52 protein-coding genes (1 of these 52 only partly in view) are annotated in these 55,596 nt (G+C 70.7%); 24 read left to right on the top strand and 28 right to left on the bottom strand.

The annotated features are described in order from the left end of the window. Both ACZ4TR_RS20425 and ACZ4TR_RS20420 read right to left on the bottom strand, forming a co-directional pair. A protein-coding gene (locus ACZ4TR_RS20425; RefSeq protein ID WP_465288506.1) for an ABC transporter ATP-binding protein crosses the window boundary here: on the bottom strand, positions 1 to 733 show its 5' portion. It extends 173 nt beyond the left edge of the window; only the first 733 of its 906 coding nucleotides appear in the window; its start codon is at positions 731 to 733; its stop codon lies off the left edge, out of view. Next, entirely contained in the window at positions 630 to 1,184 is a 555-nt protein-coding gene (locus ACZ4TR_RS20420; RefSeq protein WP_465288505.1) for a hypothetical protein, read from the bottom strand. Before ACZ4TR_RS20420 ends, ACZ4TR_RS20425 begins: the two co-directional genes overlap by 104 nt. A gap of 152 nt (positions 1,185 to 1,336) precedes the next feature. Here ACZ4TR_RS20420 and sigJ point away from each other — a divergent pair, with 152 nt between their 5' ends. Then, positions 1,337 to 2,179, top strand: coding sequence for an RNA polymerase sigma factor SigJ (sigJ, locus tag ACZ4TR_RS20415; protein WP_465288958.1), 843 nt, complete (start codon positions 1,337 to 1,339; stop codon positions 2,177 to 2,179). A 3-nt stretch (positions 2,180 to 2,182) separates the two neighbouring features. On the opposite strand, the gene ACZ4TR_RS20410 is transcribed toward sigJ, so the two are convergent. Then, entirely contained in the window at positions 2,183 to 2,959 is a 777-nt protein-coding gene (locus ACZ4TR_RS20410; RefSeq protein ID WP_465288504.1) for an SDR family NAD(P)-dependent oxidoreductase, read from the bottom strand. 85 nt (positions 2,960 to 3,044) lie between these two features. Here ACZ4TR_RS20410 and ACZ4TR_RS20405 point away from each other — a divergent pair, with 85 nt between their 5' ends. Next, a complete protein-coding gene (locus ACZ4TR_RS20405) occupies positions 3,045 to 3,677 on the top strand; it encodes a TetR/AcrR family transcriptional regulator (RefSeq protein ID WP_465288503.1) in 633 nt (210 codons plus the stop codon). On the opposite strand, the gene ACZ4TR_RS20400 is transcribed toward ACZ4TR_RS20405, so the two are convergent. Further along, positions 3,674 to 3,841 (bottom strand): hypothetical protein, encoded by a 168-nt coding sequence (locus ACZ4TR_RS20400; protein ID WP_360681870.1) that lies wholly within the window; start codon positions 3,839 to 3,841, stop codon positions 3,674 to 3,676. The two genes, ACZ4TR_RS20405 and ACZ4TR_RS20400, sit on opposite strands and share 4 nt — an antisense overlap. A gap of 304 nt (positions 3,842 to 4,145) precedes the next feature. Here ACZ4TR_RS20400 and ACZ4TR_RS20395 point away from each other — a divergent pair, with 304 nt between their 5' ends. Beyond that, entirely contained in the window at positions 4,146 to 5,105 is a 960-nt protein-coding gene (locus ACZ4TR_RS20395; RefSeq protein WP_465288502.1) for a hypothetical protein, read from the top strand. A 3-nt stretch (positions 5,106 to 5,108) separates the two neighbouring features. Here the strand turns inward: ACZ4TR_RS20395 and ACZ4TR_RS20390 are convergent, their stop codons facing one another. Continuing rightward, positions 5,109 to 7,433, bottom strand: coding sequence for a hypothetical protein (locus tag ACZ4TR_RS20390; protein ID WP_465288501.1), 2,325 nt, complete (start codon positions 7,431 to 7,433; stop codon positions 5,109 to 5,111). A 361-nt stretch (positions 7,434 to 7,794) separates the two neighbouring features. Here ACZ4TR_RS20390 and shbA point away from each other — a divergent pair, with 361 nt between their 5' ends. Further along, positions 7,795 to 8,424, top strand: a complete 630-nt coding sequence (shbA, locus tag ACZ4TR_RS20385) for an RNA polymerase sigma factor ShbA (RefSeq protein ID WP_364526514.1) — start codon at positions 7,795 to 7,797, stop codon at positions 8,422 to 8,424. 3 nt (positions 8,425 to 8,427) lie between these two features. Here shbA and ACZ4TR_RS20380 read toward each other — a convergent pair whose 3' ends face one another. From ACZ4TR_RS20380 to ACZ4TR_RS20370, 3 genes are all read right to left on the bottom strand, one after another. Then, positions 8,428 to 8,730: a cupin domain-containing protein gene (locus ACZ4TR_RS20380; protein WP_364526494.1), complete on the bottom strand. Its 303-nt coding sequence runs from the start codon at positions 8,728 to 8,730 to the stop codon at positions 8,428 to 8,430. 20 nt (positions 8,731 to 8,750) lie between these two features. Next, complete coding sequence (locus ACZ4TR_RS20375; protein WP_465288500.1) at positions 8,751 to 9,248, bottom strand: sigma-70 family RNA polymerase sigma factor; 498 nt, start codon at positions 9,246 to 9,248, stop codon at positions 8,751 to 8,753. 374 nt (positions 9,249 to 9,622) lie between these two features. After that, complete coding sequence (locus ACZ4TR_RS20370; RefSeq protein WP_465288499.1) at positions 9,623 to 10,339, bottom strand: SDR family oxidoreductase; 717 nt, start codon at positions 10,337 to 10,339, stop codon at positions 9,623 to 9,625. 93 nt (positions 10,340 to 10,432) lie between these two features. Here ACZ4TR_RS20370 and ACZ4TR_RS20365 point away from each other — a divergent pair, with 93 nt between their 5' ends. Then, positions 10,433 to 10,969, top strand: coding sequence for a TetR/AcrR family transcriptional regulator (locus ACZ4TR_RS20365; RefSeq protein ID WP_465288957.1), 537 nt, complete (start codon positions 10,433 to 10,435; stop codon positions 10,967 to 10,969). Positions 10,970 to 11,003: 34 nt separating this feature from the next. Here the strand turns inward: ACZ4TR_RS20365 and ACZ4TR_RS20360 are convergent, their stop codons facing one another. After that, a complete protein-coding gene (locus tag ACZ4TR_RS20360) occupies positions 11,004 to 11,369 on the bottom strand; it encodes an RNA-binding S4 domain-containing protein (protein ID WP_465288498.1) in 366 nt (121 codons plus the stop codon). Between the two features lie 224 nt (positions 11,370 to 11,593). Here ACZ4TR_RS20360 and ACZ4TR_RS20355 point away from each other — a divergent pair, with 224 nt between their 5' ends. Next, on the top strand, positions 11,594 to 13,129 hold the full coding sequence (locus ACZ4TR_RS20355; protein ID WP_465288497.1) for a GMC oxidoreductase: 1,536 nt from the start codon (positions 11,594 to 11,596) through the stop codon (positions 13,127 to 13,129). 52 nt (positions 13,130 to 13,181) lie between these two features. Here the strand turns inward: ACZ4TR_RS20355 and ACZ4TR_RS20350 are convergent, their stop codons facing one another. After that, complete coding sequence (locus ACZ4TR_RS20350) at positions 13,182 to 13,667, bottom strand: carboxymuconolactone decarboxylase family protein (protein WP_465288496.1); 486 nt, start codon at positions 13,665 to 13,667, stop codon at positions 13,182 to 13,184. Further along, positions 13,664 to 14,740, bottom strand: coding sequence for an NAD(P)H-dependent amine dehydrogenase family protein (locus tag ACZ4TR_RS20345; protein WP_465288495.1), 1,077 nt, complete (start codon positions 14,738 to 14,740; stop codon positions 13,664 to 13,666). Before ACZ4TR_RS20345 ends, ACZ4TR_RS20350 begins: the two co-directional genes overlap by 4 nt. A gap of 116 nt (positions 14,741 to 14,856) precedes the next feature. Between ACZ4TR_RS20345 and ilvD the strand changes: the two genes are divergently transcribed. Then, positions 14,857 to 16,548, top strand: a complete 1,692-nt coding sequence (ilvD, locus tag ACZ4TR_RS20340; RefSeq protein WP_364526478.1) for a dihydroxy-acid dehydratase — start codon at positions 14,857 to 14,859, stop codon at positions 16,546 to 16,548. On the opposite strand, the gene ACZ4TR_RS20335 is transcribed toward ilvD, so the two are convergent. Next, a complete protein-coding gene (locus ACZ4TR_RS20335; protein ID WP_465288494.1) occupies positions 16,527 to 17,903 on the bottom strand; it encodes a class I adenylate-forming enzyme family protein in 1,377 nt (458 codons plus the stop codon). The two genes, ilvD and ACZ4TR_RS20335, sit on opposite strands and share 22 nt — an antisense overlap. Positions 17,904 to 18,015: 112 nt before the next feature. Next, positions 18,016 to 18,429, bottom strand: a complete 414-nt coding sequence (locus ACZ4TR_RS20330; protein ID WP_465288493.1) for an SsgA family sporulation/cell division regulator — start codon at positions 18,427 to 18,429, stop codon at positions 18,016 to 18,018. Between the two features lie 718 nt (positions 18,430 to 19,147). Between ACZ4TR_RS20330 and sigK the strand changes: the two genes are divergently transcribed. From sigK to ACZ4TR_RS20310, 4 genes are all read left to right on the top strand, one after another. Further along, positions 19,148 to 19,744, top strand: a complete 597-nt coding sequence (sigK, locus tag ACZ4TR_RS20325) for an ECF RNA polymerase sigma factor SigK (RefSeq protein WP_465288492.1) — start codon at positions 19,148 to 19,150, stop codon at positions 19,742 to 19,744. Beyond that, a complete protein-coding gene (locus ACZ4TR_RS20320; RefSeq protein ID WP_465288491.1) occupies positions 19,741 to 20,418 on the top strand; it encodes an anti-sigma factor in 678 nt (225 codons plus the stop codon). Before sigK ends, ACZ4TR_RS20320 begins: the two co-directional genes overlap by 4 nt. Positions 20,419 to 20,436: 18 nt before the next feature. Continuing rightward, on the top strand, positions 20,437 to 22,014 hold the full coding sequence (locus ACZ4TR_RS20315) for a molybdopterin-dependent oxidoreductase (protein WP_465288490.1): 1,578 nt from the start codon (positions 20,437 to 20,439) through the stop codon (positions 22,012 to 22,014). A gap of 95 nt (positions 22,015 to 22,109) precedes the next feature. Beyond that, a complete protein-coding gene (locus ACZ4TR_RS20310; RefSeq protein ID WP_465288489.1) occupies positions 22,110 to 22,784 on the top strand; it encodes a fasciclin domain-containing protein in 675 nt (224 codons plus the stop codon). 8 nt (positions 22,785 to 22,792) lie between these two features. Here ACZ4TR_RS20310 and ACZ4TR_RS20305 read toward each other — a convergent pair whose 3' ends face one another. Both ACZ4TR_RS20305 and ACZ4TR_RS20300 read right to left on the bottom strand, forming a co-directional pair. After that, positions 22,793 to 23,800, bottom strand: coding sequence for an LLM class flavin-dependent oxidoreductase (locus ACZ4TR_RS20305; RefSeq protein WP_465288488.1), 1,008 nt, complete (start codon positions 23,798 to 23,800; stop codon positions 22,793 to 22,795). Between the two features lie 45 nt (positions 23,801 to 23,845). Then, positions 23,846 to 24,505, bottom strand: a complete 660-nt coding sequence (locus tag ACZ4TR_RS20300) for a TetR/AcrR family transcriptional regulator C-terminal domain-containing protein (protein ID WP_465288487.1) — start codon at positions 24,503 to 24,505, stop codon at positions 23,846 to 23,848. A 90-nt stretch (positions 24,506 to 24,595) separates the two neighbouring features. On the opposite strand from ACZ4TR_RS20300, the gene ACZ4TR_RS20295 reads away from it, so the two are divergent. Next, the gene (locus ACZ4TR_RS20295) at positions 24,596 to 25,576 is read left to right on the top strand and encodes an NAD(P)-dependent alcohol dehydrogenase (protein ID WP_465288486.1); all 981 of its coding nucleotides are present in this window, start codon (positions 24,596 to 24,598) and stop codon (positions 25,574 to 25,576) included. A 4-nt stretch (positions 25,577 to 25,580) separates the two neighbouring features. Here the strand turns inward: ACZ4TR_RS20295 and bdeA are convergent, their stop codons facing one another. After that, positions 25,581 to 26,510, bottom strand: a complete 930-nt coding sequence (bdeA, locus tag ACZ4TR_RS20290; RefSeq protein ID WP_364526460.1) for a bis(hydroxyethyl) terephthalate hydrolase — start codon at positions 26,508 to 26,510, stop codon at positions 25,581 to 25,583. 309 nt (positions 26,511 to 26,819) lie between these two features. Then, positions 26,820 to 27,419, bottom strand: a complete 600-nt coding sequence (locus ACZ4TR_RS20285) for a QsdR family transcriptional regulator (RefSeq protein ID WP_465288485.1) — start codon at positions 27,417 to 27,419, stop codon at positions 26,820 to 26,822. A gap of 83 nt (positions 27,420 to 27,502) precedes the next feature. Between ACZ4TR_RS20285 and ACZ4TR_RS20280 the strand changes: the two genes are divergently transcribed. After that, the gene (locus ACZ4TR_RS20280; protein WP_364528903.1) at positions 27,503 to 28,135 is read left to right on the top strand and encodes a DsbA family oxidoreductase; all 633 of its coding nucleotides are present in this window, start codon (positions 27,503 to 27,505) and stop codon (positions 28,133 to 28,135) included. On the opposite strand, the gene ACZ4TR_RS20275 is transcribed toward ACZ4TR_RS20280, so the two are convergent. Together ACZ4TR_RS20275 and ACZ4TR_RS20270 are read right to left on the bottom strand one after the other, a co-directional pair. After that, the gene (locus ACZ4TR_RS20275; protein WP_465288484.1) at positions 28,113 to 28,295 is read right to left on the bottom strand and encodes a hypothetical protein; all 183 of its coding nucleotides are present in this window, start codon (positions 28,293 to 28,295) and stop codon (positions 28,113 to 28,115) included. The genes ACZ4TR_RS20280 and ACZ4TR_RS20275 overlap by 23 nt on opposite strands. A gap of 388 nt (positions 28,296 to 28,683) precedes the next feature. Next, on the bottom strand, positions 28,684 to 29,670 hold the full coding sequence (locus tag ACZ4TR_RS20270) for a LacI family DNA-binding transcriptional regulator (protein ID WP_465288956.1): 987 nt from the start codon (positions 29,668 to 29,670) through the stop codon (positions 28,684 to 28,686). 127 nt (positions 29,671 to 29,797) lie between these two features. On the opposite strand from ACZ4TR_RS20270, the gene ACZ4TR_RS20265 reads away from it, so the two are divergent. Genes ACZ4TR_RS20265 through ACZ4TR_RS20240 form a run of 6 tightly spaced genes read left to right on the top strand, consistent with a single transcriptional unit; the run spans position 29,798 to position 38,240 of the window. Continuing rightward, positions 29,798 to 30,727: a carbohydrate ABC transporter permease gene (locus ACZ4TR_RS20265; RefSeq protein ID WP_465288483.1), complete on the top strand. Its 930-nt coding sequence runs from the start codon at positions 29,798 to 29,800 to the stop codon at positions 30,725 to 30,727. Between the two features lie 16 nt (positions 30,728 to 30,743). After that, positions 30,744 to 31,607, top strand: coding sequence for a carbohydrate ABC transporter permease (locus tag ACZ4TR_RS20260; RefSeq protein ID WP_465288955.1), 864 nt, complete (start codon positions 30,744 to 30,746; stop codon positions 31,605 to 31,607). Positions 31,608 to 31,636: 29 nt separating this feature from the next. Continuing rightward, a complete protein-coding gene (locus tag ACZ4TR_RS20255; RefSeq protein WP_465288482.1) occupies positions 31,637 to 32,980 on the top strand; it encodes an ABC transporter substrate-binding protein in 1,344 nt (447 codons plus the stop codon). Then, the gene (gene arfA, locus ACZ4TR_RS20250) at positions 32,977 to 34,515 is read left to right on the top strand and encodes an arabinosylfuranosidase ArfA (RefSeq protein ID WP_465288481.1); all 1,539 of its coding nucleotides are present in this window, start codon (positions 32,977 to 32,979) and stop codon (positions 34,513 to 34,515) included. Before ACZ4TR_RS20255 ends, arfA begins: the two co-directional genes overlap by 4 nt. Continuing rightward, the gene (locus tag ACZ4TR_RS20245) at positions 34,508 to 36,250 is read left to right on the top strand and encodes a beta-galactosidase (RefSeq protein ID WP_465288480.1); all 1,743 of its coding nucleotides are present in this window, start codon (positions 34,508 to 34,510) and stop codon (positions 36,248 to 36,250) included. The genes arfA and ACZ4TR_RS20245 overlap by 8 nt, the downstream gene beginning before the upstream one ends. 34 nt (positions 36,251 to 36,284) lie before the next feature. Next, positions 36,285 to 38,240 carry an RICIN domain-containing protein gene (locus ACZ4TR_RS20240; protein ID WP_465288479.1) on the top strand — a complete coding sequence of 652 codons (1,956 nt, stop codon included), beginning with the start codon at positions 36,285 to 36,287 and terminating at the stop codon, positions 38,238 to 38,240. Between the two features lie 217 nt (positions 38,241 to 38,457). On the opposite strand, the gene ACZ4TR_RS20235 is transcribed toward ACZ4TR_RS20240, so the two are convergent. After that, positions 38,458 to 38,724 carry a hypothetical protein gene (locus ACZ4TR_RS20235; protein ID WP_465288478.1) on the bottom strand — a complete coding sequence of 89 codons (267 nt, stop codon included), beginning with the start codon at positions 38,722 to 38,724 and terminating at the stop codon, positions 38,458 to 38,460. Between the two features lie 251 nt (positions 38,725 to 38,975). Between ACZ4TR_RS20235 and ACZ4TR_RS20230 the strand changes: the two genes are divergently transcribed. Beyond that, positions 38,976 to 39,695, top strand: a complete 720-nt coding sequence (locus ACZ4TR_RS20230) for an ANTAR domain-containing response regulator (protein WP_465288954.1) — start codon at positions 38,976 to 38,978, stop codon at positions 39,693 to 39,695. Here ACZ4TR_RS20230 and ACZ4TR_RS20225 read toward each other — a convergent pair. The 6 genes from ACZ4TR_RS20225 to ACZ4TR_RS20200 all read right to left on the bottom strand — a co-directional run bounded on the left by ACZ4TR_RS20225 (position 39,655) and on the right by ACZ4TR_RS20200 (position 45,321). Further along, on the bottom strand, positions 39,655 to 40,422 hold the full coding sequence (locus ACZ4TR_RS20225; RefSeq protein WP_465288477.1) for a maleate cis-trans isomerase family protein: 768 nt from the start codon (positions 40,420 to 40,422) through the stop codon (positions 39,655 to 39,657). The genes ACZ4TR_RS20230 and ACZ4TR_RS20225 overlap by 41 nt on opposite strands. Next, the gene (locus ACZ4TR_RS20220; protein ID WP_465288476.1) at positions 40,419 to 41,357 is read right to left on the bottom strand and encodes an RNA polymerase subunit sigma-70; all 939 of its coding nucleotides are present in this window, start codon (positions 41,355 to 41,357) and stop codon (positions 40,419 to 40,421) included. The genes ACZ4TR_RS20225 and ACZ4TR_RS20220 overlap by 4 nt, the downstream gene beginning before the upstream one ends. A gap of 5 nt (positions 41,358 to 41,362) precedes the next feature. Continuing rightward, positions 41,363 to 42,100, bottom strand: coding sequence for an SDR family oxidoreductase (locus tag ACZ4TR_RS20215; protein WP_465288475.1), 738 nt, complete (start codon positions 42,098 to 42,100; stop codon positions 41,363 to 41,365). Positions 42,101 to 42,196: 96 nt separating this feature from the next. Continuing rightward, positions 42,197 to 43,057, bottom strand: a complete 861-nt coding sequence (locus ACZ4TR_RS20210) for a helix-turn-helix domain-containing protein (protein ID WP_465288474.1) — start codon at positions 43,055 to 43,057, stop codon at positions 42,197 to 42,199. A gap of 96 nt (positions 43,058 to 43,153) precedes the next feature. Next, positions 43,154 to 43,444 carry a DUF397 domain-containing protein gene (locus ACZ4TR_RS20205; protein ID WP_465288473.1) on the bottom strand — a complete coding sequence of 97 codons (291 nt, stop codon included), beginning with the start codon at positions 43,442 to 43,444 and terminating at the stop codon, positions 43,154 to 43,156. Between the two features lie 1,001 nt (positions 43,445 to 44,445). Next, a complete protein-coding gene (locus ACZ4TR_RS20200; RefSeq protein ID WP_465288472.1) occupies positions 44,446 to 45,321 on the bottom strand; it encodes a MurR/RpiR family transcriptional regulator in 876 nt (291 codons plus the stop codon). 130 nt (positions 45,322 to 45,451) lie between these two features. Here ACZ4TR_RS20200 and ACZ4TR_RS20195 point away from each other — a divergent pair, with 130 nt between their 5' ends. Genes ACZ4TR_RS20195 through ACZ4TR_RS20185 form a run of 3 tightly spaced genes read left to right on the top strand, consistent with a single transcriptional unit; the run spans position 45,452 to position 48,482 of the window. After that, positions 45,452 to 46,843, top strand: a complete 1,392-nt coding sequence (locus ACZ4TR_RS20195; protein ID WP_465288471.1) for an MFS transporter — start codon at positions 45,452 to 45,454, stop codon at positions 46,841 to 46,843. Beyond that, on the top strand, positions 46,840 to 47,262 hold the full coding sequence (locus tag ACZ4TR_RS20190) for a GAF domain-containing protein (RefSeq protein ID WP_465288470.1): 423 nt from the start codon (positions 46,840 to 46,842) through the stop codon (positions 47,260 to 47,262). The genes ACZ4TR_RS20195 and ACZ4TR_RS20190 overlap by 4 nt, the downstream gene beginning before the upstream one ends. Further along, the gene (locus tag ACZ4TR_RS20185; protein WP_465288469.1) at positions 47,259 to 48,482 is read left to right on the top strand and encodes a metal-dependent hydrolase family protein; all 1,224 of its coding nucleotides are present in this window, start codon (positions 47,259 to 47,261) and stop codon (positions 48,480 to 48,482) included. Before ACZ4TR_RS20190 ends, ACZ4TR_RS20185 begins: the two co-directional genes overlap by 4 nt. 364 nt (positions 48,483 to 48,846) lie before the next feature. On the opposite strand, the gene ACZ4TR_RS20180 is transcribed toward ACZ4TR_RS20185, so the two are convergent. Continuing rightward, positions 48,847 to 51,861 carry an AfsR/SARP family transcriptional regulator gene (locus ACZ4TR_RS20180; RefSeq protein WP_465288468.1) on the bottom strand — a complete coding sequence of 1,005 codons (3,015 nt, stop codon included), beginning with the start codon at positions 51,859 to 51,861 and terminating at the stop codon, positions 48,847 to 48,849. A 200-nt stretch (positions 51,862 to 52,061) separates the two neighbouring features. Here ACZ4TR_RS20180 and ACZ4TR_RS20175 point away from each other — a divergent pair, with 200 nt between their 5' ends. Further along, complete coding sequence (locus tag ACZ4TR_RS20175; RefSeq protein WP_465288467.1) at positions 52,062 to 53,282, top strand: hypothetical protein; 1,221 nt, start codon at positions 52,062 to 52,064, stop codon at positions 53,280 to 53,282. 296 nt (positions 53,283 to 53,578) lie between these two features. On the opposite strand, the gene ACZ4TR_RS20170 is transcribed toward ACZ4TR_RS20175, so the two are convergent. Further along, positions 53,579 to 55,561 (bottom strand): tetratricopeptide repeat protein, encoded by a 1,983-nt coding sequence (locus ACZ4TR_RS20170; RefSeq protein WP_465288466.1) that lies wholly within the window; start codon positions 55,559 to 55,561, stop codon positions 53,579 to 53,581. Between the last annotated feature and the right edge of the window lie 35 nt (positions 55,562 to 55,596).

Below are 55,596 nucleotides of genomic sequence, written 5' to 3'. Positions count from 1 at the left end.
CGCCGTACAACCGGCGCAAGTGGTCGCGGGCCCGCTCGAGCGGCTCCGCGACGACGCGCAGCGCCCCGCCCGCCCGCAGGTCCTCGACGGTGGTTTCGCTGACGAGCCGGCCGTGGTCGAGGACGCCGACGCGGTCGCAGATCTGCTCGACCTCGGCCAGCAGGTGACTGGACAGCAGCACGGTGCAGCCGTCGGCGGCGAGCTTGCGGAGGGTGACCCGCATGTCGGCCATTCCGGCCGGGTCGAGGCCGTTGGTCGGCTCGTCGAGCACGACCAGCTCGGGGTCCTTCAGCAGCGCGGCGGCCAGGCCGAGCCGCTGCTTCATGCCGAGCGAGTACGTCGAATACCGGTCCTTCGCGCGGTCTGCGAGGCTGACGATGTCGAGCACGGCGTCGACGCGGGTGCGCCGCACGCCGGCGTGGTCGGCGAAGACCCGCAGGTTGGCCCGGCCGGACAGGTACGGGTAGAAGGCCGGGCCTTCGATCAGCGCGCCGACGCGGGCGAGGCTGCCGGGCCCGGGTTCGGCGCCGAGCACCCGGACGCGGCCGGCGGTCGGCCGGATCAGGCCGAGCAGCATCCGCAGCGTGGTCGTCTTGCCGGCGCCGTTCGGGCCGAGGAAGCCGTAGACCTCACCGGCGTGCACCGACAGGTTCAGGTCCTCGACCGCGGCGGCCGGTCCGTAGCGTTTGGTCAGGGCGGTTGTTCGAACGGGCAGAGCGACGGGCAGGGGCATGGGATTCCTTCCGGACGCGGCCCCACGGCTTGAAGACCGAGAGGACGCTGGCGAACAGCAAGAGCGCGGGCGCGACGACGACGGGGTAGAGCAGGCCTTCGGGGTGCTCCACGGCCTCGTCGATCCCGGGCCGCAGCGCGAAGAGGATCAGCAGCGCCATCAGGACGTTGACGGCCAGCTTCACGGCAACCCACCAGTACCGGACGAGGCCGTACTTGCTCCCTAGCCCGAGCACGACACCGCTGGCGAGCGTGAGCAGCGCGGCGACCAGCATCGGCCAGACGGCGAAGAGGCCGAGCGCCCGCAGGCTGGTCGCGACGACGGCGGCGTCGTCCGAGATCAGCGCGGTGCAGACCAGGATGCCGAGCACGGCGTCCATCCCGATCCACAGGCCCGCCGAGAAGATGTGCGCCACCAGGTACCACTTCCGGGCCCGGGGCTTGAGCGTCATGGTGCCTCCTTTCGGGATGGCTCAATGGTGGTGATCCGGCGGGCCCCGGTCGTCCGCCGACGTACGGCACTTGCGCCTACGCCGGATCGCGTACGCCGGTGTCACAGATGCGCGCCGGGACTCGTCAGGGGCGTGTGAGCGAGAACGACGTGATGATCGAGCGGCCGCGGCTGATCGCGATCGCCTACCGGCTGCTGGGTTCCCTGAGCGACGCCGAGGACGTCGTCCAGGAGGCGTACGGCCGGTGGTACGCCCTGTCCGCGCGGCAGCGGGACGCGGTCGACCGGCCCGGCGCGTGGCTGACGACCGTCGCGAGCCGGATCTGCCTGGACCTGCTGGGCTCGGCGCGGGTCCGCCGGGAGCGGTACGCCGGCGAGTGGATCCCGGAGCCGGTGCCGTCGGACAGCCTCGCGGACCCGGCGGAGCTGCTGCTGCTCGAGGAGTCGATCACGATGGCGTTCCTCGTCGTGTGCGAGGCGATGACGCCGGCGGAGCGGGTGGCGTTCGTCCTGCACGACGTGTTCGGCTACCCGTTCTCCGACGTGGCTTCGGTGCTGGGACGCACTTCGGCGGCGTGCCGTCAGCTCGCGACGTCGGCCCGGCGCCGCCTCCGTCCCGCTCCGTCGCCTTCCCCGGCGCGGAGCACCGAGGTCGTCCGGGCGTTCAAGAAGGCCTGGGAAGCCAAGGACATCGCGGGCCTGGTCGGGCTCCTGGACCCGTCGGTCGTCGCGGTCGCCGACGGTGGCGGCCTCGCCAGTACGGTGGCGCACCCGGTCGAGGGCGGGGAGCAGGTGGCGCGCTACACCGTGCGGATCACCGAGCGGGTCCCCGCCATGAAACTGCGGGAGCGGGTGGTGAACGGCCGGCCCGGGCTGGTGGCCGAGCGCGACGGCGTGGTTGAGACGGTGCTGGCGTTCGACGTGGCGGACGGGGTGATCAGGCGGATCTGGGCGGTGCGGAACCCGGAGAAGCTCCGGCCGTGGCAGGCGGCGTAGCGCTCACGGGCCGCCGTCGACCGGCAGGCCGGCGCCGGTGACGAAGCGGGCGGCGTCGGAGGCCAGGAACACGACGGCGCCGGCCAGGTCGGTGACCTCGCCGGACGCGGGCCGGGTGCCCGGCTCCGGCGAGCCCAGCCCGGGGTAGACGCAGTTGACGCGCACGTCGTAGCCGAGCTTCCCGGCCTCCGCCGCGGCCACCCGGGTCAGCCGGTCGACCGCGGACTTCGTCGCCGAGTAGCCGGCGATGCCGGGAAAGGCGACGGTCGCGGCGACCGACGCGAGGTTGACGACCGCGCCGCCGTGGCCGGCCGCGCCGCCCGGGCGCATCGCGCGGAAGGCGTGCTTGATGCCGAGCGCGGTACCGAGGACGTTGACGTCGAGCATCCGCCGCAAGCCCGCCGGGTCCAGGTCGGCGAGCGGGCCCGCGATTTCGACGTCGGCGTTGTTGACCACGATGTCCAGGCCGCCGAGCTCGGCGATGGTCTCGCCCACGGCCTGCGCCCAGCTCGCGTCGTCGGTGACGTCGAGCCGGACGAACGCGGCGGCGGCGCCGGTCTGCTTGAGCGCGTCCGCGGTCGCGCGGCCCAGGTCCTCCCGGACGTCGGCGATCACCACCGCGGCGCCGGCCTCGGCCAGCGCTCCGGCCAGGCCGGCCCCCAAGCCGCCCGCGCCGCCGGTGACCAGCGCCGCGCGCCCGGACAGGTCGTGCCGCCCCATGGACACCTCCTCCTCGAGCCGGTCGGCGCTCAGCATCTCCGGGGCCTGGACGGTCGTCAAGGGTCTCTTGGACGCTTGTCAAGGAAAAGCTGGTCAAGTGCTCGATAGACTGGATCCGGCAACGACTACGTGACGGACGGTGCAGGTGACAGAGGCGAAGGAGCGGACCCGGGACCGGATCTCGCGCCGCCAGGTGGACAAGTTCGCCGACCGGCGCGCCCAGCTCGCGGCGTCTGCGCTGCAGACGCTGGCCGAGCTCGGCTACGCGCGCACCAGCCTGCGGGAGATCGCGCAGAACTCGGAGTTCTCGCACGGCGTGCTGCACTACTACTTCACCGACAAGGTCGACCTGCTGACCCACTGCGTGCGGCAGTTCGAGGAAGTGTGCGTCACCCGGTACGACGAAATCGTCGCCGGCGCGCGGACGGCGGCCGACCTGGAACGCGACTTCGCGGCGGCGATGGCCGCGACGCTGCGCGCGGACGCCAAGATGCACCGCCTCTGGTACGACCTGCGCAACCAGAGCCTGTTCGAGGAGTCCTTCCGCGCCGACGTGCTGGAGATCGACCAGCGCCGCGAGGAGATGATCCACCACGTCGTCGCGCGCTACGCCGAGTTGGCCCCGGCTTCGGCCGCCGTGCCGCAGGCCGTCGCCTACGCGCTGCTCGACGGCCTGTTCCAGCAGGCCCTGCTCCGGCACCTGGCCGGTGAGGAGGAAGCCGCGGCCGGGCTCGAACGGGCGGTCCCGTCCGTGCTCGCGCGCATCGTTTCCGGCTAGGGGCCCAGGCGCTGGTGCAGGGTCTGCGGCGCCGGCACGACGAAGACGATCGCCGTCGCGACCACCCCGACGAACAGCGACAGGTGCGCCGCGGCCGGCACGGCGCTGACCAGGAACAGCCGCAGCGACCCCGAGACCAGCAGGCGCCACATCTTCGGGTTCATGATCAACAAGTACCCCGGTCCGCTCCCGGCCACGCCACGATCACCCGCAGGAGTGGCTCGGCGGTGGCCGGGTATTCGACGCTTTCGACACGGCCGGGCGAGGGCGTCCCGGGCCGGTCGTTTTCCGATGCGAAATCGGTGCGGCCCCCAAGAATGCGGCGGCCGGGAAGGGTTTCCCGTTTCACGTGGCGGCGGGTCCGGAAACCGCGGGATAACGATCCGTTTGCCGCCCCATGATCGACTGGACATCCGCGTCGGGGCTGACGACTATTGATCCCCGTGCGGGAACGGCGAGGGAGGAACGGTGGACCTCAGTGCGGCGGATGTGGTCGGCGAGCTGAAGGTCCTGCGCAAAGGGAGGGGAATTTTCACCACACCGCTCGCGGATCGCGTCGGACCCGCTTTGCGCGCCACGTGTGGCATTTTGGAAGATGACGACTCGGTGGCCATGAGGCGTAAACTCACGGACCGATTGCGGCCACTGGTCGAGTCGTTGCCGGACGATCTGAAGATCGCGTTGCGGGCGGCGTTCGCACTCGACGAGCGGGCGCGGAAGCCGTTTTACCAGGAACGGGTGCACTGGGCGGCGATCACGCTCGACCGCGACGACCGGACGGTCCGGCGGCGGATCGACGAAGGAATCGAGCAGGTCGCGGCAATGGCCGTGGCGGCCGGTGCCCCGGATGCGCGGCCGCGCTATCCGAGCCGGAGTTGGCACACCGAAGAACTGCGCGTCACCCTCGCACTCGACCAGCCGGTGGCCGAGGCGTTCGAATTCCGCCGGGTGGTCGCCGACGCGGACGAAATCGCCGAGCTGGACCTGGCACTGACGCTCACCGCGGCCGCGGAATCGGGCGTTTCGGTACGCGAGTCGGATCTGGCGGTCGATGTGTTCCACGGCGGTGTGCTCGCCGGCCGGGAGATGGAGTCGAGTGACCGGTTCGGGCTGGCGTTGCGGTTGCCGGAGCCGCTGCGACGCGGTGAGCGCCACGACATCGGACTGCGATTCCGGGCGAACATGCGGGAACCGCATTACATCTGCGTGCCGCGGCACCCGTGCGATCTGTTCGACCTGCACGTCCGGTTCGGCGATCGGGTGCCGGGCCGGATCGTGCTGCTGGAAAAGGCGTTCCAGAACGACACGCGCTCCCCGCGCGGCGCGGTGCTGGAGACCGACGACGCGGGTGAGGTGCACGTCCGGTTCCGGCACCTCGCGCCGGGCTTCGCCTACGGGATCAGCTGGCAGCCGGCCGGCGCCGGGTGAACGTCAGGGCCAGACCGGCCGTTCGAGTGCGTGGAGCGCGGACACGAACGGCTCGGGCAGCCGGACGACCTGCTTGGCGGCCCGGGCCTTGGCGGCCAGCGCGGGGCTGACGCCGGGCGCGGATTCGGCGTCGCGGGCGGCGTCGTCGACGAGTGCCGTCGCGCGCTCGAGCGGGCCGCGGCCGCCGAGGGCGAGCGCGAGGCCGAGGTCGAGGCGGGTCTCGAGGGTTTCCGGGTGGGCCCGGCCCAGCAGCCGGATCTGCGGTTCGCGGATGCCTTCGAGCAGGTCGGCCTGGCGATCGAACGCGCGCAGCCGGGCGTGCGCGAGACCCATGGCGTGGCGGATCCGGAGGTGCAGCAGGTGGTCGTCGCCCAGGGCGCGGCGGACGATCCGCTCGATCCCGGCCAGCTTCTCCAGCGCCTGCCGCGGTTGGCCTCCGGCCAGCAAGGCGCGTCCGGCGTGGACCGACGCGGTCAGCGTCAGGGGGCTTTCGCTGCCGTATCGGTGGGCGTAGGTCTTCTCGAGTTCGGCCGGTTCTTCGCCGGCCATAGCTGCTTCGGCTTGGATCACCTGCGCGTCGGGACAGTCTTCGATGCCCGCGGCGACGTCTCCTGCTCGCTTCGGCTGCCCGGCCTGGAAGAGGTTCCGGGCGTACTCGAGGGTCAGGTCGTCGCGGAGCGGGCCGGGGCCGGCGAGCGCGGGTTCGAGGAGGGCGACGGCCTCGCGGGGGTGGCCGCGCAGCCGGCGGGCTTTCGCCGCGTGGCGGCGTTCTTCGCCGGTGGCCGGGAGGTGGGTGTGCCAGAACGTCCGGTCGGCTTCGGCGTAGTCGCCCCGGCTGTCGAGGGCTTGGGCCGCGACCAGGGCGGCTTCGTGGTCGCCGGGGGTCAGGACGAGGGCCTGCCGCGCGTGCCCGAGGGCTTCGGCGTCGAGCCCGCAGGCGAGTTCGACCCGGGCCGCGGCGGTGAAGTCCGCGCAGGCCGCCTCGCCGGTCGAGAGGACGACGGCGTGGATTTCCCCGGCGGCGGCGGGATCCCCGTGCGCTTCGTGCGCGGCGGCGAGGGGACGCAGGAGCGCGACCCGGTGAGTGGCGCTGTGGTCGGCTAGTACGCGGGCGTGCTGGAGCAGGAGATGCCGCCGGACGGCGGTGGTCTGGTCCTCGGCCGAAGCGCCGCTGTCGGTCAGTGCGGCGAGGACCGCTTCCGCCGCCCGGTCCGCGCCCGGCTTCCCGAACGCGCCGCACGCGACCTCCATCGCGAGCGCCTGCAGCCGCACGTTCCCGTCCACCCACGTCGCGAACCCCTGCGCGGCCAGTTCCGCCACCGCCGCCTCGAACTCGGCGGGGTCCGCCGCACCCCGAGCCACCTCCGGCGGGATCGGGGCCGGGGCCAGGACCCCGCCCAGCCGCACCACCTCGCGAGCCGGCCGGCCGAGCCGGACGAGCACCTCCCGGATGGCGTGGGGCGCCGTGTCCGGCAGGGTGTCCGGCGACGTCCCGGGCCGCTCCCGCAAGGTGAACGCGGTGGCCCGCAACGTCATCGGATGGCCGTCGCAGCGGGCGACGAAACCCCGGTCCGGCGCGCCCAGTACCCGCAAACCCTCCTCGAGCGGCAGGCCCGGCACCTCCACCGTCGCCCCCGGCCCGCGGGCGCGCCGGCTCGTGAGCAGCGTGCGGACCCGGCGCGCCGGCAGCACGACCCGGTCGAGGACACCCGGTGGCAGCCCGGCCGGGACGTCGTCGACCAGCACCAGCACCCGCTCGCCCGCCGTCTCGATCGTGCGGGCCAGCCGGGTGCGCACCCGGTCGAACCCGAGTCCGGACGTGCCCGCCGCCGTCGCGAGGGCCAGGTGGAACTGCGGGAGGAAGTCGTCCGGGTCGAGGTGGCCGAACGGGCCCGTCCGCAGCACCCGGCCCCCGGACCGGCCGAAGAGACCCGCGTACTGCTCGGCCAGGGTCGTCTTGCCGACGCCCGCCGGCCCGGTGAGCGAAACCGTCCGGCGCGCGACGAGTTCCCGGTGGATCGCCGCCAACGAGGAAAGCCCGGGACCCACGGAAACGGCGGAACGAACCCGCCGGACGAGGTCCGCCAGCGATTCTCCTGGAACGAGCGTCAGCACGCGGTCCGTGCGCAGACGGGACGGAAGATCGGCGAGCAGAACGCGACACGCCGCCAGTTCCCGGGCGCAGAGATCGAAATCATCGAACGGATCAGCGCGGAAAACGCGCAGCCCGTCGGCGCGCAACGCCTTCTCCGCTGGGTCGGCCGCCGCGGAACACAAGAACACGTCGAACCGGGCGGCGGCCGTCGCGGGGGTCCCGGTGGCGTTCAATGGGTGATCATGGCTTCGGTTCCTGACGGTCGGGTCGAGTCACGCGGCAAGGATCGGAACGCGGCCCGGATTCGCTACCGGACACCCCGCGACGGCAGGATCTGTCCACTAATTGACCCGAGCGCGGGGGAGGACCGCCGGGTAACACGGGTGGCCCGTTAGTGGTTAACGGACAATATCTGGACAAGAACCACACCACTGCAACGTTGCTGGTCAGCGGCTCGATTACTCCGGTTGTCGGACCGAAAATCGTGGGAAGCGGATTGAAGAATCGTCCCCGGACCATTGTGGGCTCTGGTGGGCGACGGGTTACCCGAGAGCGGTCCGGTGGACGATGCGAGGAGGGAAACCCGTGGACACCATGACGGCGGAGACGGCGGTCGAAGGCTACGTCGTGCTCGACGAGCTGCCGCGTCCGGACGGCAAGCTGACGAAGGAGCAGCTCGACCCTTTCGTGGCGGCGGCGCGTGCCGGCGACCCGGACGCGGTCCAGGCGCTGCTGCGGCTGATCAAGCCGACGGTCGTGCGCTACTGCCGCGCCCGGATCGGCGGGCGCGACCTGTCGTACCTGTCGGCCGACGACGTCGCGCAGGAGGTCTGCCTGGCCGTGCTGAAGGTGCTGCCCGGCTACCAGGACCGCGGTGGTTCGTTCCTGTACCTGGTGCGGGCGATCGCGGCGAACAAGGTCGCCGACGCGTTCCGCTCGGTGGCGCGCGACCGGTCGAAGCCCGTGTCGGAGCTGCCGGACCGGCCGCTGGGCGGCAACGAGCCGGAAAGCCACGTGCTGGAGCTGGACCTCGGCGCGCGGCTGGGGCGGCTGATGGCGTCGCTGCCGCCGCTGCACCAGGAGATCCTGTCGCTGCGGATCGTCGTCGGCCTGTCGGCGAACGAGACGGCGGAGGCGCTGGGCATCTCGGCGGGCAACGTCCGCATCACCCAGTACCGCGCCCTGACGAAGCTGCGCGCGATGATCCCCGAGGGCGGGCTCTGAGGGTCACTCCAGCCATTCGGTGATGAAGTGGTCGCTCTCGTGGATGTGCACGGCCTCGTAGACACCGGGGCCGAGCACCGCGAACTTGTGCGGGGTGCCGGCCGGGACGACCAGCACGTCCCCGGCGCCGCCGTCGCGCTGCTCGTCGCCGACGGTGAACCGGGCCCGCCCCCGGATGATGACGAACGTTTCGGTGTAGGGGTGCCGGTGCAGGCGCGGCCCGGAACCGACGACGTCGCTGCTTTCGCGGATGACGGAGATCCCGGACCCGACATCGCGTCCTTCGAAGTTCTCGCTGTCGCTCACCTGGCCAGCGTAGCGCCGGCTCAGCCCCCGACGACCTTCCTCAGCTGGCTGAGCGCCCGGTGCTGGGCGACCCGCACCGCACCCGGCGTCGAGCCGACCAGCTCCGCCGTCTCCTCCGCCGACAGGCCGACCGCCACGCGCAGGACCACGATCTCCCGCTGCTTCTCCGGCAGGACTTGAAGCAGCTTCGCCATGCGCTCGCCCAGTTCGCGACGCAGCGCGTGGTACTCCGGGTCGAGGGTGGCGTCGCTCTCCTCGGGCAGCTCGGCCACCGGCTCGTCCCACTGGCGCGCCGCGGCCTTGCGGGCGGCCTCGACCTTGTGCCGGGCGATGCCGCAGACGAAGTTCGGGAACGGCCGCTCCGGCGGCCGCCGCGGCATCGCCTTGAACAGTGCGACGCAGACGTCCTGCGCGACATCGTCGGCGGATCCCGCATCGAGGCGGGCGCGGCAGTAGCGCACGACGAGCGGCCGCGCGGCGGCCAGCAAGCGATCCGGGGCTTCGTTCACCGTGGTCATGACTTCCCTCCGTCAGGCCAGGAGGACTACCCGTTTTCCGCCGGGAACCGACCCGGCCCGGCGAATTCCCCGGTGTGTCCGGAAAATCCGCACGGATGACATCGATCCTGGCGTCCGACCGCGAGATGACCATCACTGCCTGGGCAACCGGCTCGGGTTCCTCAGTCCGGAGTGATCGTGCGGTGGTGGCCGAACACCCGGCGCTCCCGCCGCGTCACCTTCGCCATCACGGCGGAGCGCGCCGGGGTGCTGGCCGTCGGGTGTGCCGCCTCCCGCGAACGCCGTGAATGAGTCATTCATGACCGTGGATGAGGTGAATGAGTCATTCACGGCATCACCGGCAAGGCCGCTGACGCGCGCCGGCTCCCGCCGCGTCAGGCCTGGGCGGTCGGCCGCACGACGATCTCGTTCACGTCGACGTCCGCGGGCTGGTCGATGGCGAACGCGATGGCCCGCGCGATCGCGTCCGGCGAGATCGCCACCTCGTCCCGAACGCTGGTCAGCTGCGCCCTCTCGGCCGGGTCCGTGATGCCGTCGACGAAGTCCGTCGCGATGATGCCGGGGGAGACGAGCGAGACACGCAGGTCCGGCCCCGCCTCCTGGCGCAGGCCTTCGGAAATCGTGCGGACGGCCGTCTTGGTCGCCGCGTACACCGCCATCGCCGGCACAGTCCGGTACGCCGCCGTCGACGCCGTGTGCACGAACTGGCCGGCTCCCTGCTCGCGGAACACCGGCAGGGCGGCCGCGATCCCGTTGAGCACGCCCTTCACGTTCACGTCGAACATCGCGTGCCAGTCGTCGGTGTGCAGGTCGTCGAACCGCGAGAGCGGCGCGATGCCGGCGTTGCCGACCAGGACGTCCAGCCGGCCGTGCCGATCGAGAGCCAGCCGGACCAGCGCGGTGACGTCCGAGGGGTTCCGGACGTCGGTGGGGAGCGCGACCGCGCCGAGCTTCGCGGCCAGTTCGTCCAGGCGATCCTTGCGTCGCGCGCCCAGCACGACCTTCGCGCCGCGCTCGGCCAGCAGGGTCGCGGTGGCCGCGCCGATCCCGCTGCTGGCGCCGGTGATCACGACGACCTTGTTCTCGATCATGACAGCTCCTCGATTAAGCGGACATGTGTCCGGTTACCTCTCCGACGGTAGCGGACAGCTGTCCGCTTGGCTAGGGTGAGGGGTGTGACACCGATGCGGGCCGACGCCGAACAGAACCGTGAGCGGATCCTCGAGGTCGCGCGCACTGCGCTCAAGGCGTCGAGCGCCGCCTCGCTGCAGTCGATCGCGAAGGCGGCCGGCGTCGGCCAGGGCACGCTCTACCGCCACTTCCCCAGCCGGGAAGCGCTCCTGCTGGCCGTCTACCGGCACGACGTCCAGGAACTGATCGACGCGGCGCCGGCGTTGCTGGCCGAGCACCCGCCGGCCGAGGCGCTGCGGCGGTGGTTCGGGCGGCTGGCGGCGTACGGCCGGATCAAGCACGGGGTCGGCGAGGCCGTCGAAGCCGCTACGCGCGCCGATCTCTCAGGGGAGTACTACGAGCCGACGTGCGCGGCGATCACCCTGCTGCTGGACGCGGGGAAGCGTGCGGGAACGCTCCGGCCGGACGTCGACGCCGAAGAAATCCTGCAGCTCGTCGGGTTCTTGTGGCGTTCCGATTTCGGGAAGGACCGGGAAGCGCGCACCGCGCATTTGCTGACGCTCGTGATGGACGGGCTGAAACCGCGGTAGTGGCGCGATCGACCCCATTCGATCGCGCACCGGGTCAAAGCTCCTGCTGCCGGAACGCGTCCAGCACGCGACGCTCCCTTTTGGTCGGCCGGCCCGCGCCGCGGTCGCGCCGGGCGACCGGGATCGCGGTCTCCGGGGGCGGCTTCGGCGTCCGGTCCACGTAGCACGTCACCGCGTCCGGCGCGCCCACGCGTTTCTGGATCACCCGTACCACGTCGAGGATCCTGGTCGTCCCGGCGATGCGCAGGCGCACTTCGTCGCCCGGCACCACGGTCGTCGCGGGCTTCGCCGGTTTGTCGTTGACACGCACGTGACCGCCCCGGCACGCCGCTGCCGCGTCCGGGCGGGTCTTGGTCAGCCGGACCGCCCAAAGCCAGCGGTCCACTCGGGTCGACTCCACAGTCGTCCATCATGGCCCATTCAGCGGAATCCTCGCGCAACCCGGGGAGGTTACTCACGGGTATATGTCGACTTGTCTGCACCACTGAGTTATAACCTGTTCTAATATACCTCAACGGTGAGGACTATCACATGCGTGACGAACCCGTGTGGAGAACAGCTTCTGGCGCAGTTTCCCGCCGTCTTTTCATCGCTGGAACTGGTTCTATCTTGGCGGCCGCGGCAGTGGGCAGCCGAGCGGCCGCGGCGACCTCTTCCACCACCATCGCCGACGCGGCCCGCGTGCCCGCCCTCGTGATCGGCTCGGGCTACGGCGGCCAGGTCACCGCGCTGCGGCTCGCCCAGGCCGGCATCGACGTCCAGCTGATCGAACTGGGCATGGCCTGGGACACGCCCGGCTCGGACGGCAAGATCTTCGCCAACACGACCACGCCCGACCAGCGCTCGTTCTGGTTGCGCACCAGGACGAAGCAGCCGCTGTCCAACTTCCTCGGGTTCCCCATCGACAAGGACATCCCGAAGTACACCGGCATCCTCGACGCCGAGGAGTTCAGCGGGATCACCGTGTACCAGGGCCGCGGCGTCGGCGGCGGCTCGCTCGTCAACGGCGGCATGGCCGTCACGCCGAAGCGGGAGAACTTCGGCGCGATCCTCCCGACCGTCAACGCCGACGAGATGTACGGCACCTATTACCCGCGCGCCAACTCCGGGCTCGGCGTCGGGCTCGTCCGCTCCGACTGGTTCGAGACCGCCGAGTGCTACCAGTACGCGCGCGTCGGGCGGAAACAAGCACAGCGGTCCGGGTTCCCGTTCGTCTTCGTGCCGGACGTCTACGACTGGAACTACATGGAGCAGGAGCAAGCCAACACCGTGCCGCGCTCGGCGCTGGCCGGGGAAATCCTGTACGGCAACAACTACGGCAAGAAGTCCCTGCAGAAGACCTACCTGCCGCTGATCAAGGCGACCGGCCGCGTCACCATCTCCCCGCTGCACCGGGTGACGTCGGTGACGCCGGCGTCCGGCGGCGGCTACACGGTCGTCATGGACCAGCTGACCACCACGGGCGCGGTGACGGCGACGAAGTCCGTGACGGCGGACAAGGTGTTCTTCGCCGCGGGCAGCGTCGGCACGAGCAAGCTGCTGGTGAAGCTGAAGGCCACCGGTGCGCTGCCCAACCTCAACGGCGAGGTCGGCAAGGGCTGGGGCGACAACGGGAACGTGATGTGCGGGCGCGCCAACCACATCTGGGACCCGACCGGCAGCCTCCAGTCGTCCATCCCCTGTGGTGGCATCGACAACTGGAACGCGGGCGGCGCGTTCGCCGAAGTCGCGCCACTGCCGACCGGGATCGAGACGTGGGCGTCGTTCTACCTGTCGATCACGAAGAATCCCAACCGAGCGCAGTTCACCTACAACCCCTCGACGCAGAACGTGGACCTCAACTGGCAGACGGCGTGGAAGCAGCCGTCGATCGACATGGCGAAGTCCATCTTCGACAAGATCAACTCCAAGGAGGGGACGATCTACCGCACCGACCTCTTCGGCGTGTACAAGATCTGGGGCGACCACCTGACCTACCACCCGCTCGGCGGCGCGGTGCTCGGCAAGGCCACCGACAACTACGGCCGGCTGGCCGGGTACCAGGGCCTGTACGCGATCGACGGCTCCCTGATCCCGGGCAACACGAGCGTGAACCCGTTCGTCACCATCACCGCGCTGGCGGAACGGAACATCGAAAAGATCATCGCCACGGACTTCTAGCCCGGCGCAAGTCGTCGTGAGTGTTTGGTCGGGTTGGAACCCGACCGAACACTCACGACTGGTGGGACGGGAGGACGCAGACGGTGTCGAGACCCAGGACGTGGTTGAGCCGGCCGAACGCCAGCCACGCGCCGAGGCTCATGCTCAGCTCGACGATCTGCTGCTGCGAGTAGTGCTCGCCCATCCGCTTCCAGAACTCGTCGTCCAGGTTGTGGTGGTCCAGCGTGTACCGCTCGGCGTACTCGGCCGCCAGGCGCGTCCGCTCGTCGAAGCGGTCCGTCGTGCGCCAGTCGAGGACCGCGTCCGCGAACTCCGGCTCGACCTTGACGCCGTCGCGCTCGGTGCGCCAGTCCAGGCAGAAGACGCACCCGTTGAGCTGCGCGATCCGCAGCCGCGCGGCCTCGAACTCCCGCAGCCCGAGCGTCGTGTGCGCGTAGACCGCGAGCGAAAACTGCGACGCGGCGATCCCGATGCCGGGCACCATTTCGCCCCACACGTACCCGATCGGGTCCTTGCCCTCGGGGATGTCGATGTTCACGGACGCCTCCTTCCGAGCTTGCCGGCTGCCGGGCGCAGCGGGACGTCGAGTGCGTCGTAGAGGCCGGGTTCCGCCTCGGCCAGCCAGTCGATCGCGCCGACGAGCCGGCCGACGGCGGTCGCGTTGCCGCCCGCCGACCGGTTTTCGCCCTCGTCGCTCGCCTCGACGCTGACCTCGATGCGCGGGCGGCCTTCGATGATCACGCGGTGGGCGCCGTCGCCGCTGGGCGGCGTCGGCCAGTCCGGTGCGCACGACGGGTGGATGCGCGTGACGTGCTCGATGACGATCCGCGGCTCGCCGTCGACGATGCCCTGGACCTCGAACCGCACCGCGCCCTGCGTGCCCTTCTCGAACTCGCCCATGGTGCGCGTGGTCACGGTTTCCTCGAGGGGACGCCGCTGCAGCGTCTCGCGCAGTTCATCGACCTCGACGCCGAGGCCGCGCGCGATCAGCCGGACCTGCCCGCCCCAGACCATCGACGGGACGCCGGTCATCAGCATCGGCGGGTCGTAGTCCATCGGCTGGCCCATGCCGACCAGGTATCGGACGGAGTCCGGCTGCTCGTAGGTCGAGTAGTCGAAGATCTCCTGGCAGCGGATGACGTCGACGTCCGTGCCGAGCCCGCTGATCAGCAGCGGCAGCACGTCGTTGCCCCAGCCGGGGTCGACGCCGGAGACGAACAGCGAGCCGCCGCCGTCGGCGATCGCGGCCAGCACCGGGTCGCGCAGCTCCGGCGGCGCGTTGCGCTGGTCGTAGAGGGGGTAGAGCGCCGGCGTCACGACGACCGCGCCCGACCCGAGGGCGCGGACGATGTCGGCGAGCGCGTCGTCGAACCGGACGTCACCCGAAGCGGCGTAGACGACGGCTCGCGGACTCCCGGCCAGCACGGCGCCGACGTCGTCGGTGGCCGCGACGCCCAGTTCGCCGACCCCCGCCAGCGCGCCCGCGTCCTTGCCGACCTTCGCCGGGTCGTGGACGAGCACCGCGGTGAGCTCCAGCGCCGGATGGGCGTCGACGGCCCGGATTGCCGCACGGCCGACGTTGCCCGTGCCCCACACCACCGTGGCGATCATCTCGCCGAGTTTTCGCCGCTTCGCCCGGGCCGGGGAAGGGAATCGTTCCGGCCAGCGGACCGCGCGGACGCGGGTAGCATGCAGTGCGTCCGAACGTCGTATCGGAGGCCAGTGAGATGACGATCGACCCGAAGCCCCGCAGCCGCACGGTGACCGACGGGATCGAGGCCGCGCCCGCGCGCGGCATGCTCCGCGCCGTCGGGATGGGGGACGGCGACTGGAAGAAACCGATCATCGGCGTCGCCAGTTCGTGGAACGAGATCACGCCGTGCAACCTCTCCCTCGACCGGCTCGCGCAGGCGTCGAAGGAGGGCGTGCACGCGGCCGGCGGCTACCCGCTGCAGTTCGGCACGATCTCGGTGTCCGACGGCATCTCGATGGGCCACGACGGCATGCACTTCTCGCTGGTGTCGCGCGAGGTCATCGCCGACTCGGTCGAGACGGTCATGCAGGCCGAGCGCCTCGACGGCTCGATCCTGCTGGCCGGCTGCGACAAGTCGCTGCCGGGCATGCTGATGGCCGCCGCGCGCCTCGACCTGGCGTCGGTGTTCCTCTACGCCGGGACGATCGCTCCCGGCTGGGTGAAGCTCACCGACGGCACCGAGAAGGACGTCACGCTCATCGACGCCTTCGAGGCCGTCGGCGCGTGCCGGGCGGGCCGCATGAAGACCGACGACCTGGACCGCATCGAACGCGCCATCTGCCCCGGCGAGGGCGCCTGCGGCGGCATGTACACGGCGAACACGATGGCGTCGGCGGCCGAGGCCATGGGGATGAGCATGCCGGGGTCGGCCGCGCCGCCGTCCGCGGACCGCCGTCGCGACCACTACGCGCACCTTTCGGGGGAAGCCGTGGTCGGGCTGCTCGAAAAGGGCATCACCGCGCGCGACATCCTGACGCGGGAAGCGTTCGAGAACGCGATCACCGTCATCATGGCCCTCGGCGGCTCGACCAACGCCGTGCTGCACCTGCTGGCCATCGCGCACGAGGCGAAGGTCGAGCTGACCCTCGACGACTTCAACCGCGTCGGCGACCGCGTCCCGCACCTGGGCGACCTCAAGCCGTTCGGCAAGTACGTCATGAACGACATCGACCGCCACGGCGGCATCCCGGTGCTGATGAAGGCCCTGCTGGACGAAGGCCTGATCCACGGCGACGCCCTGACGGTCACCGGCCGCACGGTGGCGGAGAACCTCGCCGAGCTGGACCCCGACCCGATCGACGGCGAGGTCCTGCGGCGGCTGGACAACCCGCTGCACCCGACCGGCGGCATCACCATCCTGCGCGGCTCGCTCGCGCCCGAGGGCGCCGTCGTGAAGTCCGCGGGCTTCGACACGGCCAACTTCGAAGGCCCGGCGCGCGTGTTCGAGCGCGAGCAGGAGGCGATGGCGGCGCTGAACGAGGGCCGGATCCAGGCCGGGGACGTCGTCGTCATCCGCTACGAAGGCCCCAAGGGCGGGCCGGGGATGCGCGAGATGCTCGCGATCACCGCGGCGATCAAGGGCGCCGGCCTCGGCAAGGACGTCCTCCTGCTGACCGACGGGCGCTTCTCCGGCGGCACCACCGGCCTGTGCATCGGCCACGTCGCGCCCGAAGCGGCCGACGGCGGGCCGATCGCGTTCGTCCGCACCGGCGACCGGATCGCGGTCGACATCAAGGGCCGCAGCATCGACCTGCTGGTCGACGCGGCCGAGCTGGCTCGTCGTCGCGAGGGCTGGGAGCCGCTGCCGAACAAGTTCCCGGAAGGGGTGCTCGGGAAGTACGCGAAGCTGGTCCGGTCGTCGTCCTACGGCGCCGTCACGAGCTGAACGAGCGCGCGTTTGTCGACCTTGCCCACGTCGGTGAGGGGGAGTGCGTCGGCGAAGTCCACGTTCGCCGGGACGTAGTGCTCCTGGCCGAAGGCGGCCCGCGCGTGGGCTTTCAGGTCGTCTTCGGTCACTTCGCTCGTGGTGACGACGACGGCGTGCAGCGCTTGGCCGTCTCCGGTGGCGAGGCCGAAGACGGCCGCGCTCCGCACCGCCGGGTGGGTCTCCAGGGCGTGTTCCACGACGGTGGTCGGGACTTTCGTGCCGTGGTCGCCGACCACGACGACGTCGTCGGCGCGGTCGAGCAGGTAGAGGTAGCCCTCCTCGTCGAAACGGCCGAGGTCGCCGGTGCGCAGCCAGCCGGCGCCGACCGGCGGGCCGCCGAGGTAACCGTCCATCATGGACAGTCCGCGGACCTCGACCTCGCCGTCCGCGGTGATCCGCGCTTCCATGCCGGGCACGATCCGGCCGACCGAGCCGAGCCGCTCCGGGTGGCCGATCAGCTCGGCGGCGGAAATGCTCGCGATCATCGGGGCCTCGGTGAGGCCGTAGCCCTGGCCGACGACCGGGCCGAAGACGTCGAGGGCCTGGGCGAACCGGTGCGGCGGCAGCGGCGCGGCGCCGAGGGAGAGGGAGCGGACGCTGCTGAGGTCGGTGGTCGCCCGCGCCGGGTGGTCGAGCACGGCGGCCAGGCGGGGCGGGGTCAGGGAGAGCGTGTCGATGCGGTGTTCTTCGATGGCGTGGAGGACCGCTCCCGCGTCGAAGCCGTCCTGCAGCACCACGGTGTCGCCGCGCAGGAGCGCGCCGAGCACGGTGGCGTTGCCGGTCATGTGCGTCATCGGCGCGACGAGCAGGGTGCGGCCGGGGCCGTCCGGGTTCGGCGTGAAGATGTACGCCATGCCGTCGTAGATGCCGCTGTGGCGGATGAGCTTCGGGGTACCGGTGGTGCCGCCGGTGGGGAACAGGAGGGTGACGGTTCGGGGCGGGTCCAGGGGCTCGGGCTCGCCGTCGAGGTCGTCGAGGGTGCGGACGTCGCCTGGCCAGTCCTGTGGCCAGTCCTGTGGCCGGTCGGTGACGACGGTGGCGCCCCTGGCCGCGGCGAGCCGGTCCTGGGTCGGCGCCGAGGCCGGGACCATGAGCACGGTCGCGCCGCGCAGGAGGGCGGCGAGTTGCACGAGCAGCGTCTCAGGCCGGTTGCGCAGGTCGACGGCGACGGTCCCGGTCATGTCCAGCCCGGCGTGCAGCCGGCGCAGGCGGTCGCGGGCCTGGTGGTAGGTCGCGACGCCGCCGGAGTGGAACAGGACACGATCGCCGCCGTCGTCGAGCGCGGCGAGCACTTTCGTCAGGAAGAAGCTCACCCGCGGGACCGTACTCAGTGAGGCCTGTCCAGCCGCAGCCCGACGCAGAGCTGCGCAGGTGGTCCACAGCTCGCGTGCGGGGCCACGGCCCGCGTGCGGGGCGGGCTGAGCCTCAGTCCTGGTAAGACAGCTTCGCGAGTTCCTCGTCGAAGTCGAACCAGTCCGTCTCGCTCCCGGCCGGGATGGCGTCGTAGGTCCGGTCGAGGAAGGCGGCGATCTCCTTCGCGGGCGCCTCGAGCACGGCGGCGCCGTCGGGGGAGTTGAGCTCCACGAGGACCAGCGCGGGGTCGTCGGCGGGCCCGATGCGGACGTCGCCCTCGCCGCGGCGGGCGAGCAGGCCGTCGGCGAGCAGGTCGCGCCCGAAGAGCCACCGGACGGCGCTCGGGCCGGCGTGCAGCACCACGGCGACCGCGTAGGGGTCACGGGTGTCGTACTCCAGCTCGGCCGGCACCGGCCGCGGCGCCGCCCCGAAGGTGCGGAGGCCGAAGTCGAAGCTGGCACTGGTCACGCTGTGCGGGTCGGCCATGGGGACCGCCTTTGCTACTCGTCGGTTAACTTCGTCTGGTTCCAGGGATAACCCATAGTCAGTTCAACGCCCAGCGTTCCGAAAAACTTTCACACTCTGGGGTGATCAAGAAGTGTCCGAGGTCACCGTCAGCGTGGCCGATCGGGCAATTTCCTCACCTGGCGTGAGCAGTCGATCTGAAGTCGGTACAGAGGTGCAGTCACTACACCTTCGGCATCAATGCACCTTGCGGTCGGTGCGCGACTGGATTCACTACATGACTGGATCGGGTGCGCGACTGAATTCGCTACATGACTCGACCCCCCCCGCGGGACTGGACCCACCGCATGACTGGACCCCCGCAGAACTGGACCCACCGCATGACTGGACCCACCGCATGACTGGACCCGCCGCGTGACTGGACCCACTCTATGACTGGATTGGGTGCATGACTGGGTTCGCTGCGCAACTGAAGTGACTCCACTTTTGGAGTCGATGCGCGACTGAGGTCACCCCAGAAGTTCAGCCACTTCGCAAGTTGAGTCGCTGCACATCCGGAAGTCCCCCGAACCCCGCCGCCCACAACTCGACGCCAGGCTTTCGGAGCCGTCGCACCCCCGGATGGGTCCCGGCGCCGGAGTTGCACCGTCCGGGTGGGAAGCGCCACCCCACACCAGTCCGCGACGCCGTCCGGCCGCGAACGCCTCCCACAAGCAGGGTGAGGTGGAGGGTGCCGGGCATGGGAGAGCGAGGGCGGCTGCGGCTGCAACCGGACGGAGAGCCGGTGCCCGCGGCGAACGCCGAGGAGCTGCTCCGGCGCGTCGCGGCGGGGGACGAATCCGCCTTCGCGGCGCTGTACGACTTCATCGCCGGACCGGTGCTCGGGTTGGTGACGCGCGTGCTGCGCAACCACGCCCAAGCCGAGGAAGTGGCGCAGGAGGTGCTGGTGGAGGTGTGGCGCAAGGCCACGAGGTACGTCCCGGAGCGCGGCAGCGCGCTGTCGTGGGTGCTGACGATCGCCCACCGCCGGGCCGTGGACCGCGTGCGCTCACACCAGGCCGGGCTCGACCGTGAAGACCGAGCGGGCCGGATGGATGTGCGGCGGCCGTTCGACGAGGTCACCGAGTCCACTTTGGCCACTCTCGACCAGCAGCGGGTGCGGCAGTGCCTCGCCCAGCTCACCGATCTCCAGCGCGAGTCGATCGTGCTGGCGTACTACAACGGCTACACCTATCCCGAGGTCGCCGAGGTGCTGAAGGTGGCGCCCGGGACCGTGAAAACCCGCATCCGGGACGGTTTGATCCGGCTGCGTGACTGCCTGGGGGTGGATCGATGACCGCCGAGCTGCACACGCTGACCGGGGCCTACGCGCTGGACGCGGTGTCCGATGTGGAGCGTGCCGGATTCGAACGGCACCTCGCCGAATGCGCCGCGTGCCGCCAGGAGGTGGCCGAGCTGCGGGCGACCGGTACCTGGCTCGGCGTGGCCGAGGCTGTCGGGCCGCCGCCCGAGCTGAAGGCGCTGGTGCTCGCCGAGACGGCCCGCACCCGCCAGCTGCCGCCACGGGTCGCGGCGCCCGGAAAACCCCGGCGCACCAGAGCTTTCGGGCTGCGCGTCGCGCTGTTCGGGGCCGCCGCGGCCGCTGTCGTCGCGGTCGGGGTCGGCGTCGTCACGACGTCCGCGCCGCCGGCTCCGGTCGACTCGGTGCTGTCCGCGCCGGACGCGACCGCCATCCAGAGCGCCGGTGAGGGCAGCGCGACGCTCGTCGTCTCACGCAGCCGGAACCAGGCCGTCCTGCTCGCCTCCGGGCTGCCCGCTCTCGACGCCGGGCACGTCTACCAGGTGTGGATGATCCGCGCCGGGGAAGCGCTCTCGGCGGGGATCCTGCAGCCGCGGATGCTGATGTCCGACCTCCCACCCGGCATCGACCGGATCGGGATCACCGTCGAACCCGCGGGTGGTTCGGCGGGTCCCACGACCCCGGCGGTCACCCGGATCTCCCTGACCTAGTGCCACGACTGGAGAACCATGAGCACGTCAACGGCCGAACCAGCCTCGCCGGCACCCGGTGAGGCGCCCGAGCCCCGGCTGACCCGCCGGCTGGCCGCCCTCCTGGGCGTCCTGGCGCTCGCGGCGGCGCTGGCGGCGGGACACCTCGTCGCCGGCCTCGTCGGCATCAACGCTTCGCCGTACCTCGCGGTGGGCAACGGCGCCATCGACCTGACCCCGGTGGAGCTCAAGGACTTCGCGGTCCGCACCTTCGGCACGTACGACAAGCTCGTGCTGCTCGCGGGGATGGCCGCGGTCATGGTGGTCGTGTCGGCGGTGGCGGGTCTCCTCTCGCGCCGCACGCCGTGGCCGGGGCTCGTCGTGGTCACCGGGTTCGGCCTGGTCGGCCTCGTCGCGGTGTACGAACGACCCGACCTCGGCGCGCTCGCGCTGCTCGCCCCGCTGGCGAGCCTGGTCACCGGGGTCGCGGTGTTCGCCCTGCTGCACCGACTGGCCCGGCGCGACGCCGCGCCGCAACCCGCCGGGGGCTCGTCGCGCCGGACGGTGCTGCTGGCCGGCGCCGGCGTGGTCGCCGGAGCCGGGGTCGCCGGGCTCGGCGGGCAGCTGCTCGCCGGCAGCCGGGACGCGGCGTCGTCGCGCGCGGCGGTCGGGCGGCTGGTCCCGGCCCGGACCGCGCCGATGATCCCGGCGGACGCCGACTTCGCGAAGCTGGGCACCCCGACGTTCCTCACCCGCAACTCGGACTTCTACCGCGTGGACACCGCGTTGTCCGTCCCGCAGGTGCGCACCGAGGACTGGAGCCTGCGGCTGCACGGCATGGTCGACCGCGAGGTCCGCTACGGCTACGGGGACATCCGAAACCGGCCGCTCGTGGAACGCACGATCACGATGACGTGCGTGTCCAACGAGGTCGGCGGCACCTACGTGTCGACGGCGAACTTCCTCGGCGTCGACCTCGCGGACCTGCTCGAGGAGGCCGGCGTGCGCCCCGGCGCCGAGCAGCTCTTCTCGTCCAGTGTGGACGGCTGGACGTCCGGCAGCCCACTCGCCGCGGCGATGGACCGTGGACGCGGCGCCATGCTCGCGATCGGCATGAACGGCGAACCGCTGCCGATCGAGCACGGTTTTCCGGCGAGGCTGGTGATACCCGGGTTGTACGGCTACGTGTCGGCCACGAAATGGGTGACCGACCTCGAAGTGACGACCTGGCAGGCGCGGCAGGCGTATTGGCTGAAACGCGGCTGGGGCAGGGAAGCGCCGATCAAGACGGAATCGCGGATCGACACGCCGAAGGGGTTCGAAACCGTCACCGGCGGAAAGGTGCGCGTGGCCGGGATCGCGTGGGCGCAGCACACCGGAATCGAGCGGGTCGAAGTGCGGATCGACGACGGCCCGTGGCGCGAAGCCATGCTATCGCAGCAAGTGAATCTCGAAACCTGGCGCATGTGGTGGATCGAGTTCGACGCCACGCCCGGCGGCCACCAGGTCGTCTGCCGGGCGACCGACAAAAATGGCTACACGCAGACCGACCTGCGCGCCGGAACCGTTCCCGACGGTGCCACCGGGTGGCACGGCATCAATTTCACCGCCCGGTGACGCGCATCACCCGATCGGACGCCAATCCGTTTCCGATCCAGCACCGAATCATCCGCAAGAAGAAGTTCACAGCCGCTTTTTTTGGAGTGATTTTCGTGACCAAGCTTCGTGTCGCCGGAATCGGTTTCGCCGCCGTGGCCGCGCTTTCGCTGACCGCGTGCAGCGGCAGCGACACCGCTTCCTCCGGGAGCTCCAGCAGTGCCCCGGCCCCCGCACCGTCCTCGTCGATGGCCGCACCCCCGACCGACTCCGCCGCGTCCAACGGCGTGACCACCAACGCCGACGTCTTCGGGCCGGCCTGTTCGCAGCTGCCGCAGGGGTCCGCGCCCGGCTCGCTCGACTCGATGGGCCCGCAGCCGGTCGCGTCGGCCGCGTCGACGAACCCGCTGCTGACCAAGCTGGTGGCGGCCGTCAAGGCCACCAACCTGGTCGACACTCTCAACAGCCAGCAGGCCATCACGGTGTTCGCGCCGGCCGACCCGGCGTTCGCCGCGCTGGGCGACGCCAAGTTCAACGAACTCGCCGGCAAGCCGGCCGAGCTGGCGCCGATCCTGCAGTACCACGTCGTCGGCAAGCGCTACGACGCCAAGGGCCTCGAGTCGGCCGGCACCCTGGAGTCGCTGAACACCGCCGGCGGCCCGCTCAAGATCGAAGGCTCGGGTGACAACATGACCGTCAACGGCGCGAAGATCCTGTGTGGCAACGTCCCCACGAAGAACGCCACGGTCTTCGTGATCGACAAGGTCCTGACCCCGGGCACCAACAAGTAGCAGGCAGGTCAGGCCTTCCGGCCCAGCGCCGGACCGAGGCGTTCCGCGATGTCGGTGAGGATCTGCACGTAATCTTCGTGTTCGAAGGTGAACGGCAGGGCGAAAGCCACCTCGTCGACCTCGCGGAACGCCTTGTGTGCGTGGAGCCGTTCGGCGATCTCGGCCGACGTGCCCACGAAGTCGGGGGAGAACAGCATCCGCGCCGGGCCCTGGGGTTCCGCGGTGCGGGGAAGCCGCTTCTCCGCGTACGCCTCGTATTTCGCGCGTTGCTCCGGCGTCGCGCTGTCGGTCGGGATGACGACCAGTCCCTGCGAGACGCGGGCGGTCGCACCGTCCGGATGATGGGAGCGGAACGCCTTGATGTGCGAAAGCTGGATCTCGGCGAAGTCCGTGCTGTCACCATCGGCCTTGACCACGCTGCTGGTCAGGAAGTTCATCGCGTGCTTGCCGGCCCACTCGGCCGAGCGCAGGCTCGCGCCGCCGTACCACAGGCGGTCGCCGAGTCCGGGCGCCTGCGGCTGGACCCGGTCGGAGAACACCTCGAAGCCCTGCGTCCCGCTGAATCCGGTGGCCGGCTTGCCGCGCACGAAACCGAGCAGCCGTTCCACGCGGTCGTAGGAGAAGTCTTCGACGTCGGCGGTGTCCGGGTAGAGGGCCTGCTTGACGTCGTCCCACCGCATCGGCGGCCCGACGCTGATCCCCGGGTTGAGCCGGCCGCCCGAGAGCAGGTCGACGGTGGCCAGATCCTCGGCCAGCCGCAGCGGGTTCTCCCAGCCGAGCGGGATGACGGCGGTCCCGAGCTCGATCCGGCGCGTCCGCTGGGAAGCGGCGGCGAGCACGGCGACGGGCGAGGAAATGCCGTGCTGCAGGTGCCGGTGCCGCACCCAGGCGCTGTCGAACCCGAGCTGTTCGCCGAGCTCGATGATCTCGAGGGTCGACTCGTGCCCCCGCCGCGGGTCGGCGGGGTCGAACAGGCCGATGGTCAGGAAGCCGAGCTTCCGCAGTGGTCGCGACACACCGACGATTCTGCCTCCGGCCGGGCCGCGGTCCCACCTGGTGGACTACCGCTCCCGCAGCCGGTCCAGGCCGTCGAGGACGAGGTCCAGGCCGAACTCGAACTCGGCCTGGTCATCGCACCAGCCCAGCGTCGAATCCGGGTCGTCGTGGGCGATCTCGCTCAGCATTCCGGCCAGGTTCGGCAGCTGCGCCGCCAGGTCCGCCGGGACCTCGGCCGACGCGCCCGCGCCCGGGTCGAACAGCTCCTGGCTGAATCCCAGCGCCCGGCTGCCGAGCGCGTGCAGCGCGTGGTGGATCCGGTCGTGCGAGAACCCGCCTTCGCGCATCACGCCGACCAGGCTGTCGTAGTACTTCAGCACGGCGAGGCTCGTCGACGACCGCGTCTCGAACAGCGCCGGCGCCCAGCGGTGGCGGAGGAACACCTGACGGGCCGCGAGGATGCGCCGGCGGGCCGTCCGCTTCCAGTCCGGGCCGTCTTCCAGGCGCGCGACGGCCTCGTTGATCTCCTGCGCCACGACGTCGACGATCCCGTCGAGCACGTCCTCCTTCTTGGCCACGTGGTAGTAGAGCGACATCGCTTCGGCGCCGAGCTCCTCCGCGAGCCGGCGCATCGTCACCGCGGGCAGGCCGTGCTCGTCGGCGAGCGCGACGGCCGCCCGCAGCACGCGCTCCCGGCTCAACGGGCTCCGGGCTTCGGTGGTCACGCCCAGGATCGTACAACGTAAGGCACCTTGACCCGGTGCTTGGCCCGCAGCTACCTTACAACGTAAGACTTACGACGTAAGGGAGACGTGATGAAGGCCTTCGTCCAGCGTGTGTACGGCCCACCGGGCAGCCTGACCTGGGAAGACGTGCCCGATCCGGTGCCGGGCGACGGCGAAGTGCGGGTGCGGGTGCACGCCACGTCGATCAACCCGTACGACTGGCACTTCCTGAGAGGCGAGCCCCACGTGGCGCGCCTGATGACCGGGGGCTTCGGTCTGCGCCGCCCGCCGGTCGGCGTCCTCGGCTGCGACCTGGCGGGCCGGGTCGAGACGGCAGGGACGAAGTTCGCTCCCGGTGACGACGTCTACGCCCTCCTGCCGCGGGGTGCCCACGCCGAGTACGTCTGCGTGCCCGAAAGTCTGCTGGCGCCGATGCCGGCGAACCTGACCCACGAGCAGGCGGCGGCGATGCCGATGGCCGCCGTGACCGCGCTGCTCTCCTTGCGGGGGGTGGAACCCGGGCAGCGGGTGCTGGTCAACGGCGCTTCCGGCGGCGTCGGCACCTTCGCCGTCCAGCTGGCGCGAGCTTTGGGGGCCGAGGTCGACGCCGTCTGCGGCCCGGCGAACGTCGACCTCGTCCGCTCGCTCGGCGCGAAGCACGTCGTCGACTACCGCTCGGCGGACTTCACCCGCAGTGGGCGGAGCTACGACTTCGTGCTGGACATCGCCGGCGGCCGGTCCGTGTTCGCGTGCCGCCGGGTGCTGCAGCGCGACGGCACGTTCGTCGCCGTCGGTGGCCCGGCCGGGCGCCGGCTGCAGCCCGCCGGGCACGTCTTCGCCGCGCTGGCCTCGGGCCCGTTCGCGCGACGGCGAGTGGTGCTCGCCGACGCGGTCGCCTGCCGGGACAAGGCGGCCGTTCTGGGTGAGCTGGCCGCGTTCACCGAGCGCGGCCGGCTCACACCGGTCATCGAGCGGACCTACCCGTTCGACGGCCTGCGTGCCGCGTTCGCCTACCAGGAAGCCGGGCACGCCAAGGGAAAGGTGGTCGTCTCCCTCGGCGTGCCCGGCTGACCGGTCAGCCGTTGTGCGGGCAGTTACCCCGGTAGTCCGAAATGGACAGGCTGGTGCTCGGGATCGGGCAGAGGAACTGTTCGTAGCGGGTGTCGTTGTCGATGAACCGCTTGAGCCAGGAGAGGGTGTACTTCGCGATCGTCGTGTTCGACGAGTTGGGGGCGAAGTGGCTGGCGCCGCGCAGTTCGAGGTACGCCTTGTCCAGAGAGGACGGCAGGCTGTTGTAGAAGGGGATCGAGTGCGAGGCCACCGGGGCGACGGTGTCCGCCTCCGCACCGACGACGAGCGTCGGCACGCGGACCGTCGACCAGGTCTTGGTCAGGTTCCAGCCGGTCAGCGGGATCGCGGCCTGCAGCGACGGCCGGGAGCGCGCCGCCTCGAGCGTGCCGCCGCCGCCCATCGAGTGCCCGACGACGCCGAGCCGGCTGCTGTCGATGCGGGAACGCACCGAGCTCTGCTGGGTGAGGTAGTCGAGCGAGGCCAGCAGCTGCCGGCCCCGGCTGTCGGGCTGGTCGCTGGTGGTCAGGGTGTCGATCGTGAAGACCACGAAGCCCTGCGACGCGAGCCGCGGGCCGAGCCAGGCGATGCTCGACTGGAGCGCGGTGAAGCCGGGCGCGATCGAGATGGCCCCGAACGTGCCCGCGGTCGTGCTCGTCGGGTAGTAGATGGTGCCGCCGCCGAAGCCGGAGACGGCCAGCCGCGACACCGTGACAGTGCTGGTGGCGAAGCTGCCGCGACTCGCTTCGATGCTGGAGGTGGTCGGCGCGGGGCCGCGTTCGTAGGGGTTCTCGGCGGCGGGCGCCGGAGCGGCGACACCGGTGGTCAGCGCGAGCGCGGCCAAGACGACGCCGGCGGCTTTGGCGCGCCACCCCCGGCGGAGGGAAACTTTCTCACCCGGGCCGGACGACGTCGGCGGGCTGGTGAGTACGGACATGGATCGCTCTCTTTCCCCGGGCAGGCGAAAGCGCGCCCGGACACAGGCGGGCGAATCGACGGAACCGTTGCACGGCAACGCAGGAGGTGCCGCGTGCGGGGCGCGGGGTAACCGCTTTCCCGTGCTGCCATGAAACACTTCAGCGAAATGTTCCACAACACCCGAATGGGTGAGTAGTTGACCGACTGGGCGCTTGCTCAGTGAAGAGACCGACCTCGGCGCGGGTAGGCCGGCCCGACGTCATGAACGAGTCGTTCACCGCGTTGAAGCCGCACTTTCACGTGAAAGTGCGGCCTTTGGCAGCGGCGGTCAGCGGTCCGTAGCCGGCTTCAAGGCTCCGCCCACCAGCGTGTCCAGCAACGTCGTCGCGACCTTCAGGTCCACCGTCCGCGCCGCCAGCACGTCCGAGTACAGGAACGACTCGCCCAGCCGCACCACCGCGAATGCCAGGTCCGGCAACCCGACCAGGGGCGTCAGACCTGCCGCCGAAGCGTCCGCGCGGAACAGCTCCACGTGCGCGTCGACCAGGGCCGGCTGGACCGCGCCGCGCGGGTCGGTCAGCACCCTCAGCGCCACCGCCGACTCCGCCTCGATCAGCTTGCGCATCCCCTCGTTGGCCGCGACCTCGCGCCGGTACTCCTCCATCACCCACAGGCACCGCAGCCGGCCCTCGGGGGTGCGGACCGCGTCGCCGTGGGAGTCGCGCCAGCTGTCGAGGGCCCGTTGCCACGTGCGGTCGGAGAGCAGCCGCAGCCCCGCGCCCATGAGGTCGTCGCGGTTGCCGACGCGGCGGAAGAACGTCGTGCGGGAGATCCCGAGCTCCGCCGCCATCCGGCCGAGGTCGAGGCGGGTACCGGCGAACAGCAGCCGCGCCGCGTGGCGGACGATTTCGTCGGTCGAGACGGTCACCGGCTCACCCTATCGGCAGGTCGCCGACGGTTACTTTGAAGTGCGTGCCCCCGCGCGGTTAGCGTGGTGGCGTGCGCGTAGACATCTGGTCCGATCTCGTCTGTCCCTGGTGCTATCTCGGCAAGCGCCGCTTCGAGCAGGCGGTCGCCGAGCTCGGCGCCGACGTCGAGGTCGTGCACCACTCGTTCCAGCTCGACCCGTCCTTCCCGCGCGGGACTTCCCGGCCGACGCGCGAGGTGCTGTCCGAAAAGTACGGCCGGACGCTCGAAGAAGCCGACGCGATGGAAGCGCAGATGGAACAGCGCGCGGCCGCCGACGGTCTCGAGTACCACCTCGACGGCGTCCACATGGGAAACACCGTCGACGGCCACCGCCTGGTGCACCTGGCCGGCGAGCGCGGGCTGGCCGACGCCGTCGTCGATCGCTTCTACCGCGCGCACTTCACCGAACGGCGGTCCCTGTTCGACCGCGACTCGCTGGTGGAGCTGGCGGCCGAAGCCGGGCTCGACGCCGCCGAGGCCCGCGCGGTGCTCGAGTCGGACGCCTACGAAGCCGAAGTCGCGGCGGACGGCGAACAGGCTCGGGCACTCGGCGCGACCGGGGTGCCGTTCTTCGTGATCGACGAGCGGTTCGGCGTCGCCGGCGCGCAGTCACCCGAGGTGTTCACCCAGGTGCTGCGGCGCGCGGCGGAGGTCAGCGGCGCCGCCGCCGGCTGAACCGCGAACGGTCGGTCGCGACGCCGGCCAGGTGCAGGGCGACGCACAGCAGGCCGGCGGTGGTGAGCGTGCTGGTGGTGATGATCGGGCCGAGGCCGAATCCGGCCAGTTCCATCAGGAGGGCGAGCCCGAAGAGCACGGCGGCGAGGATGGCGAGCATGACGCCTCGTTTCTGCAGTAATGGGCCGAATGGTCCACACCACTGCGACATTCGCGGAACCGGCGGACCCGGCTTGGTGGCCAGTAATGCCCGCGGTCCGGTGTAGCCAAACAGGACAAGCCGGCTCGTGCACCGGGAGGGGCGGCCGACGTGCCAGCGGCCGGGGAGTCGGTCCGCGTGCCGGGAGGGTCGGCCCGAGGACCTGGACTGTCGGCTCGTGTACCTGGAGAGTCGGCTGGCGTGCCTGGTGGGTCGGCTCGTGTACCTGGAGGGTCGGCTCACCTCCAAGGCCGCCGGCTTCGAAATGCTCGCCGCGGGGCGCCGCCCCCCGTCTTCCACGCTACCGGTGGGGACCGACAGTTTCGCCGCCCGAGAGCGGTGGGCGAGGTCAGGCCGGTGGGGGTGCCGTGCTCGAACGGAGGATCAGCTCCGTCGGCACCGTCACCGGCTCGCCCACCTCGGCTCCCGTCTCGATCTCCGCCAGCAGCGCCGAAACCGCGTGGTGGCCGACCGCTTCGAACGACTGGCGGATCGTCGTCAGCGGGGGCCAGAAGCACGCCGACTCCTCCATGTCGTCGAACCCCACCACGCTCACCTCGTCCGGTACGCGACGTCCCGTTTCGTGCAATGCCCGCAACAGCCCCAACGCCATCTGGTCGTTCGCCACGAACACCGCCGTCACCGCCGGGTCGGCGGCCAGCTGCAACCCCACCTCGTACCCCGACGCCGGGGACCAGTCGCCGACGAACACCGGCGGGACGTACGCGCCCGCCAGCTCCAACGTCGCTCGCCAGGACTTGCGGCGGCGCTCGGCCGAGTACGACTGGGGTGGCCCCGCGATGTGCCACACCGTCGCGTGCCCCAGCTCCAGCAGGTGGCGGGTCGCCGTGGCGGCGCCGTCGGCCTGGTCGGTGTCGACCACCGGGTAGTCGTACCGCGCGCTCGAGTCGATCACCACCACCGGGAGCCCGTGCGGCAGCTCGATTTCGCTCTGGTCGAGCTGGTGCTGCTCGATCAGGATGATCACGCCGTCGACGGCCTGCTCGTTCAGCTTGCTGAACGCCCCCGTCACCTCGCCCTGCGTCGGGCGCGTCACCGGCATCAGGATGATCGAGAACCCCTCCGGGACGACCGCCGCCGCGATGGCGTCGAGCGTGCGGCTGTTGCCGAACGTCGGCAGCGCCGAGATGATCACGCCGATGCTGCGGAACTTGCCGTTGCGGAGCGCGCGCGCCGCGCTGTTGGGGCGGTAGCCGATCCGGCGCATCGCGGCGAGGACGCGCTCGCGGGTGGCGTCGTCCACATTGGTCTTGCCGTTCGCTACGCGGGACACCGTCTGGCCGGACACGCCCGCCTCGCGCGCGACGTCCGCCATCGACGGTCCACGACGGGGGGATGCAGCCGGCACGAGTGTCTCCTCGGGTGTCCTGGACATGTTTACGTCAACACGTTACCCTCCGACCGTCCATGTTGACGTAAACATCTGCAACACCGGAGAGACGATGACGTCCACAGCGGCTCCGCCCGTCCCGGCGCCGGCCCGCCCGGCACCGCCGGTCCGCCGACCGCGGCGGAACTGGCGAGGCTGGCTCTTCGTCGCTCCCTTCATGCTCGTGTTCGCGCTGACGTTCATCGCGCCGGTCGTCTACGCGTTCGTGCTCAGCCTCTTCCGCGACCAGGCCTTCTTCGGTGGCACGGTGTTCGTCGGCGCCGACAACTACGCGCAGGTGCTCGCCGACCCCAAGTTCTGGGAGTCCTTCCAGCGAGTACTGGTGTTCCTCGCCGTGCAGGTGCCGATCATGCTGCTGCTCGCGCTGGTCGCGGCCCTCGCGATCGACAGTGCCCGGCTGCACGCCGCCGGGTTCTTCCGGATCGTGATCTTCCTGCCGTACGCGGTGCCGGCCGTGGTCGCGACCCTGATGTGGGGCTTCATCTACGGCGACCACTTCGGACTGGCCGCGGACCTCAACCACCTGCTCGGCACCGACGCGGTGAAGCCGCTTTCGCAGAACTGGCTGCTCACCTCGATCGGCAACGTCGTCACCTGGGAGTTCGTCGGCTACAACATGCTGATCTTCTACTCCGCGCTGAAGGTGATCCCCACCGAGCTGTTCGAGGCGGCCGCGATCGACGGCGCCGGCACGTTCCGCGTGATCCGGTCGGTCAAGCTCCCCGCGATCCGCGGCGCCATCGTGATCGCCACGATCTTCTCGATCATCGGCAGCTTCCAGCTGTTCAACGAGCCGAACATCATGCGCAACCTGGTGCCGAACGTCATCGGGACCTTCTACACACCCAACATGTACGCCTACAACCTTTCCTTCGCGGGCCAGCAGTACAACTACTCCGCCACGGTCGCGATCGTGATGGGCGTGATCACCGCGGTCATCGCCTACGTCGTGCAGCTGCGCGGCTCCCGGAAGGGGATGTGACGTGGCCGCTGTGGCGATGAAACCGCTCTCGGTGACGCGGCCCCGCAAGTCGCGCACGCTCACCGCCGTCATGGCGCTGTATCTGGTCTACACGCTGGTTCCGCTGGCGTGGCTGGTGATCAACGCGTCCAAGACGCAGCCGGCGCTGTTTTCGACGTCGGGCCTGTCCTTCGGCGGCCCGTTCGCCCTCTTCGACAACATCGCCCAGACGTTCACCTACAACGACGGGATCTTCTTCCGCTGGCTGGGGAACACCCTGCTCTACGTCGTGGTCGGCGCCGGCGGCGCGACGATCCTCGCCACGGCGGCGGGCTACGGCCTGGCCAAGTACCGCTTCCCCGGCCGTCGCGCGGTGTTCGCGATCGTCCTCGGCGCGGTGGCCGTCCCCACGACGGCGCTCGCCGTGCCGACGTTCCTGATGTTCAGCAAGCTCGGGCTGACGAACACGCCCCTGTCCGTCATCATCCCGTCACTGATCAGCCCGTTCGGCCTCTACCTGATCTGGGTCTACGCCGCCGACGCCATCCCGGACGAGCTGATGGAGGCGGCGCGGATCGACGGCGCGGGGGAGCTCCGGATCTTCTTCACCGTGACGCTGCGCCAGCTGGCCCCCGGGATCGTCACGGTCGCGCTGTTCACGATGGTGCAGACCTGGAACAACTACTTCCTGCCGCTGATCATGCTCAGCGAACCGAAGTGGTACCCGCTGACCGTCGGGCTCAACCAGTGGAGCGCGCAGGCCAACGGCGCCGGCGCCCAGCCGATCTTCAACCTGGTGCTCACCGGGTCGCTGCTCACCATCATTCCCCTCGTCATCGCTTTCCTGTTCATGCAACGGTTCTGGCAATCGGGACTGAGCGCGGGGAGCGTCAAGCAATGAGCCGTCACACCGTCGTGAAGGGACACTCGATGTCACGCATCCGCAGTCGCGCCAAGGCGTTCGCCGCCGTGGCGCTCGCCGCCGCTCTCGCGGCCGGCTGTTCGTCCGGGGGCTCCACGGCCGGGCCCGCCGCCGTCACCGGCACCCAGGACTCCGTCGACGCCGCGCTCAAGGCGGGCGGGTCGATCACGTACTGGAGCTGGACCCCGTCGGCCAAGGACCAGGTCGCCGCGTTCGAGAAGCAGTACCCGAACGTCAAGGTCAACTACGTCAACGCCGGGACGAACAAGGACGAGTACACCAAGCTGCAGAACGCGATCAAGGCCGGCTCCGGCGCGCCGGACGTCGCGCAGATCGAGTACTACGCCCTCCCGCAGTTCGCGCTGACGGATGCACTGGCCGACCTGAACCAGTTCGGCTTCGGGTCGTTCGAAAAGGACTACAGCGCCTCGACGTGGGCGCAGGTCAAGAACGGCAACGGGGTCTACGGCCTGCCGCAGGACTCCGGGCCGATGGCGCTGTTCTACAACAAGGAAGTCTTCGACAAGAACGCCATCGCCGTGCCGAAGACGTGGGAGGAGTACATCGCCGCGGCGAAGAAGCTGCACGCCGCCGATCCCACGAAGTACATCACCTCGGACACCGGTGACCCCGGGTTCGTGCTGAGCATGATCTGGCAGGCCGGCGGGCACCCGATCGGCGTCGACGGCCGGAACGTCAAGGTGAACTTCGCCGACGCGGGCACCAAGAAGTGGACGGCGATGTGGGACCAGCTGATCCAGGGCAAGCTGCTCGCCCCGGTCAAGGAGTGGTCCGACGACTGGTTCCGCGCCCTCGGCGACGGCACCATCTCGTCCCTGGTCACCGGCGCCTGGATGCCCGGCAACTTCATCTCCTCGGTGCCCGGGGGCAGTGGCAAGTGGGCCGTCGCGCCGATGCCGACCTACGACGGGCAGAAGGCGGTCACCGCCGAGAACGGCGGCAGCACGCAGTCGGTGCTCAAGCAGAGCAAGAACCCGGCGCTGGCCGCGGCGTTCGTGCGCTGGCTCAACCACGACGGCGGCGTCCAGCCGTTCATCAAGAGCGGCGGCTTCCCGTCCACCACGGCCGACCTGACCTCGCCGGCGTTCGTCGACCAGGCGGTGCCGTACTTCGGCGGCCAGAAGATCAACCAGGTGCTGACCCAGGCGTCGAAGGACGTCGCGCCGGGCTGGACCTACCTGCCGTACCAGACCTACGCCAACAGCGTCTTCAGCGACACCGCGGGCAAGGCCTACCTGAACGGCACCGGGCTCGACGCCGGGCTGGCGGCCTGGCAGCAGGCGATCGTCGACTACGGCAACCAGCAGGGCTTCACGGTCAGCGCCGGATGACCGTCCACATCGAAGGTGACGCCGCCGAGGTGATCGGCCCCGTCCCCCGTCGCCTCTTCGGCTCGTTCGTCGAGCACATGGGCCGGTCCGTCTACACAGGCCTGTACGAACCGGGACACTCCACGTCGGACGAACGCGGGTTCCGCGGCGACGTCCTGGAGCTGGTCCGCGAGCTCGGGCCGACCGTGGTCCGCTACCCCGGCGGCAACTTCGTCTCGAGCTACCGCTGGGAAGACGGCGTCGGGCCGGATCGCCCGGCCCGGCTCGACCCCGCCTGGCACAGCGTCGAGTCCAACCGCTTCGGCCTGCACGAGTTCGCCGCGTGGGCCGAAGCGGCGGGGACCGAGGTGATGTACGCCGTCAACCTCGGCACCCGCGGCATCCAGGAAGCCGCCGACGTCCTGGAGTACTGCAACCACCCGGGCGGCACGGAGCTGAGCGAGCGGCGGCGCGCGAACGGCGCCGACCGTCCGTTCGGCTTCAAGCTCTGGTGCCTCGGCAACGAGATGGACGGCCCGTGGCAGATCGGCCACAAGACGGCCGGCGAGTACGGCCGCCTGGCCGCGGAGGCCGCCCGGGTCATGCGGATGATCGACCCGGACGTCGAACTGGTCGTGGCCGGCAGCTCCCACGCCGACATGCCGACGTTCGGCGAGTGGGAGCGCACGGTGCTGCGCCACACCGCGGACCTCGTCGACCACATCTCGCTGCACGCCTACTACCAGGAACTGCACGGCGACACCGACAGCTACCTCGCCAGCGGCGCCGCACTGGACCGCTACATCCGCACGACGGCGGGGATCATCGACGAGACCCTCGCCGAACTGGGCCTCGAGAAGAAGATCGGGATCAGCGTCGACGAGTGGAACGTCTGGGACCTGCGCCGCTGGAACGAGGTCGACCAGGCGCGGCTCGCCGAGGGCGGCTGGCGCGAACACCCGCGGATCATCGAGGACACCTACACGGTCACCGACGCGGTCGTCGTCGGCTCGCTGCTGAGCACCCTGCTGCGCAACGTCGACCGCGTCACGATGGCCAGCCAGGCGCAGCTGGTGAACGTCATCGCGCCGATCCGGACCGAGCCCGGCGGCCCGGCCTGGCGCCAGGCGACGTTCCACCCGTTCCGGCAGGTGGCCGCGCTGGCGAGCGGGGCGAGCCTGCGCCTGACCGTCGAGGGCGAGAGCCTGCGCACCGCACAGCACGGCGAGGTCGACCTCGTGGACGTCGCCGCGACGGCCGGGGAGGGCGGGCGCGGCGCGGTGTTCCTCACCAACCGGGCCACGGTGTCGCCGACCGAGGTCCGGATCCGCCTGCGCGGCGCGCGGTACGGCGTGTACGCCGCCGAAACCCTGAGCACACCCGAAGGCGAGACGCGCCACGCCGTCAACACCGCCGACGCACAACCGGTCCGGCCGGTGCCCCTGCCGGGCACCGCCGTGACGTCCGACCCCGGGGGGACGACCATCACCGTGACACTGCCACCCCTGTCCTGGACCGTGCTCCAGCTGTCCCCGGAGGCGGGCGGCCATGCCTGAGTTCGTCATCGGGGAGACCGACTTCCTGCTCGACGGCCGGCCGTTCCGGATCCTTTCCGGTGCCCTGCACTACTTCCGCGTGCACCCGGACCTGTGGGCCGACCGGATCGACAAGGCCCGGCGGATGGGCCTGAACACCATCGAGACGTACGTCCCGTGGAACGCGCACGCCCCCTCGCCGGGCGAGTTCGACCTCTCCGGCGGGCTCGACCTCGACCGGTTCCTGCGGCTCGTCGCCGACGCGGGGATGTACGCGATCGTGCGGCCCGGCCCGTACATCTGCGCGGAGTGGGACAACGGCGGCCTGCCGGCGTGGCTGTTCCGCGACCCGTCGGTCGGGGTCCGCCGGTACGAGCCGAAGTACCTCGACGCCGTGCGCGAATACCTCACGCGCGTTTACGAAGTCGTGGTGCCGCACCAGATCGACCGCGGCGGGCCGGTGCTGCTCGTCCAGGTCGAGAACGAGTACGGCGCGTTCGGCGACGACAAGCGGTACCTGCGGGCGCTGGCCGAGCACACGCGGGCCTCCGGGATCACCGTGCCACTGACCACGGTGGACCAGCCGGACATGCTCGAAGCGGGCAGTCTGGACGGTCTGCACCGCACCGCGTCCTTCGGCTCCAACGCCGAGGCCCGGCTCGCGATCCTGCGCGCGCACCAGCCCACCGGGCCGCTGATGTGCAGCGAGTTCTGGAACGGCTGGTTCGACCACTGGGGCGCCCACCACCACACGACGTCGGCCGCGGACGCGGCGGCCGAACTCAACGCGCTGCTCGCCGCGGGCGCGTCGGTCAACCTGTACATGTTCCACGGCGGCACCAACTTCGGGCTCACCAGCGGCGCGAACGACAAGGGCGTCTACCAGCCGCTGGTCACCTCCTACGACTACGACGCGCCGCTGGACGAAGCCGGCGACCCGACGCCGAAGTACCACGCCTTCCGCGACGTGATCGCGCGCTACCACAAGGTGCCGGACTCCGTTCCGCCGCCGGCCCGGCCCGCACCGGCTTTCGAGGCCGTGCTTCGCGACCCCGTCCGGCTGCTCGACGCCCCGGACCGCTGGGGCGCCTGGGAGTTCCACGAGGACCTGCCCGCGTTCGACGACCTGACGCCGATGCCGCGGATCGCCCTGCTGCGCACGACCGTCTCGGGTGACCGGCCGGGCGTCCTGGCGTTCGGCGAGGTCCGCGACCGTGCGACGGTGTTCTTCGACGGCGCCCCGATCGGCACGCTGCTGCGCGAGCACCACGACCGCGCGCTCGCGCTGCCGCGCGCGAACGGCGAACTGCTGGTGCTGGTCGAGGACCAGGGCCGCGTCGACTACGGCCCGCGGATCGGCGAAGCCAAGGGCATCATCGGCGGCGCGACGCTGCACGGCGAGCCGGTGGCCGGCTGGGACGTGCTGCCCCTGGATCTGGGGGCGCTGCCCGGGCCGGTGTCGGCGTCCACTGTGGAGGGACCGGTGGCCGGTCCCGTGCTGCTGCGCGCGTCGTTCGAGGCCGAGGCGTCCGCGGACCTCTTCCTCGACACCGGGGAGTGGGGCAAGGGTCTCGCGTGGCTCAACGGGTTCCCGCTCGGCCGGTACTGGCGGCGCGGGCCGCAGCGGACGTTGTACGTCCCGGGGCCGGTCGTCCGCGCGGGGGCCAACGAACTCGTCGTGCTCGAACTGGACACGATGCTCGACCCGGCGGCCCGGTTCGTGCCGCGGCCGCTGCTGGGACACACCGAGGCCTGAGGAAGTCCCCACCGGAACGAAGGGCAGTTCGACGATGAACCGCTTGCTCACCGTCCTTTGTGTACCGCTCGTCGCGCTGGGAGTCGTGGCCGCACCGGCGGCCGCGGCCACCACCGTGACCGTGAAGCCCGACCCGACGTACCGCCAGCAGCCGTTCGAAGGCTGGGGTTCGAGCCTGGCGTGGATGGCCGAGGCGACCGGCGGCTACCCCGACGCGGTCCGGACCAAGCTGGCCGACCTGGTCTTCGGCCCCGACGGGCTGAACCTGAACATCGCCCGGTTCGACATCGGCGGTGGCAACGCCCCGGACGTCCCGGCGTACCTGCGTCCGGGCGGTGCCGTGCCGGGCTGGTGGAAGGCGCCGGCCGGGACGACCCGGGCCGACAAGGACTGGTGGACACCCGGGGATCCCGCCGAATTCGACGCCGCCGCCGACCCGAACCAGCGCTGGTGGGTGGACCGCATCAAGAACCGCGTCACCAAGTGGGAGGCCTTCAGCAACTCGCCGCCGTACTTCCAGACCGTGTCGGGGTACGTCTCGGGTGGCTTCAACGCGACCGACGAGCAACTGCGCCCGGACAAGATCGGTGACTTCACGGCGTACCTGGCGCAGGTCGTGCGGACCCTGGAACGCGCGCACGGCATCAGGTTCGCGTCGGTGAACCCGCTGAACGAGCCCAACACGAACTACTGGAAGACGACCCTCGGCGCCGACGGGAACCCGGCCGGCGGCCGGCAGGAGGGCGCGCACATCGGGCCGTCGGTGCAGTCGCAGCTGATCCCGGCGATGGCCGCGGCGCTGCCCGGGAAGGTGGTTTCCGCACCCGACGAAACCAACCCGGACATCTTCGCCGCGGACTGGAACGGCTGGACTCCGGCGGCGCGCGCGGCGGCCGGGCGGCTGAACGTGCACACCTACGGCACCGGCAACCGGCCGATCCCGCGCGACATCGCCAAGGGCGCGGCGAAGCCGTTGTGGATGAGCGAGGTCGGCGGCAGCTGGCTCGACCGGCAGGACTTCACCAGCATGGACCCGGGGCTCGGGCTGGCCGGCCAGATCACCGACGACCTGCGCCTGCTCGAACCGAGCGCGTGGGTGAGCTGGCAGCCGATCGAGGACTACGACAACATGAAGCCCGGCGGGGAGTCCGCGGCCGGGATGAACTGGGGCGAGATCCAGGTTCCGTTCAACTGCAAGACGTCCGACTGTCCTATCCGGACCAACACGAAGTTCGACACGATGCGGAACTTCACCCACTACATCCGCCCGGGCGACCGGCTGATCGCGTCGAACGACACCGCCTCGACGGCCGCGATGCGCGGTGACGCCCTGTCTTCGGTGGTCCACGTCAACTCGGGCACGGCGGAACAGGACGTCACGCTGGACCTGTCCGGGTTCGGGTGCGTCCGGCCGGGCGCGTCGGTGACGCCGATCATCACCGACGTCACCGGAGCGTTGCGGCGGGGCAAGCCGGTGCGGGTGACGTCGGCCCACGCGACGCTGCGGGTCCCGGCGCGCTCGGTGACGACGTTCCTGGTCGACGGCGTCTCGTCGACGCTCGCGGGTACGGGGCTGGGCTCGGGAAAGCCGTTCACGTTCACCGGCGTGCAGAGCGGCAAGTCACTGTCGGCGGAGGACGGCTCGCTGGTCCAGCGCACGACGGACGTTTCGGCGGCCGCGCAGCGCTGGACGCTGACCGACCGCACGGGCCGCTACGGCAACCGCGACCGGTTCACGATCTCGTCCGTGGGGACGGGCCAGGTGCTCAGCACGGCGGGCGGAGCGGTGACGCTGGCCCCGGCCGGAACGGCCGACGCGGCTGCGCAGTGGACGGTGTCGACCACGGGCGACGGAACGTGGACATTCGTCAACGCGGCGGACGGCCGGCTGCTGGACGTCACGGGCGAGTCCCGCGACGACGGCGCGCGGGTCGGGCTGTACCGGCCGACGAACGGCCCGAACCAGCGCTGGCAGGCCGTCGCCCGCTGACCGGGGTGCGCCCCAATGTGGCGTTCGGTGCGTGGGGCGCACCGAACGCCACGTTGGGTGCGTGGGGCGCACCGAACGCCACATTGGGGCGCTCGACCCGCGCTGTGGACAAGCCGAGGGGCACGCTCGGAAGGCGCCGGAACTTGTCGGTGCCTTCCGCTAGCGTGGTTACCGGGGGCGCCGGGCGCGACTTCCCCACGCGCCGGTGTGCGGTTGCTCAGTCCACCGAGCCGTACGGGCGCTGCGACGCCCCCTTGTGGCCCTCCGCCTCCCGGCCTTCCCCGGCCGCGATCTCCTCGGCGCCCCGCCGGCCGCTGTCACCCGAATCCGGCTTCACGTCCGTCGGGGACAGCGTCCCGTCCGCGGTGACTTCGGAGCCGCGCGAGCCGCTCGCCTCGCGGGCCTTGCCGGCGGCTTCGGCCGCGGTCGGATCGTCTCCGGCCACGTCCGGGGCCCAGCCGTGGTGGTTCTCCTGTTCGGCCATGACGGCTTCCTCACGTACCCCCTCTACCGCGCGGCGTACCCGCAGCGTGCGGGGACAAACCGGGATATCGCCGATGGCCGCCGGCTGCCCGGCGCGGCCGACGCCGGACCGGACGCCGGGGCCGGTAGAGTTCTCGCGGACCCGTTGAAACGCCAGCGGTGGTCTCGGTTGACGCTGCTGGCGGGCTCTTTCCCCTTGCTCGCCGCTTGACGCATGGGAGGGGTGGGGCTGTGCCGACCACTGGCGACGGCATGGCGGAGCGGGTCGACGAGCTGAACGTCGTCTTGGCCGATCTCGTGGGGGTCCTCGAGTCGGTGTCCGACACGCCGGGGCTGCTCGACGCGGTCTGCGGCGAGGCGGTCCGGGTGGTGCCCGACGCGGACCTGGCGAGCATCGTGGTGGTCCGCGACGGCGCGACCCAGACCGCGGCCTTCACCGACGAGCGCGCCCGGCGCATCGACGACGTCCAGTACGCGGCGGGCGACGGTCCCGGGCTGCTCGCGGCGCTGACGGGCGAGGTCGTGCGGGTCGCGGTCGGCGACACGGGCGAGCGGTGGCCCGAGTTCGTCCTCGCGGCCAAGGAGCTCGGCGTGGGCAGCTACCTCGCGGTGCCGCTGCGGGTGGACGACACGCTCGTCGGCGCGATCACGCTGTTCGGCTTCGGCGCGCACGGCTACCACGAGTTCGACACGAAGGTGCTGCGGCTGTTCACGTTGTGCGTGGAGACCGTGCTGCGGCTGACCCGCCGCTACCGCGAAGCCCGCCTGCTCGCCGACGAGCTCCGGCACGCGATGGAGACGCGCGCGGTGATCGAGCAGGCCAAAGGCATGCTGATGCTGATCCACCGGGTCAGCGAGGACACGGCGATGCAGCGCCTGATCGTCGAGTCGCAGAACACGAACACGAAGCTGCGCGACGTCGCGGCGCGCTTCACGAAGAGGATGAGCTCGGCGGGCGGCGGGCGCCCCTAGCGAAGAGCGCCCCGAGCCCGGCACGCTCCGGGACCGCGCCGGTTCGCTCCAGCGCGTCCCGGACCGTGACGGCGGTCGCCGTCAGCACCGGTTTCCGGAGCCGCCTTTCGAGCTCGGCGAGCAACGGGGTCGTGTGCAGGGCCGTCTCCGGGACGAGCACCGCCTGCGCGTCACCGTGGTCGGCGGTCGTGGCGAGCTCGATGATCCGCCGCCGGTCCCAGGCGGCGAGCGCGCGGTCCGAAGGAGCGTCTGCCGAGACGGCGTGCACCGTCGTCACGCCCGCCTCGGCGAGGAAGCCGGCGAAGACGGCGGTCAGGTCCGGGTGGTAGACGGAGGCGAGCGCGACGCGGTCGATGCCCAGCCCCGCCAGGGCGGTGAGGTAGGCCAGCGACGTGCTGCTCGCCGGGACGCCGAGGTGCGCGGTCAGCGCCGCGGCCTGCTCGCGGGCGCCGTCGAGGCCGTGGGTGAAGCTGCAGCTCGAGCAGGCCCAGCTGACCACGTCGGGGGTCGCGGCGAACTCGCCGGCGGCTTTCGTCAGCCGTTCGGGCGCCCCGAGCTCGTGCACGGCGGCCGTCTTGCCGGCGGCGTCCAGGTCGTCGACGCGCCCGATGCCCTCGCCCCATTCCACGTAGGCGAAGTCGAGGTCGGCGCCGAGCCGGTCGCACAGGGCGGTGAAGTCGTCTTCGCCGCAGTCGCGCGTCGGGTAGAGGAGGCCGATGCGGGTCATGGCTCCATCATGGCGGGCGCCGCGAAGACCGGGACCAGCGTCGGGTCGTTGAACGCCGTGATCCGCGCGATCCGGGGGCCGGTCAGCGTCAGGACCTGGACGCCGTGGGCTTCGAACCGGCCGTCACCCGTGGCCGCGTACTCGAGCAGGGCCGGCTGGCCGTTCGCCCGCGTCGGCACCAGCCGCCAGTTCCCCGGGCGCAGGACGCGGCGGCCGAGGAACCCGGCGACCGCGTCCCGGCCGGTGAACCACGTCGGGATCGGCGGCATCTCCAGCTCGACGTCGGCGCGCAGCAACGTCACCAGCGCGCCCGGGTCGGCGCGGACGAACGCGTCGACGTACCGGTCGAGCAGGGGACCCTGCCCGGCCGGTTCCGCCAGGTCCGCCGCCACCGGGCCCGCCTCGGCGAGCCGGCCGCGGGCCCGGCGCAGCGCGCTGTCGACCGCCGCGGGAGTCGTGTCGAGCAGCTCGGCGACTTCGCCGGTGCGGAACGCGAGCACGTCGCGCAGGGTCAGCACCGCCCGCTGCCGGGCGGGCAGGAGCTGCAGCGCGGCGATGAACGCCAGCCGCACGCCGGCGCGGCCGGCCACGACCGCCGCCGGGTCGAGCAGGGCGTCGGGGATCGGCTGGAGCCAGGGCACGGACGGATCCGCGGCCGCGACCGCCACCCGGTGGTCGTCGGCCGGCGCGCCCAGGCCCGACGGCAGCGGCCGCCGGGCCCGGGTTTCCAGCGCGGTCAGGCAGGCCGTGGTGGCGATCTTGTACAGCCAGCGCCGCACCGAAGACCGGCCCTCGAACCCGTCGAAGCCCCGCCACGCGCGCAGGTACGTCTCCTGCACGAGGTCCTCGGCGTCGTGGATCGAGCCGAGCAGGCGGTAGCAGTGCGCGAGCAGCTCGGGCCGGAACGGTGCGGTCTCGGTGGCGAAGTCGGCCATGGCAGTCAGAGCGTACGCAGCCCGGTGCCGCTGACCTGGTATTCCGCCGCGTCGCCGTCGACGACTTCGAGGATGGCCTTGGCGACCTGCTCCGGCGTCAGGACCGACTCCATGTTCTTCACGAACGTGTCGCGGTCGACGCCGGCGCGCGCGGCGTAGCCCTCGACGCCGGTCGTGCCGAGGCCGGTGAGCGGGGTCAGCTGCGGCAGGAGCGTCGCGAACCGGAGGCCGAGCCCGGCGCGTTCCGACTCGTCGGCGGCGTACGCGCGCAGGTACCGGATCGCGGCCTTCGCGCTGGCGTAGCCACCACTGAGCGGCGACCCGCCGATGGCCGCCCCGCTCGACATCGAAACGACGACGCTGCCCGTGCCGAGGGGCTCCCGCAGCGCGGCGCGCGTCCAGGCGAAGACGTGCCGGGTGTCGACGTGCCAGTTGCGGCTGAAGGTTTCCCAGGTCTGTTCGTGCACGGGCGCCATGTGCGGCACGGCTCCCGCGTTGAGGACGAGCAGGCCGGGCCGGTGCTCACGCAGGACGCTCTCGGCGAGGGCGTCATCGGTCGCGTCGGCGGCGATGGGGACGAAGCTCGAGCCGAGTTCTTCGCGCACGGTGTCGAGTTCGGACTCGCTGCGCGCGACGCCGACGACGGTGCGCCCGCCGGCCACGAGCGCGGCGGCGATGGCGCGCCCGAAGCCCCGGCCGGCCCCGGTGACGACGGCGGTGGACTGGGTGGACTGAGTCGACATGGAGTGCTTCCCGGTGGTCGATGCGGTGTGGACCGGATCAAGACCAGCCTCGGAGGAGGAATTCGTCGGAGAGTGACGCGAGTCACAGATATGGCGCTACTGGCGGTTGAGGAGGCTGGCCTCGATGACCGCGGGAGTTTCGGAAGCGGGCAAGGCAGCGGCTTCGATGCGCGCGAAGATCTTCCCGAACTGCACCGCCATTTCGGCGCCCCGCGCGTCGGCGAACTGTTGGTCACCGTCGGGTCGTTCGATACTCAAGTGAATGTCGTTCACCTGGTCGGACATCTTCATGATCGTGAACGAGCTTTCTATTCCCTCGATCCAGCCTGCGGTATAGGGGAGGATGCGTACGCTGACGTTGCTCCGTCGTGATAATTGCAGCATCCACTGCAGCTGTTCGCGCCAGTGAGCGAATTCCGTGACTCGCCTGTGTAGAACGGATTCGTCGAGTATGAAATTGTGTCCCAGTTCGGGGTCTTCCAGTCTGGCTTGCCGCATCCGGCGCACCTTCACCTGGCGCTCGGCCCACTCCTGTCCCCAGCCGGTGCTCAGGACCAAGGATCTCGTGTAGGCAGCTGTTTGCAGCAACCCGGGAACCAGGTGAAACTGATATTGTTGTATCATTTTGGCTGCCGACTCGAGTCCGAGGTATCGCACGAAGTCCGGCTTGAAGAAGGGTCGGTACTCATCCCACCAAGCCGGCTGTCTCCCGGCCCTTGCCAGTTGGACATAACTTTCGACCCGGTCTCGGTCTGTGATGCCGTAGTGGAGCAGCAGTGCTTTCAAATCTGTAATAGAAAGGCCGACCGAACCGCGTTCTATTCTGATTATTTTGGAAACCGACCAATCAAGTGCTTCGGCTACTTCCCGTTGCGTGAGAGAAAGGGCCTCTCGCGCCTCGCGAATTGCGGACAGCACACGCCTCTGGCTGGCGATGGGCGAATTGGGTCGGGTCATGGCTCGCGGCCCCCGTTCGTCCGACTGGTGGCTATCTGCCAGCTAGCAGAATGATAGCTCACGAACGGGGCGGCCGTGCTTGACTTTGTGCGATCGCTATCGACGGGCCGGGAGAGAGGAAGAGAGCAATGCTCGCCAAGATCGGCTCGAAACGACGATCATTGGCGCGGGGTCTTTCGAGTCGCGCATCGCGACCTGTGTTTCGGCGGTCGCGACCTCGACGCAGTTGGCGCCGCCTCCGCTCGAACTCGCCGAGCTCTTGACCCAGACGAGACGGTCGCGGTCGAGGGAGGGGGAGGTTTCTCGGCCCTGGGGCACGGCCACTTCGCTTTCTGGCCGGTGTGCGCCGACCGGGCGTGCAACGCGCCAGCTTGATCCGCGCGTCATCCGGGTGTCTTGACTTGCGGAGGGTACACGCGCCATTCGGCCAGTCGGGTCCCGGCCTGGGATGGGTTGACCGCGCTCATTCACTCTGTGGGGTTGACGCTGACCTGATGCCGTGGCTGCCGAGGCTCGGGTCGGACGGACGTGCGGTCCGAGCCTCGGTGGGTCATTCACGAACCGCGACCAGGCTGCCTCAGTCGTTGTGCTGCCAGTCGAAGGCCCAGTGCGAAGAGTTTCGCGAAATTCGCGCTGGGGCGGAAACTTTCGTTGAGGACGAAAGAGGCCAATACTCCCAGCTCCAAGAACGCTGCCGCACTGTCGCAGGTTTCGGCGACCCGGCTGCCGAGTCGTCGGTGTTCGTCTTTCGATTTTTTCATGGCTGGTACACCGGCTTTCGATTTTGAGGTAGCACCTTTCGGTTCGAGGATACCGTCGGAAAAACACGCCTGGTGAAGGACTTTTCCGGCGGTGTCGACGGTAGGCTCTTCACTGCTCGGCTGTTTGCGCTGTGGCCGGATGTTTCGAGGCAAGGCGATTCGGGGCGGTCTGATTGCAGGCATTCGTATCACGGCGGCTTGCCCGGCCGCACTCTGCCACGATGTCATCGGTGATCCGGCGGTCTGCCAGGTGGCATAATGCGAGCACGGGGGCGGAACCGCCGGGTTCACGTGGTGGTGCCGAGGGCGGGCCGTCCGGGCGGGACATGCGCTTGCTCGCTGGTCGAACCGAGCGTGAGTGATCATGTCAATCGTATTCGGCCAACACTGCCGGTATCGCCGTCGCGTCGCTCGTGCATCTGCAAGTGTGGCTCGACGAATGACTCTTCTCTGCTTCGGGCAAGGTGAAGAATGGCGATTGACAGCGAGGCGTTTCGCCTGGTGGCCGCTCGCGATATGGCCGGTTGCCAGCTGGCAACCGCCGTCGGCGCTACGGCGGACTGGTGACAGTGTGTGGCCGGTCCACCCAGTAAATTTCACTCGAACGAACCAGGGGTGAGGCAGGCATCAGGACTTGGCCGAAGGGCGGCGGTGGAGCAGGTCGAACCGGGACCACATCGCCTCCGCGGCCTCGATGGACTCGCTCGTCCGCGCCGGGTCGACCGCTGCCAGCTGGGCCACGATCGCCTGGACCAGGGCCATGCCCGCGGTCAGCGACGGGAAGAACGTCACGCCCTCCGCCGGCACCATCAGCACCTGCTCCACCGCGCCCGCCAGGGCCGGGCTGGCCGCGTCCGTCACGGCGAACACCCGCGCGCCGCGGCTCTTCGCCTCGCTCGCCGCCAGGACCGTGCTCTCGTACAGGCGCCAGAAGCTGATCGCCACCAGCACGTCGTCCGACGTCAGCTTCGCCGTCTGGTTCGCCAGTTCCGCGTCGCCCGCCGTCACCGCGTGGACGTCGTAGCCCGCGAGGCGCGCGTTGTGCGCGAAGGCGATGCCGACCGCCGCGTAGCTTCCGTCGGCGATCACCAGCGTCCGGCGGGCCGCGGCGATCGCGCGGGCGACCTCGCGGAGCACCTCTTCGTCGAAACGCCGGTTGAGCAGGGCGAGGCTGTCGAGGTCCCGGCGCAGCGACGCCGAGCCCGGCGAGTCGACGCCGCGGTGCTCCTCGGCCACCTGCGGCGCGCTCAGCGACGACATGTACCGGGCCCGCAGCTCCTGCTGCAGCGCCGGCCAGCCGGCGAAGCCCAGCGCCTGCGCCGTGCGCGTCACGGTCGCGACGTTGACGCCGGCGAGCTGCGCCAGCTCGGCCGTCGAGCCGAACGACGCCCGCCTCGGCTGGGAGACCAGCACCTCCACCACCGCCGCCGACTTCGGCCGCAGCCCCCGCTCGGGCAGCCGGTCCCGCAGCCACGCCTCGAAACCGTCGTCGGCTTCCGCCACTTCGTCCCCTCCCTCGGGTCGCGTAGACCGTAACGCAGCGAGGTTGTCCTGCAATGAACGTTGCAAAACTGCGAAAACGCAGTATACGTTGTCCGCACTCCCCGGCGCCCGGACACGGAAGGCGTTCCCCATGACCCTGCTGGCACGACTGGATCGGCTCCCGCTGAGCCGGCCCCACTACAAGCTGCTGCTGATCGGCGGGCTCGGCTACACCTTCGACGGCATGGACTCGGCGGTCGTCGCCTTCCTGCTGCCCAGCGCCAAGGCGGTGTGGGGCCTCGACAACGGCCAGCTCGGCCTGATCGGCTCGGCGACGCCGTTCGGCTTCCTCTTCGGCGCGATCGCCGCGGGCCTGCTCGGCGACCGCATCGGCCGCAAGAAGGTCATGATGTACGCGCTGGCCTTCTACGCGCTGTTCTCCGTCATCGCGTCCTTCTCGCCCAACTACGAGGTCTTCCTCGGCGCGCGGGTGCTCGCCGGGGCGGGCGCCGGCGCGGAAAGCGCCATCATCGCGCCGTTCCTGTCCGAGTTCGTGCCGGCCAAGCGGCGCGGCTGGTTCGTCGGCGCGCTGGCCGGCTTCTTCTCCTTCGGGTTCGTCGCGGCCGCGCTGATCGGCCGGTTCGTCGTCCCGTCGTTCGACGACGGCTGGCGGATCGCGCAGCTCGTCACCGCACTGCCGATCGTGATGGTGCTGTGGTGGCGCCGATCCCTGCCCGAGTCGCCGCGGTTCCTGCTCGCCCAGGGGCGGTCCGCCGAAGCCGAGAGCGTCGTCGCCAAGATGGAACGCGACGTCGAGAAGGCCACCGGCACGACGCTCCCGCCGGTGCCGCCCGCCGACGCCCAGCCCGCCACCGAGACCCCGAAGGTCAACCTCTTCAGCGCACTGAAGTTCCTGTGGAGCCCCGCGATGCGGCGCCGGACGGCGGTGATCTGGACCGTCTGGTTCGTGATCACGTTCTCCTACTACGGCTTCTTCTCGTGGATCCCGACGCTGCTGGTGGAACGCGGCATCACGGTGACGAAGAGCTTCGAATTCTCGATCATCATCTACCTGGCCCAGGTGCCCGGGTACTTCTCCGCCGCGTGGCTGTCCGAACGGCTCGACCGCAAGCACACCATCGCGCTGTACCTCGCGGGCTCGGCCGTGAGCGCGTTCTGGCTGAGCCAGACGAGCGCGCCGTGGTCGATCACGCTCGCCGGCGCGGTGCTGTCCTTCTTCCTCAACGGCACCTACGCCGGGGTGTACTCCTACACGCCCGAGGTGTTCCCGACCTGGATCCGCGCCAGCGGCACCGGCCTGTCCAGCGCGTTCGGCCGGGTCGGCAGCATCCTCGCGCCGACGATCATCGGCCTGTCCGCGGCGAGCCTCGGGTTCGCCGGCGTCTTCGGCCTGACGACGGCGGTGCTGGCGGCGGGCGTGCTTTGCGTGCTCGTCTTCGGCCTGTCCACCGCCGGCCGGTCCCTGGAAGAACTGACCGAACACGGCGCGCCGGTGCGCGCCGCGAAGGAGATGACGAAGTGAGTCTGTCCACAGTGGAGGAACGGGTGCGCGACGCGATCGGCGTGCGGCTGTTCACGGTGCTGGCGTGGGTGCCCGAACGTCGCGCGTTGCGGCGCGTGCACAGCAGCCACCCGGCGGAGTACCCGGTGGGCGGGGAGAAGACCGTCGAAGTCGCCGCGGGCTGGCTCGAGAAGTGCATCACCGCGCAGGAGCCGTACTTCGGACCGGACCGCGCGGCGGTGCGGGAGATCTTCGCCGACCACGACCTGATCGAAAGCCTCGGCTGCGGATCGATCATCAACGTGCCGGTGATCGCCGGCGGCCGGACGCTCGGGGTGCTCAACATCCTCGACGCGGAAGGCGCTTACGACGAGGATTCCGTGAAGGTGGCCGAATCGTTCGCGCCGCTGGCCGTCTCCGCACTCCTGGAGGAAAAGTGACCGGATCCCTGCTGCTGCGCAACGCCCGGCTGCTCGACCCCGTTTCCGGCGAGTACACCGAGGGTGACCTGCGGTGCGATTCCGGCCGGATCGTGGAGGTGGGGCCCGGTCTCGCGGCCGCTGACGTGCCGTCGGTGGACGTGCGGGGCGCGGTCGTCCTGCCCGGGCTGGTCGACGCGCACGTGCACGTCACGGCGTCGACGGCGGACCTGGGTTCGCTGCCGTCGTCGTCACCGTCCTATGTGGCCGTTCAAGCCACGCGGACGATGAGCCGCATGCTCGACCGCGGGTTCACCACGGTCCGCGACGCGTCGGGCGCCGACTACGGACTGGCGGACGCCCAGGCGGACGGGCTGTTCCGCGGGCCGCGGCTGCTGTTCTGCGGGCGGGCGCTGAGCCAGACCGGTGGGCACGGCGACAGCCGCACCCGCGGCACCCAGGTCAAGGACGACCACCCGTGCTGCGCGGGGTTGGGCCGGGTGGCCGACGGCGTCGACGCGGTCCGCGCGGCCGCCCGCGACGAACTGCGCAAGGGCGCCCACCACATCAAGGTGATGGCCTCGGGCGGCGTCGCGTCCCCGACCGACCGCATCGACTCGACGCAGTACTCGGCGGAGGAGCTGAGCGCGATCGTCGAGGAGGCGACGGCGGCGAACCGTTACGTAGCGGCGCACGCGTACACCGCCCGGGCCGTCAATCGTGCGCTGGAGCTGGGCGTCCGTTCGATCGAGCACGGCAACCTGCTGGACGACCGGAGCGTTTCGCTGTTCCTTTCCCGTGACGCCTACTTGGTGCCGACCCTGGTGACGTACTGGGCGCTGAAGGAGGAGGGCCGCGAGCACGGGTTGCCGGAGTCGAGCTGGCGCAAGGTCGACGAGGTCCTGGGCGCGGGTCTGGCGGCGTTGGAACGTGCGGCCCGCGGCGGCGTGAAGCTGGTCTACGGAACCGACCTCCTGGGCGGGATGCACCGGCACCAGAACCACGAGTTCCGGCTTCGCGGCGAAGTCCAGTCCCCGCTGGAGGTGATCCGCTCGGCGACCTCGACGGCGGCGGACCTGCTGAACCTGACGGGGGAGATCGGGACGCTGGCAGTGGGCGCGCACGCGGACCTGCTGGTGGTGGACGGGGATCCCCTGGAGGACCTCGGGGTGCTGGCGGAGCCGAAGCACTTCCACCACATCATCCAGGGCGGCGAGGTGGTGGCCGGAAACTCCGCGTGACGACCGGCCGGTGGTGCCCCGGACGCGTGTCGCGGGGCACCACCGTCGTGGCCGCGTCAGCAGCGCCACCAGTTCTTGACCGCCAGTAGTGCGATGGCGGCGAGGGTGGCATAGGTAGCGGGGTCGTGCACGTGCGTACTCCCTGGGATAGCTCTTCGGGGCTTGGTCATGCTGGACGGGGTGTCCAGAACATGGATCAACGAAGGGTGCCCGAAGGCTAGAGAGCCTTGGTCTTCGGTCGCAAGGGCCGTTAGCGATAACTGAAAACTACTCACAGTAGTTCTGCGGACGTGCGGGACCCCCTAGCTGCGCAAATTTGGTCACGCTCGGGTGAAAACCGCTGCCCGGTAAAGCGACGGTTCACTCATTGGTGTTGACGTGTCCGGGCACGAGGTGGGCTCGGCATGGCAGCGGTGTCCTCGTCCCCATGCCGCGCGCCGGGGATGAGCGCCTCGGTATCGGCAGCCACTTCGCCGATGCGAGCCTGCAGCCGATCAGCCTTGGCGTCCCGGCCGCGGCCACGGTAAAAGGCGACGGCGTCGGTCCACGCCTCGATCGCGCCGCCGGGGTTGTGCAGTCTGCGCAGGATGTCGCCGAGCGCTTCGAGCGCGCGCGCCTGTCCGGTGGCGTTGTGGGCCTGCCGTGAGATCTCCACCGCGTCCCAAGCCAGCCTGAGTGCTTCGCGCGCGTTGCCCTCGGCGTACGCCAGCCGGGCACGGACGGTGCAGAGCTTCATAGTCGCCGTCAGGTCGTCCCGGCCATCGAGGTTGGCCAGTGCCTGCCTGCAGTGCATGTGGGCGAGTTCCAGCTGCTGCTCGTGCGTGTGCAGCGCGGCCAGGGCCGTCTGGGTCGCGATCTGCCCCATCGTGTCACCGAGGACCGTGCGGAGGTGGAGGGCGCGGTGGTAGTGCGGCAGGGCCTGGACGTGCTGGTCGAGGTCGGCGAACGTGTCCGCCAGGTAGTGCTCGGCGAGGCCTTCCCTGACCGGGTCGGGCGCCCGCCGCGCCTGGTCGATGCACCGCAGGTAGAGGTCGATCGCCGCGGTGTGGTCGCCGTAATGCCGGTGGAGGCGGGCGAGGTTGATCTTGACCGTGAGGATCCCGACGGTCTCCTCGTGCTCGATGGCCAGTTCCAGGGAGCGGTTGAGGTAGTGGCGCGCCTTCGTGTCGTCGCCGAGGATCAGGTGGAGTTCGCCGAGGTCGTTGAGGGAGGACGCCTCGGCGATGATGTCCTTCGCCTCCCGGGCCGCCCGGACGGCGACCACGAGCCCCTGTGCCATGGCCGAGTGGCAGCCGTGGCGTTCCCAGCTGTCGTTGAGCAGGTGCGGCAACCTGATCGCGTAGGAATGCAGCTGCCGATCTCCGGCTTCACCGATCAGGGCCGTCAAGTTGTCACGCTCCACGAGGGCCCAGTTCGCGGCAGCCGTGGCCGAGTCGAAGGTGCGGGGGACAACTCCGGGCTCGGCCGGGATCATCGGGGGCCGGTTGCGGTACGGGTGCGCGATCAGGTGGGCGCGGAGGGCGGTCTGCAGGTAGTGCGACAGCAACCGGCGCAGGGGCCGTGAGTCGTCCTTCGCGGTCAGCGTGCGTGCGTAGCGGTGGAAGATGTCGGGAATGCGGTAGCGATCGGGCTCGCCGGGTTGGTCGATGAGGTGCCAGGCGACAAGGTTCTCGAGGGCGCGACGGGTGGCTTCCCGGGGGTGAGCGCTCGCCGAAAGCAGCGTCTCGGCCTGGATCTCGGGGCCGGGGTGGTGGCCGAAGAGCCGGAACACGTCCTGCGCGGTGGCATCGAGCGCCTGGTAGGAACCGGAGAACGTGGTGCGCAGGCCGTCGTCGTCCCCGTCGTCGCCGATGCTCAGCAGCGTGTCCGGATCCCGTAGCTCTTCGAGCATGGTGACGAGACTGATCCCGGGCCGGCTGGCGGCTCGCTGGGCCAGCAAGGTGAGGGCGAGCGGAAGGCCGTCACCGAGCAGCGCGAGCGAGTGCGCTGCTTCGGGTTCTTCCTCGGCCCGTCCTCTCATCCGCTTGCTCAGGAGCGCGAGCGAGTTCTGCTCGTCGAGGTGGCCGAGTCTGATGGTGGGTATGTCGTGACGACGGGCCGATGCGTGGAGCGAACTCCGGGAGGTGAGCAGCACGGTGCACGACTCGACGATGTCGATGACCTCGTCGATCTGCTCGGAACTGCCGACGTTGTCGAGGATGACGAGCAGCGGTCCTCCGCGCTCGAGCAGGGACCGCAGCCGCGCGGCCCGTGCCGTGGCGCTGACCAGGTGGTCGATCGGGTAGTCGAGCGCGGTGAGGACGAGATCGACCACTTCGCCGGTCGTGCGAGCCGGAGCCGGCCCGAATCCCTGCATGTCGACGCAGACGATCCCGCCGGGGAACCGGTCCGCGGCGCGGTGCGCCCAGTGGACGGCGAGGCTCGTCTTCCCGACCCCGGGCGGACCGCACACGATGGCGGCGGGGGCGTGCCCGGCGCCGGGAGAGACCAGGAATTCGTCGAGCCTGCGCAGAGCGTCCGCACGTCCGAGGAACCCGCGGAGGTTGCGGGGCAAGCCGACGCGAATCGGGCTGATCGGAGGGGCAGGCGTGGGTCGCGGTGCTGTCTCCGCTTTCGCTCCGGGCTCGAGGTGCCGCGCCCGCGCCCGGGTGTGGTGTGCCTGCAGGTCGGCGGCTGACTCGGCGTCGCCGTCCTGCTCGTAGGACTTCAGCGCCGTCAAGAAGCAGGCGTGGGCTTCGTGTGCTTGCCTCAGCGCATACAGGGCGGTGATGCGGAGTTTCACGAACGTGGGTTCGGCGGCGTACTGGTGGGGAACGCCGGTCAGGTGTCTCAGCGCCTCTTCGGGTTGATCTGCGGCCAGCAATTCGGCCGCGAGGAAACTGTGCGCAGGTGCCCAGTCCGCGACCGAACTGGCACGTCGCCAATTGCGGGCCCGTTCGCTGGTCATTCCGGCAAGTGGTTCGTCCCGCCAGAGTGCGAGGGCCGCACGCGCGACCTCGCAGGCGTTTTCGTGGTCTCCGGAGGCGCTCAATTGTCGTGCTCTGCGCATTTCGTCGTTGAAGACGTGGAAGTCCACGAGATCGGGGCGGATGTCGAGCTGGTAGCCACCGTTGACCGTGCGGATGACCGGGGGATGGTCGGCGGCCTCCAGCGCTTGACGAAGCCGGGTCATCGCCTTGTAGAGCGCGTCTTTCGGGTTTCCCGGAGGAGCTGACTCGGTCCACGCCCAGGCGATCAGGCTGTCCTGGGAGAAACGCTTTCCGGGTCGGGTGAGCAAGGCCGCCAGTAGGTGACGCGCTTGCCGGGATCCCCACTCTTCGGTCATCTTCCCGTGCATCCGCACTGTTGTCTGCCCGAGAATTCCGTACGCGATCTCCATTTCCCGATTCCTCCCTCTCCCGTATCGCCAGCTTCGCATCGTTTTGGTGAAACGACGACGACGGCGCGGTAACGATCGTTTGTGTCCACGAACAGGCCACGAGATGTCCGAGGTTTGTCCGGCCTCCGGGAAGGGGTTCGGCAGTCGCGACCCGCATGCTCCGTCCGCTGATGTCGTGAACCACGTCGAGGGGGACGGAAATGACGACGGATTTGTGGGTACGAGGTCCGGTCGGGCTCGGCGCCGGGACCCGGGTCACCCGGCCGCGGTGTCGCGTCGTGCTGGTGGTGGTCCCCACCGTGACCGCGGGGACCCGGTTGCTCGACGTGCTGTCCCTACTGGAAACCGATCTGCGGGTCCAGTTGGTGTTCACGGTGCCGCACACGACGGAACGGTGGCACGGCGTCGAGGAGTTCGTGCGCGGCCTGCACGGCCTGGTCATGCCGTGGCACCAGGCGGTCTCGCAGCGGTTCGACCTCGTGCTCGCCGCGAGTCACCGTCACCTCGCCGAGGTGCACGGCCCCATCCTCCTCGTCGGGCACGGCGCCGGCCGGGTCAAGCCGCGTCGGTACAGCCGGAAAGCCGGCGGAGCCGGCGAGCGCACCACCGGCGTGGACCGGGAACTGCTGACCTTCCGCGGGCGCGTGCTGCCCGCGGTGCTCGGGCTCGCCACGGAAAGCGAGGTGGACCTGCTACGGGAGCGGTGTCCCGAGGCGGTGCCGAACGCTGTGGTGGCCGGCGACGTCTGTCTCGACCGGATGCGGGCGAGCAGGCACCTGCGCGAGGTGTACCGGCAAGCGCTCGGGGTGACGCCGGAGCGGCGACTGGTCGTGGTCAGCACGACGTGGTTCACCGATTCCGCGTTCGGCCGGTCGCCCGAGCTCTACCGGGCGGTCGTCAACGCGTTGCCCGCCCAGCGCTTTGCGGTCGCGGCCGTGCTGCACCCGAACGTCTGGGCGGTGCACGGACGCCGGCAGGTCACCGCCTGGCTGGCCGGTGCGGTGGCCGACGGCCTGCTGCTGATTCCGCCCGGGTCCGGGTGGCAGGCGACGATGCTCGCCGCGGACTGGGTGATCGGCGACCACGGCTCGACCACCGGTTACGCGGCCGCGACGGGATGTCCGGTGACGCTCGCGTCCCGGTGCGAGCAGCCGCAGGAGGGGAGTGTCGCCGATGTCGTCCGTACGCACACGCTGCCGTTGGACTGGGCGCGTCCGCTGGCCGGACAGGCCGAAGCGGCCTGGAGCCGGGTGGGCCGGCTCGCCGTCGAGGTGACGCAGGCGATCACGTCCCGTCCGGACCGCTCGGCGGAGCTCCTGCGGGCCCAGATGTACCGGTTGCTGGAACTTTCGGCTCCGGCTGCGCCGGCAGTCCTGCCACTGTTGCCCGTTCCGCGGCCGTTGCCGGGGTGGGTGGCATGACCGGGCCGCTCCCCACCGAACCGGCCCCCGGAGTGTGGCGGATCCGGATCCGGTGCGCGCCGGACAGGGGAGTCACACTCGTCGTGGTTGATGCGGACCTCGCGGCCGGAACCTGGCCGGAGTGCGCTGACGTCGTCCTGGCGGGCGGTCACGGATCACCGTGCGCCGCCTCGGCCGCGGCTCGCCGGGTGGCCGGCGAGCACCCCGGTGCGGTGGCGGCCCTGGCCTGGCATCGGGATACGGCGTCGATCTTTGCTTGGCTGAACCGGGGGCCGACGTACGGGGCGGACTCCCGGTCAGTCTTCTGGGGGAGCGAGTTCGGCTGCCCGCGGATCCCCGAGCCGGGCGTACAGGAGCCGAGCTTCCGCGCGGTGCTCATGCGCCTGATCGAGGTCGTCGTGACGAGTTTCGAGGTCGGCCAGGACAGAGAGGATCTCGGCGGTGTAGTACGGCGAGTCGAGTGCCCGGACAACACGCAGCGCATCGGCTAACCGGCTTCTCGCGTGTTCGTACCGGCCGTGGCGGTCGTGCAGGCGGGCCAGGGCCGTGACCGCCCGGGCGTGCTGGTTGGCGTCGCCGACCTCGGCCATGGTGTCGGCGGCCGCGGTGAGCTCGGCCTCGGCCTCCTGATCCCGGTTCAGCTCGATCAGGAGCTCGCCCCGGCGACGGCGAGCGAGCGCGACACCGCGGGGGCGGTCGATCTCGGCGTGCAGTTCGGCGCTGCGCCGGTACAGCTGGAGCGCTTGTTCGAGGTCGCCGCGCCGGCGGGCCGCTCGGGCCAGCCGGGAGACGGCGGTCGCGAGCGTGGGTCCGTCGTTCTCCCGCTCGCCGATCTCCAACGCGACGGCGTGCTGGGCGTCCGCCTCCTCGAGCCTGCCCAGCTGGTCCAGCGCGAAACCGAGCTGACTGCGCAACCGCGCCTCGACGAGTGGCAGGCCGCATCGCCGAGCGGAACCGATGCCGAGGGAGGTGAGGGCGAGGAAGGGTTCGTAGTCGCGGTTGTGGAGGAAGAACCCCCAAGAGCCCTCGCACAGCCGCCACACCTCGGAATCCCAGCCCTGCGCGGCCGCCTCCCGCGTGACGGCTCGGATGACCTGGTGATCCCGGCGCCACCACCGGATCGCAAGGTCCCGGTCGGGGAAGATCCGCGCGGCCGGCTCGTCGAGGGTGGCGAAGCGCGGCCGGAACGGGTGGATGAGCTCGTCCGCGGCGAGGACCCGGTCGAGGTGCCAGCGGGTGAACGCCAGGAGCACCGCCGAGTGCTCTTCCGGCGTCGTCTCGCGCTCGTACCGGGTCCGGGCGTCGTCACGGACCACGTCGTGCCGGCTGACCACGTCTCCGTGATCGCTCAGCAAGTTGGCCTCGACCAGCTCGTCGATCTGGCCTTCGACGCTGTCGGCCGGCGTGGCGAGGAGGTGGGCCAGCGCGTCGAGCGCGATATGGGTCCCGGGAAGTGCTCCGCAGAGGCGGTAGATCTGCGCCGCGGCCGGGGTGAGTGAGTCGTAGGACGCGTCGAAAACCGCCTTGTGCGGCCCTCCGACGCCCGCACCGCGGCCACGGACCTCCCTGGCGATGTTCCGCTCGGGACGGGCTCGCAGGCGGGCGCCGACGACCGAAATCGTCAGGGGGATGCCACCGCAGGCGCGGAGGAGTCGCCGGGTGGCGACGGGGTCCGCGTCGAGCCGTCCGGCGCCGGCGCGCGAAGCCAGCAGGGTGCGTGCGGCGTTCTCCCCGAGTGGTTCGACCGGAACGATGTCCGCACCGTCCAGGCCGAGTCCGCTGAGCTGGGAGCGGCTGGTGACGAGCACGAACGCGGTGGACGCGGCCGGCAGCAGGGTGCGGACCTGCGCGGCGAAAGCTGCGTTGTCGAGCAGCAGTGCGAACGTGCGGCCGGTGGTGTGGGCGCGGAACAGCGCGACGCGCTCGGCCGTTCGGGCCGGGATGCCGGACGCCGGGATGCCGAGCGCGGCGAGGAAGCCGTGGAGCGCGATGCCGGGGGACTCGGGACCGTCGTCGTCGGCTCCCGAAGCGAAGCTCGTGTACAGCACACCGTCGGGAAACGCGTCCCGGCGCGTGGTGAGCCAGTGCACGGCGAGCGCGGTCTTCCCGACACCTCCGACGCCGGTCAGCACGACGATCCGGGGGTGTTCCCGCAGGTGTTCCCGCAAGGCATCGAGCTGTTCGAGCTCCGGCTCCCGGCCGACGATTCCGGGTGGGGGCGGCGGCAGCTGAATCGGTCCCGGCCGTCCGGCGCGATGTCCCGGCTGAGGATGCGTCATGGTTCCCCCTCCCGTGGCCACCCCGCCCTCCGGTC

This window comes from Amycolatopsis sp. NPDC028719, assembly GCF_055565395.1.
This window is presented reverse-complemented; position numbering and strand designations above follow the sequence as displayed.

What these genes read in the sequence shown, in the direction of transcription:
- ACZ4TR_RS20175 (WP_465288467.1), top strand. Translation starts at nt 52,062, where the DNA reads ATGACGACGGATTTGTGGGTACGAGGTCCGGTCGGGCTCGGCGCCGGG.
- ACZ4TR_RS20260 (WP_465288955.1), top strand. Translation starts at nt 30,744, where the DNA reads ATGAAACCGCTCTCGGTGACGCGGCCCCGCAAGTCGCGCACGCTCACC.
- ACZ4TR_RS20205 (WP_465288473.1), bottom strand. Translation starts at nt 43,444, where the DNA reads ATGACGCGCGGATCAAGCTGGCGCGTTGCACGCCCGGTCGGCGCACAC.
- ACZ4TR_RS20315 (WP_465288490.1), top strand. Translation starts at nt 20,437, where the DNA reads ATGAGCACGTCAACGGCCGAACCAGCCTCGCCGGCACCCGGTGAGGCG.
- ACZ4TR_RS20320 (WP_465288491.1), top strand. Translation starts at nt 19,741, where the DNA reads ATGACCGCCGAGCTGCACACGCTGACCGGGGCCTACGCGCTGGACGCG.
- ACZ4TR_RS20370 (WP_465288499.1), bottom strand. Translation starts at nt 10,339, where the DNA reads ATGATCGAGAACAAGGTCGTCGTGATCACCGGCGCCAGCAGCGGGATC.
- ACZ4TR_RS20180 (WP_465288468.1), bottom strand. Translation starts at nt 51,861, where the DNA reads ATGGAGATCGCGTACGGAATTCTCGGGCAGACAACAGTGCGGATGCAC.
- ACZ4TR_RS20365 (WP_465288957.1), top strand. Translation starts at nt 10,433, where the DNA reads ATGCGGGCCGACGCCGAACAGAACCGTGAGCGGATCCTCGAGGTCGCG.
- ACZ4TR_RS20295 (WP_465288486.1), top strand. Translation starts at nt 24,596, where the DNA reads ATGAAGGCCTTCGTCCAGCGTGTGTACGGCCCACCGGGCAGCCTGACC.
- ACZ4TR_RS20345 (WP_465288495.1), bottom strand. Translation starts at nt 14,740, where the DNA reads ATGATCGCCACGGTGGTGTGGGGCACGGGCAACGTCGGCCGTGCGGCA.
- ACZ4TR_RS20420 (WP_465288505.1), bottom strand. Translation starts at nt 1,184, where the DNA reads ATGACGCTCAAGCCCCGGGCCCGGAAGTGGTACCTGGTGGCGCACATC.
- ACZ4TR_RS20225 (WP_465288477.1), bottom strand. Translation starts at nt 40,422, where the DNA reads ATGACCCGCATCGGCCTCCTCTACCCGACGCGCGACTGCGGCGAAGAC.
- ACZ4TR_RS20255 (WP_465288482.1), top strand. Translation starts at nt 31,637, where the DNA reads ATGTCACGCATCCGCAGTCGCGCCAAGGCGTTCGCCGCCGTGGCGCTC.
- ilvD (WP_364526478.1), top strand. Translation starts at nt 14,857, where the DNA reads ATGACGATCGACCCGAAGCCCCGCAGCCGCACGGTGACCGACGGGATC.
- ACZ4TR_RS20375 (WP_465288500.1), bottom strand. Translation starts at nt 9,248, where the DNA reads ATGACCACGGTGAACGAAGCCCCGGATCGCTTGCTGGCCGCCGCGCGG.
- shbA (WP_364526514.1), top strand. Translation starts at nt 7,795, where the DNA reads ATGACGGCGGAGACGGCGGTCGAAGGCTACGTCGTGCTCGACGAGCTG.
- arfA (WP_465288481.1), top strand. Translation starts at nt 32,977, where the DNA reads ATGACCGTCCACATCGAAGGTGACGCCGCCGAGGTGATCGGCCCCGTC.
- ACZ4TR_RS20240 (WP_465288479.1), top strand. Translation starts at nt 36,285, where the DNA reads ATGAACCGCTTGCTCACCGTCCTTTGTGTACCGCTCGTCGCGCTGGGA.
- ACZ4TR_RS20230 (WP_465288954.1), top strand. Translation starts at nt 38,976, where the DNA reads ATGGCGGAGCGGGTCGACGAGCTGAACGTCGTCTTGGCCGATCTCGTG.
- ACZ4TR_RS20275 (WP_465288484.1), bottom strand. Translation starts at nt 28,295, where the DNA reads ATGCTCGCCATCCTCGCCGCCGTGCTCTTCGGGCTCGCCCTCCTGATG.
- ACZ4TR_RS20270 (WP_465288956.1), bottom strand. Translation starts at nt 29,670, where the DNA reads ATGGCGGACGTCGCGCGCGAGGCGGGCGTGTCCGGCCAGACGGTGTCC.
- ACZ4TR_RS20210 (WP_465288474.1), bottom strand. Translation starts at nt 43,057, where the DNA reads ATGACCCGACCCAATTCGCCCATCGCCAGCCAGAGGCGTGTGCTGTCC.
- ACZ4TR_RS20245 (WP_465288480.1), top strand. Translation starts at nt 34,508, where the DNA reads ATGCCTGAGTTCGTCATCGGGGAGACCGACTTCCTGCTCGACGGCCGG.
- ACZ4TR_RS20330 (WP_465288493.1), bottom strand. Translation starts at nt 18,429, where the DNA reads ATGGCCGACCCGCACAGCGTGACCAGTGCCAGCTTCGACTTCGGCCTC.
- ACZ4TR_RS20400 (WP_360681870.1), bottom strand. Translation starts at nt 3,841, where the DNA reads ATGAACCCGAAGATGTGGCGCCTGCTGGTCTCGGGGTCGCTGCGGCTG.
- ACZ4TR_RS20215 (WP_465288475.1), bottom strand. Translation starts at nt 42,100, where the DNA reads ATGTCGACTCAGTCCACCCAGTCCACCGCCGTCGTCACCGGGGCCGGC.
- ACZ4TR_RS20235 (WP_465288478.1), bottom strand. Translation starts at nt 38,724, where the DNA reads ATGGCCGAACAGGAGAACCACCACGGCTGGGCCCCGGACGTGGCCGGA.
- ACZ4TR_RS20220 (WP_465288476.1), bottom strand. Translation starts at nt 41,357, where the DNA reads ATGGCCGACTTCGCCACCGAGACCGCACCGTTCCGGCCCGAGCTGCTC.
- ACZ4TR_RS20195 (WP_465288471.1), top strand. Translation starts at nt 45,452, where the DNA reads ATGACCCTGCTGGCACGACTGGATCGGCTCCCGCTGAGCCGGCCCCAC.
- ACZ4TR_RS20170 (WP_465288466.1), bottom strand. Translation starts at nt 55,561, where the DNA reads ATGACGCATCCTCAGCCGGGACATCGCGCCGGACGGCCGGGACCGATT.
- bdeA (WP_364526460.1), bottom strand. Translation starts at nt 26,510, where the DNA reads ATGTCCGTACTCACCAGCCCGCCGACGTCGTCCGGCCCGGGTGAGAAA.
- sigJ (WP_465288958.1), top strand. Translation starts at nt 1,337, where the DNA reads ATGATCGAGCGGCCGCGGCTGATCGCGATCGCCTACCGGCTGCTGGGT.
- sigK (WP_465288492.1), top strand. Translation starts at nt 19,148, where the DNA reads ATGGGAGAGCGAGGGCGGCTGCGGCTGCAACCGGACGGAGAGCCGGTG.
- ACZ4TR_RS20265 (WP_465288483.1), top strand. Translation starts at nt 29,798, where the DNA reads ATGACGTCCACAGCGGCTCCGCCCGTCCCGGCGCCGGCCCGCCCGGCA.